Source organism: Halomonas sp. EF61 (genome assembly GCF_040147045.1).
GTDB lineage: Bacteria > Pseudomonadota > Gammaproteobacteria > Pseudomonadales > Halomonadaceae > Halomonas > Halomonas litopenaei.
Map to the genome: position 1 here is coordinate 171345 of NZ_JAMSHM010000004.1, position 56125 is coordinate 227469.

55 protein-coding genes and 1 tRNA gene (1 of these 56 running past the window's edge) are annotated in these 56125 nt (G+C 64.0%); 28 read left to right on the forward strand and 28 right to left on the reverse strand.

Translation table 11 applies throughout. The features are described 5' to 3' along the window. The 5 genes from NFI08_RS20345 to gltS all read right to left on the reverse strand — a co-directional run. Positions 1-545: the 5' portion of a bifunctional adenosylcobinamide kinase/adenosylcobinamide-phosphate guanylyltransferase gene (locus NFI08_RS20345; protein WP_108448888.1), read on the reverse strand. The gene continues 76 nt to the left of window position 1, outside the view; the window shows 545 of its 621 coding nt (coding positions 1-545); the start codon lies at positions 543-545; the stop codon falls past the left edge of the window. After that, positions 542-1729, reverse strand: a complete 1188-nt coding sequence (cobD, locus tag NFI08_RS20350; RefSeq protein ID WP_108448887.1) for a threonine-phosphate decarboxylase CobD — start codon at positions 1727-1729, stop codon at positions 542-544. Before cobD ends, NFI08_RS20345 begins: the two co-directional genes overlap by 4 nt. Beyond that, positions 1726-2706, reverse strand: a complete 981-nt coding sequence (cbiB, locus tag NFI08_RS20355; RefSeq protein WP_108448886.1) for an adenosylcobinamide-phosphate synthase CbiB — start codon at positions 2704-2706, stop codon at positions 1726-1728. Before cbiB ends, cobD begins: the two co-directional genes overlap by 4 nt. A gap of 58 nt (positions 2707-2764) precedes the next feature. Continuing rightward, positions 2765-3799 carry a nicotinate-nucleotide--dimethylbenzimidazole phosphoribosyltransferase gene (cobT, locus tag NFI08_RS20360; RefSeq protein WP_108449019.1) on the reverse strand — a complete coding sequence of 345 codons (1035 nt, stop codon included), beginning with the start codon at positions 3797-3799 and terminating at the stop codon, positions 2765-2767. A gap of 443 nt (positions 3800-4242) precedes the next feature. Then, the gene (gene gltS, locus NFI08_RS20365) at positions 4243-5451 is read right to left on the reverse strand and encodes a sodium/glutamate symporter (protein ID WP_108448884.1); all 1209 of its coding nucleotides are present in this window, start codon (positions 5449-5451) and stop codon (positions 4243-4245) included. Positions 5452-6074: 623 nt separating this feature from the next. Here gltS and NFI08_RS20370 point away from each other — a divergent pair. From NFI08_RS20370 to NFI08_RS20385, 4 genes are all read left to right on the forward strand, one after another. Beyond that, positions 6075-7643 (forward strand): arylsulfatase, encoded by a 1569-nt coding sequence (locus tag NFI08_RS20370; RefSeq protein WP_108448883.1) that lies wholly within the window; start codon positions 6075-6077, stop codon positions 7641-7643. 180 nt (positions 7644-7823) lie between these two features. Then, entirely contained in the window at positions 7824-8618 is a 795-nt protein-coding gene (locus tag NFI08_RS20375) for a radical SAM protein (protein WP_349591376.1), read from the forward strand. 147 nt (positions 8619-8765) lie between these two features. Continuing rightward, positions 8766-10082 (forward strand): sulfite oxidase, encoded by a 1317-nt coding sequence (locus NFI08_RS20380; protein ID WP_349591377.1) that lies wholly within the window; start codon positions 8766-8768, stop codon positions 10080-10082. Positions 10083-10096: 14 nt separating this feature from the next. After that, complete coding sequence (locus NFI08_RS20385) at positions 10097-10555, forward strand: hypothetical protein (protein ID WP_349591378.1); 459 nt, start codon at positions 10097-10099, stop codon at positions 10553-10555. 120 nt (positions 10556-10675) lie between these two features. Here NFI08_RS20385 and NFI08_RS20390 read toward each other — a convergent pair whose 3' ends face one another. From NFI08_RS20390 to NFI08_RS20425, 8 genes are all read right to left on the reverse strand, one after another. Next, positions 10676-11356 carry a glutathione S-transferase family protein gene (locus NFI08_RS20390; RefSeq protein ID WP_349591379.1) on the reverse strand — a complete coding sequence of 227 codons (681 nt, stop codon included), beginning with the start codon at positions 11354-11356 and terminating at the stop codon, positions 10676-10678. A gap of 51 nt (positions 11357-11407) precedes the next feature. Continuing rightward, positions 11408-12244, reverse strand: a complete 837-nt coding sequence (locus NFI08_RS20395; RefSeq protein WP_502881144.1) for a DUF2797 domain-containing protein — start codon at positions 12242-12244, stop codon at positions 11408-11410. Next, complete coding sequence (locus tag NFI08_RS20400; protein WP_045994422.1) at positions 12228-12524, reverse strand: YeaC family protein; 297 nt, start codon at positions 12522-12524, stop codon at positions 12228-12230. The genes NFI08_RS20395 and NFI08_RS20400 overlap by 17 nt, the downstream gene beginning before the upstream one ends. 9 nt (positions 12525-12533) lie before the next feature. Next, positions 12534-13379: a rhomboid family intramembrane serine protease gene (locus NFI08_RS20405; RefSeq protein ID WP_349591380.1), complete on the reverse strand. Its 846-nt coding sequence runs from the start codon at positions 13377-13379 to the stop codon at positions 12534-12536. A 271-nt stretch (positions 13380-13650) separates the two neighbouring features. Next, on the reverse strand, positions 13651-14637 hold the full coding sequence (locus NFI08_RS20410) for a metallophosphoesterase (RefSeq protein WP_108133024.1): 987 nt from the start codon (positions 14635-14637) through the stop codon (positions 13651-13653). A 13-nt stretch (positions 14638-14650) separates the two neighbouring features. Continuing rightward, a complete protein-coding gene (locus NFI08_RS20415; protein ID WP_108132991.1) occupies positions 14651-15532 on the reverse strand; it encodes an NAD(+) kinase in 882 nt (293 codons plus the stop codon). Between the two features lie 121 nt (positions 15533-15653). Next, on the reverse strand, positions 15654-16523 hold the full coding sequence (locus tag NFI08_RS20420; protein WP_045994414.1) for a DMT family transporter: 870 nt from the start codon (positions 16521-16523) through the stop codon (positions 15654-15656). A gap of 90 nt (positions 16524-16613) precedes the next feature. Then, complete coding sequence (locus NFI08_RS20425) at positions 16614-17240, reverse strand: YqaE/Pmp3 family membrane protein (RefSeq protein WP_349591381.1); 627 nt, start codon at positions 17238-17240, stop codon at positions 16614-16616. A gap of 194 nt (positions 17241-17434) precedes the next feature. On the opposite strand from NFI08_RS20425, the gene NFI08_RS20430 reads away from it, so the two are divergent. After that, positions 17435-18901 (forward strand): dihydrolipoyl dehydrogenase, encoded by a 1467-nt coding sequence (locus tag NFI08_RS20430; RefSeq protein WP_045994412.1) that lies wholly within the window; start codon positions 17435-17437, stop codon positions 18899-18901. Positions 18902-18951: 50 nt separating this feature from the next. After that, positions 18952-19374, forward strand: a complete 423-nt coding sequence (locus tag NFI08_RS20435) for a CBS domain-containing protein (RefSeq protein WP_045994411.1) — start codon at positions 18952-18954, stop codon at positions 19372-19374. Between the two features lie 546 nt (positions 19375-19920). Here NFI08_RS20435 and NFI08_RS20440 read toward each other — a convergent pair. Further along, positions 19921-20595: a metallophosphoesterase gene (locus NFI08_RS20440; protein WP_108448875.1), complete on the reverse strand. Its 675-nt coding sequence runs from the start codon at positions 20593-20595 to the stop codon at positions 19921-19923. A 116-nt stretch (positions 20596-20711) separates the two neighbouring features. Between NFI08_RS20440 and NFI08_RS20445 the strand changes: the two genes are divergently transcribed. The 6 genes from NFI08_RS20445 (at position 20712) to NFI08_RS20470 (ending at position 24985) form a co-directional block, all read left to right on the forward strand. Further along, positions 20712-21278 (forward strand): helix-turn-helix domain-containing protein, encoded by a 567-nt coding sequence (locus tag NFI08_RS20445; protein ID WP_108448874.1) that lies wholly within the window; start codon positions 20712-20714, stop codon positions 21276-21278. Then, a complete protein-coding gene (locus tag NFI08_RS20450) occupies positions 21275-22000 on the forward strand; it encodes an AzlC family ABC transporter permease (protein WP_108448873.1) in 726 nt (241 codons plus the stop codon). Before NFI08_RS20445 ends, NFI08_RS20450 begins: the two co-directional genes overlap by 4 nt. Continuing rightward, the gene (locus NFI08_RS20455) at positions 21997-22341 is read left to right on the forward strand and encodes an AzlD domain-containing protein (protein ID WP_108448872.1); all 345 of its coding nucleotides are present in this window, start codon (positions 21997-21999) and stop codon (positions 22339-22341) included. The genes NFI08_RS20450 and NFI08_RS20455 overlap by 4 nt, the downstream gene beginning before the upstream one ends. Positions 22342-22714: 373 nt before the next feature. Continuing rightward, positions 22715-23968: a methyl-accepting chemotaxis protein gene (locus tag NFI08_RS20460; protein ID WP_108132999.1), complete on the forward strand. Its 1254-nt coding sequence runs from the start codon at positions 22715-22717 to the stop codon at positions 23966-23968. Positions 23969-24133: 165 nt separating this feature from the next. Beyond that, positions 24134-24207, forward strand: a tRNA-Gly gene (locus NFI08_RS20465). 370 nt (positions 24208-24577) lie between these two features. Next, positions 24578-24985, forward strand: a complete 408-nt coding sequence (locus NFI08_RS20470; RefSeq protein WP_108450173.1) for a DUF1090 domain-containing protein — start codon at positions 24578-24580, stop codon at positions 24983-24985. A gap of 115 nt (positions 24986-25100) precedes the next feature. On the opposite strand, the gene NFI08_RS20475 is transcribed toward NFI08_RS20470, so the two are convergent. Continuing rightward, on the reverse strand, positions 25101-26024 hold the full coding sequence (locus NFI08_RS20475; RefSeq protein ID WP_349591382.1) for a YeeE/YedE thiosulfate transporter family protein: 924 nt from the start codon (positions 26022-26024) through the stop codon (positions 25101-25103). A gap of 385 nt (positions 26025-26409) precedes the next feature. On the opposite strand from NFI08_RS20475, the gene NFI08_RS20480 reads away from it, so the two are divergent. The 4 genes from NFI08_RS20480 (at position 26410) to putP (ending at position 32736) form a co-directional block, all read left to right on the forward strand. Then, on the forward strand, positions 26410-26781 hold the full coding sequence (locus tag NFI08_RS20480; protein WP_045994420.1) for a hypothetical protein: 372 nt from the start codon (positions 26410-26412) through the stop codon (positions 26779-26781). Between the two features lie 68 nt (positions 26782-26849). Next, on the forward strand, positions 26850-27674 hold the full coding sequence (locus tag NFI08_RS20485) for an AraC family transcriptional regulator (RefSeq protein ID WP_108450175.1): 825 nt from the start codon (positions 26850-26852) through the stop codon (positions 27672-27674). A 180-nt stretch (positions 27675-27854) separates the two neighbouring features. After that, positions 27855-31046, forward strand: a complete 3192-nt coding sequence (gene putA / locus NFI08_RS20490; RefSeq protein WP_349591383.1) for a bifunctional proline dehydrogenase/L-glutamate gamma-semialdehyde dehydrogenase PutA — start codon at positions 27855-27857, stop codon at positions 31044-31046. Between the two features lie 211 nt (positions 31047-31257). Next, the gene (putP, locus tag NFI08_RS20495; RefSeq protein ID WP_045994400.1) at positions 31258-32736 is read left to right on the forward strand and encodes a sodium/proline symporter PutP; all 1479 of its coding nucleotides are present in this window, start codon (positions 31258-31260) and stop codon (positions 32734-32736) included. A gap of 143 nt (positions 32737-32879) precedes the next feature. Here the strand turns inward: putP and NFI08_RS20500 are convergent, their stop codons facing one another. Next, positions 32880-33200, reverse strand: a complete 321-nt coding sequence (locus tag NFI08_RS20500) for a hypothetical protein (protein ID WP_108450176.1) — start codon at positions 33198-33200, stop codon at positions 32880-32882. Positions 33201-33499: 299 nt separating this feature from the next. Here NFI08_RS20500 and NFI08_RS20505 point away from each other — a divergent pair, with 299 nt between their 5' ends. Together NFI08_RS20505 and NFI08_RS20510 are read left to right on the forward strand one after the other, a co-directional pair. Next, the gene (locus NFI08_RS20505; protein WP_108450177.1) at positions 33500-34108 is read left to right on the forward strand and encodes an OmpW/AlkL family protein; all 609 of its coding nucleotides are present in this window, start codon (positions 33500-33502) and stop codon (positions 34106-34108) included. 278 nt (positions 34109-34386) lie between these two features. Continuing rightward, the gene (locus NFI08_RS20510; protein WP_108450178.1) at positions 34387-35025 is read left to right on the forward strand and encodes an OmpW/AlkL family protein; all 639 of its coding nucleotides are present in this window, start codon (positions 34387-34389) and stop codon (positions 35023-35025) included. A gap of 348 nt (positions 35026-35373) precedes the next feature. Here the strand turns inward: NFI08_RS20510 and NFI08_RS20515 are convergent, their stop codons facing one another. The 5 genes from NFI08_RS20515 to NFI08_RS20535 form a co-directional block, all read right to left on the reverse strand. Further along, on the reverse strand, positions 35374-35874 hold the full coding sequence (locus NFI08_RS20515; RefSeq protein WP_349591384.1) for a gamma-glutamylcyclotransferase family protein: 501 nt from the start codon (positions 35872-35874) through the stop codon (positions 35374-35376). A gap of 40 nt (positions 35875-35914) precedes the next feature. After that, a complete protein-coding gene (locus tag NFI08_RS20520) occupies positions 35915-36259 on the reverse strand; it encodes a YqcC family protein (RefSeq protein WP_045995129.1) in 345 nt (114 codons plus the stop codon). Between the two features lie 183 nt (positions 36260-36442). After that, positions 36443-37192 carry an amino acid ABC transporter ATP-binding protein gene (locus tag NFI08_RS20525; RefSeq protein ID WP_108450180.1) on the reverse strand — a complete coding sequence of 250 codons (750 nt, stop codon included), beginning with the start codon at positions 37190-37192 and terminating at the stop codon, positions 36443-36445. Next, positions 37189-37863, reverse strand: coding sequence for an amino acid ABC transporter permease (locus tag NFI08_RS20530; RefSeq protein ID WP_108450181.1), 675 nt, complete (start codon positions 37861-37863; stop codon positions 37189-37191). Before NFI08_RS20530 ends, NFI08_RS20525 begins: the two co-directional genes overlap by 4 nt. A 17-nt stretch (positions 37864-37880) precedes the next feature. Beyond that, a complete protein-coding gene (locus NFI08_RS20535; RefSeq protein WP_045995126.1) occupies positions 37881-38627 on the reverse strand; it encodes an amino acid ABC transporter substrate-binding protein in 747 nt (248 codons plus the stop codon). Between the two features lie 478 nt (positions 38628-39105). Here NFI08_RS20535 and NFI08_RS20540 point away from each other — a divergent pair, with 478 nt between their 5' ends. The 4 genes from NFI08_RS20540 to NFI08_RS20555 all read left to right on the forward strand — a co-directional run bounded on the left by NFI08_RS20540 (position 39106) and on the right by NFI08_RS20555 (position 42400). Further along, complete coding sequence (locus tag NFI08_RS20540) at positions 39106-40143, forward strand: DUF3549 family protein (RefSeq protein ID WP_108450182.1); 1038 nt, start codon at positions 39106-39108, stop codon at positions 40141-40143. 91 nt (positions 40144-40234) lie between these two features. After that, the gene (locus NFI08_RS20545) at positions 40235-40672 is read left to right on the forward strand and encodes an ATP-dependent zinc protease family protein (protein ID WP_045995124.1); all 438 of its coding nucleotides are present in this window, start codon (positions 40235-40237) and stop codon (positions 40670-40672) included. A 33-nt stretch (positions 40673-40705) separates the two neighbouring features. After that, positions 40706-41620 (forward strand): 30S ribosomal protein S6--L-glutamate ligase, encoded by a 915-nt coding sequence (rimK, locus tag NFI08_RS20550; RefSeq protein ID WP_045995123.1) that lies wholly within the window; start codon positions 40706-40708, stop codon positions 41618-41620. Between the two features lie 303 nt (positions 41621-41923). Beyond that, the gene (locus NFI08_RS20555) at positions 41924-42400 is read left to right on the forward strand and encodes a hypothetical protein (protein ID WP_045995122.1); all 477 of its coding nucleotides are present in this window, start codon (positions 41924-41926) and stop codon (positions 42398-42400) included. Between the two features lie 100 nt (positions 42401-42500). Here NFI08_RS20555 and NFI08_RS20560 read toward each other — a convergent pair whose 3' ends face one another. The 7 genes from NFI08_RS20560 to NFI08_RS20590 form a co-directional block, all read right to left on the reverse strand. Next, entirely contained in the window at positions 42501-43277 is a 777-nt protein-coding gene (locus NFI08_RS20560; RefSeq protein ID WP_108450183.1) for a SanA/YdcF family protein, read from the reverse strand. A gap of 58 nt (positions 43278-43335) precedes the next feature. After that, positions 43336-43908, reverse strand: a complete 573-nt coding sequence (gene sufT, locus NFI08_RS20565; protein WP_045995121.1) for a putative Fe-S cluster assembly protein SufT — start codon at positions 43906-43908, stop codon at positions 43336-43338. Between the two features lie 86 nt (positions 43909-43994). Beyond that, positions 43995-45236, reverse strand: a complete 1242-nt coding sequence (locus tag NFI08_RS20570) for a cysteine desulfurase (protein WP_108133008.1) — start codon at positions 45234-45236, stop codon at positions 43995-43997. Positions 45237-45238: 2 nt separating this feature from the next. After that, entirely contained in the window at positions 45239-46585 is a 1347-nt protein-coding gene (sufD, locus tag NFI08_RS20575; RefSeq protein ID WP_108133009.1) for a Fe-S cluster assembly protein SufD, read from the reverse strand. Beyond that, complete coding sequence (gene sufC / locus NFI08_RS20580; RefSeq protein ID WP_045995118.1) at positions 46582-47334, reverse strand: Fe-S cluster assembly ATPase SufC; 753 nt, start codon at positions 47332-47334, stop codon at positions 46582-46584. The genes sufD and sufC overlap by 4 nt, the downstream gene beginning before the upstream one ends. A 75-nt stretch (positions 47335-47409) precedes the next feature. Further along, positions 47410-48852: a Fe-S cluster assembly protein SufB gene (gene sufB / locus NFI08_RS20585; protein ID WP_108450186.1), complete on the reverse strand. Its 1443-nt coding sequence runs from the start codon at positions 48850-48852 to the stop codon at positions 47410-47412. 79 nt (positions 48853-48931) lie between these two features. After that, complete coding sequence (locus NFI08_RS20590; protein ID WP_045995116.1) at positions 48932-49393, reverse strand: SUF system Fe-S cluster assembly regulator; 462 nt, start codon at positions 49391-49393, stop codon at positions 48932-48934. 430 nt (positions 49394-49823) lie between these two features. Between NFI08_RS20590 and NFI08_RS20595 the strand changes: the two genes are divergently transcribed. From NFI08_RS20595 to NFI08_RS20620, 6 genes are all read left to right on the forward strand, one after another. After that, positions 49824-50489 carry an ABC transporter permease gene (locus NFI08_RS20595; RefSeq protein WP_045995115.1) on the forward strand — a complete coding sequence of 222 codons (666 nt, stop codon included), beginning with the start codon at positions 49824-49826 and terminating at the stop codon, positions 50487-50489. 187 nt (positions 50490-50676) lie between these two features. Next, on the forward strand, positions 50677-51837 hold the full coding sequence (locus NFI08_RS20600; protein ID WP_108133011.1) for an ABC transporter ATP-binding protein: 1161 nt from the start codon (positions 50677-50679) through the stop codon (positions 51835-51837). 4 nt (positions 51838-51841) lie between these two features. Then, a complete protein-coding gene (locus NFI08_RS20605; protein ID WP_222516702.1) occupies positions 51842-52573 on the forward strand; it encodes an ABC transporter permease in 732 nt (243 codons plus the stop codon). A 45-nt stretch (positions 52574-52618) separates the two neighbouring features. After that, a complete protein-coding gene (locus NFI08_RS20610) occupies positions 52619-53512 on the forward strand; it encodes a glycine betaine ABC transporter substrate-binding protein (protein ID WP_108133013.1) in 894 nt (297 codons plus the stop codon). A 274-nt stretch (positions 53513-53786) separates the two neighbouring features. Then, positions 53787-55094: an MmgE/PrpD family protein gene (locus tag NFI08_RS20615; protein WP_349591385.1), complete on the forward strand. Its 1308-nt coding sequence runs from the start codon at positions 53787-53789 to the stop codon at positions 55092-55094. Between the two features lie 154 nt (positions 55095-55248). Beyond that, positions 55249-55998 (forward strand): SDR family oxidoreductase, encoded by a 750-nt coding sequence (locus NFI08_RS20620; protein WP_108450189.1) that lies wholly within the window; start codon positions 55249-55251, stop codon positions 55996-55998. Positions 55999-56125 lie beyond the last annotated feature (127 nt).

The window sequence follows — 56125 nt, forward strand, 5'->3', positions numbered from 1 at the left end:
TTCCACTCGATGGCCTGCCCCGCGACCACCTCCACCACCCGATCGGCACACCGCGCCAACAGCAGGTGCAGACGCTGGAGCTCGCTCAGGTACCAGCGCACCAAGGCGTCCTTCGGCGGCAATTCCTCGTTGAGGTCGTTGGATACGACCACCAGCGCGATATCACGTCGGCGAGCGTCCGCGAGCAGCGCTGCTAGTTGGTTAAAGGCGTCTCTCGCCGCAGCGCGCCGGTCGTCACGCTCGAGGCCGTCGGCAAACAGGCGCTGACTCGACCACAGCGTCAGGCAATCCAGCAGCACGGTGTCGCCTGTGCTCACCTGACGCCAGGCGACCAACAGGTCCTGCGGTGCCTCCAGCGTATGCCAGCGGCTGTCACGCCGGGCCTGGTGGCGCGCCACCCGCGTGGCCATCTCGCCCTCCTCGGCCCTGGCGGTTGCCAGGTACCAGAGCTGCCCCCGGGGCTTGTCGGCGTGGAGCGCCAGTGCCGCCTGTTCGGCAACGTGACTCTTGCCCGAACGCACGCCACCGCTGACAAAGGCGATCATCGGTTCTCTCCACGAGACTGGGCGTCGCCGAGCCAGTCGCCGAGCCAGTCGCCAAGCCATCTGAGCAGGCGATCATTGTCGGCTCGGCGCTGCAGCGCCACGCGAATCCAGGCGCCGTCCAACCCGTTGAAGGTGTGGGTGTGGCGAGCCAGACAACCATGACGTGCCAGATACGACAACAAGGCTTCGCCATTGGCCTGCGACGGCTGGCCCGGCGGCCTGAACAGCACGAAATTGGCCTGGGAGTCCACCACCGTCAGGCCCAGATCGCGCAGGCCTGCCGTCAGATAGGCACGCTCGGAGTGAAGCCAGTCGCGCGTGCGACGCGCAAAGTCGCCATCGGCCAGCAGCTCGGGAACTACTGCGGCAGCCAGGCCGTTGACGCTCCAGGCCACCTGATGGTGTTGCAGCGCACGACAGCGCTGCGGGGACGCCACCAGATAGCCAAGCCGCAGCCCCGCCAGGGCGTAAAACTTGGTCAACGAGCGCAACAGCACCAGCGGCTCGCCCTGTTCCACCAGATCGGTGAGCGGGGCTTCATCGTCGGCAAAGTCGACGAAGGCTTCGTCGATGACCACCAGGGTGTCGCTGCGCCTGGCCGCCGCCACCAGCGCTTCCACGTCACTTCTGGGAAGGCGCGTGCCGGTGGGATTGTTGGGGCGACACACAAACACCAGATCGACAGGGGCAAGGCGCGCCGAGAGCGCCTCGACGTCCAGCCGGAAGTCATCTCCGCTGAGCTGCAAACGCTCGATCTCGATATCGTTGAGCCGGCATGCCCGGGCGTACTCACCAAAGGTCGGCTCGATGATCAAGGCGCGGGTGCGACGATAGGCCCGGGCCACCAGGTGGATCGCCTCGGCGCCGCCGTTGGTCAACACCACCGACGGTGGCGCTATCCCCAGAGACGCCGCCAGGGCCGCCACGGCGTCCCGGTGCTCGGGGTCAGGATAGTGGCGCACCTCGTTCATGGCGCGGGCGAGCCAATCAGCAAGCCAGGCCGGCGGGCCCAGCGGGTTGAGGCTCGCGCTCACATCCATGGTCGGTGTCACCGACGACAGGCCAAGTCTGTCGAGCAGCGCCGCGCCCTGGCCGCCGTGATCAGGCCAGCAAGAGCCCTGGCCCTGCGTTGGCGTCTGGCTCGCGCTTGTGTCGCTCAGGTGCCGAGTGTGGGTCGATGTCATCGCACGGCCTCCAGCACCAGGATGATCAAGGCCAGCAGTGTCAGCACGCCCGCCGTACCGGCGTAGAGACAGCGAATCGCGGCGTCGATGTGACGCGCCTTTAACGTCTCGGTGGGCGTACCCAGCCGCGCCCGGTCGCTGATCTGATCGCCGTAGCGGTTTACCCCGCCCAGCTCGACGCTGAGCAGATTGGCCACCATGGCCTCCGGCCAGCCGGCGTTGGGACTGGGGTGGGCCGGTGCCTGCCGGCACGTCGCCGACCAGGCGCCGCGCCTGCGCAGCCCCGGAACCACCGCAGCAAGACACCACATGGCCAGCGCCGTCAGCCGAGCCGGCAGCAGGTTGACCAGATCGTCGAAGCGAGCCGAGGCCCAGCCGAACTCGCGGTAGCGATCGCTGCGATGGCCGACCATGGAATCCAGAGTATTGGCTGCCTTGTAGGCCAAGGCCAGGGGCGCACCGCCAAGCAGAGCCCAGAACAGCGGTGCGGTGATGCCATCGACGGTATTTTCGGCCACGCTCTCGACGCACGCTCGGCTCACCCCGGCCTCGTCGAGCTCCCGGGTATCGCGCCCGACGATGGCCGAGACCGCGCGCCGCGCCTGATACAGATCGCCCCTTGCCAGCGGTGTGGCCACCGCGCGGGCCGCCTGCACCAGGCCCCGGCAGGCAAGGCAGGTCCACAAAAGCAAGCCCTCCACCACCAGCGCCAGCCAGGGCGAGACGACACCGGCAAGGCCAATCGCCAGAGTGGCCAGCGTCCATGCAAGCCCCACCACCACCAGCGTGAGCACCACGCCCTTGGCTCGACGCGCCTGCGGCCTGCCACGGTTAAGCCGCGCTTCCAGGGCGCCGATCAGTCGGCCCATGCCGACCACCGGATGCGGCAACCAGCGTGGATCTCCCAGCCAAAGGTCCAGCACCAGGGCGGCGAGCACCAACGCCAGCAACTCGGGGCTCAGTGGCGGCAGCGTCATGGGAACCACCACCCCCTGGCCGCGCTGTCGTCATCTACTCTCACGACGTCTGCTCGCCTCATGCCGACGGGCCACCCTCGACTCCGGCGTCGGCGAATGTCGCCATCTCGCTGAGCATGGCGCAGGCACTGGCGAGCAGCGGATACGCCAGGGCCGCGCCGCTGCCTTCGCCCAGGCGCAGGCCAAGTGACAACAGCGGCTCACCGCCGAGTGCGGCCAGCGCCTCACCGTGACCGGCCTCATCGCTGCGATGGCCAAACACCAGGTAGTCGCGCACGCCAGGCGCCAGCCGAGTCGCCGCAAGGGCCGCTACCGTGGCGATAAAACCGTCCACCAGCACCGGCGTGCGACCCGTCGCTGCGCCCAGGCAGGCCCCTGCCATGGCGGCGATCTCGAGCCCGCCCAGACGCGCCAGTGTATCGAGGGCGGTATCGCCAGTGCCCCGTGCCAGCGCCCTGGCGATGACCTTGCGCTTGTGGTCCAGACGCGCATCGTCGATACCGGTGCCACGCCCCACCACCTCCTCGGCGGAAAGGCCGGTAAAGGCGGCCAGCAGAGCACTGCTTGCGGTGGTGTTGGCGATGCCCATCTCTCCCAGGATGACACAGCGGGCACCCGCAGCGCGGGCGCGCTCGACGGCACGAATGCCGACCTCAAGCGCCGCCTTTACCTCGTCGGGACTCATGGCGTCCTCGCAGGCGATATTGCCGCTGCCCGCCCGCACCCGATCGAGCACCACACCCGGCACCTGGTCGCTGGGCGTGGCCACCCCAACGTCGACGACCTCGAGCCGGGCATTGATCTGGCGGGCGAAAACGTTGATGGCGGCGCCCCCGCGGGCGAAGTTGGCGACCATCTGGGCGGTGACCGAGGCCGGAAAGGCCGACACGCCTTCCGCCGCCACCCCGTGGTCTGCGGCGAACACGATGATGGCCGCAGGGTCGACCCGGGGTAACGGCTCTCCGGTCATCGCCGCCAGATCCGCAGCGAGCTTCTCGAGTCGACCCAGGCTGCCGGGGGGCTTGGTCAGGCTATCGAGACGTGCACTGGCCAGGCGGCGGGCCTCAAGGTCCAGCGAAGGAATGCGGCCAATATTGGAGGAAAGAGTTGAAGCAAGGGGTGACTCAAGGGTCGAGTCAAGCGTCGAGGCGGGAGTAGAGGACGAGGACTGGTCACGCACGGCGATATCCTGATGGCACAAACGCCGCCCGGGCGGCGAATAAGAAAAAGACCGCCCGAGCCTTCAGACACGCAAACAGGCGGGCAACAAGCCGCCGAGCTTAGCAGATCACCGAAAGGCGATCTTCCCTCGGAAACGGATCCGCGATCGAGCGTCTATGCTGCAGGTCGTGCTGCAGGTCGTGCTGCGGGTCGTGCTGCGGGTCGCCTTGCCTCATTCAAACCCCGTTCGAGCCCCGTTCGAGGCCCCCGCATTCATCATGATTCGACAGGACGACCGACGCCGCGCCCGGGTGGGCACGGCGTCGGTATCTATTCATGAAACGGTTCTACTGGTGATACCGCTCGAGCGTGACCTCAGGCAAAGACGTTGAGACACCAGGTGATGGCGGGCACGGAGACCATGTCGATCAAGACGGCGCCACACAGCGGAACGATGATGTAGGCCTTGCTCGATACCACCTTATAGTGGTCGCAGACGGCGCCCATGTTGGCGAAGGCGTTGGGCGTAGCGCCCAGGCCAAAACCGATAAAGCCGGCGGAGAGTACGGCGGCGTCGTAGTTGCTGCCGAGCGAACGAAAGACCACCAGCGCCGCGATGGCCATGATCACCAGCGTCTGAATCATCAGGATCAGCGCCAGGCCAAGCCCCATGCCCTGCAGTTGCCAGATCTTCAGGTTCATCATGGCCATGGTCAGGAAGATCGCCAGGCTGACTTCTCCGATCAGATTGATGGCGCGCTCGGACACCTCGACCAGGCGAAGGTGATCGTTCAGGTTGCGCAGCACGATGGCCACGAACATGGCCCCGACGTAACTTGGCAGCACGATGCCGAGTTTCTCTTTCATGAATTCGCGGCAGGCCAGGCCGATGACCATCACCGGCACCACCACCGCCATGGCCTTCAGTACCCGATGCGGGGTCAGCGTCTGATCGTCTTCGCTCAGGTGTTCCTCGTGCAGATCGGCAAGCCCACCGACCTCCTCAGCCTCGATGCGAAGCTTGAACCGCTCGATCAACCAGCGGGCGAGAGGCGCGCCCAGCAGACTACCGGTGATGACACCGTAGGTGGCCGCCGTCATGGCGGCGGTCAGGGCGCCGTCGGCACCGAGCGCTTCCGCCTCTGGCCCGAAGGCCGCCGCACCGCCAAAGCCGCCTTCCAGCGAAGGCCCGCCCGCCATCAGGCCGATCAGGGGGTCGAGCCCGATCATCGAGGCGACGCCGATACCGATACCATTTTGCACCAGTACCAGGGCCCAGCAGGTCAACAGGAAGATCACCAGCGAACGCCCGCCCCTGGCCAGCACCGAGAGACTGCCACCGAGCCCTACCGTGGCGAAGAAGGCGATCATCATCGGATCCTGAACGCTGGTGTCCAGATCCAGCGTCAGCACGTCCATCGATCGCAGCAGCCATACCAGCACGGCGAAGCCGATGCCCCCGACCACCGGCGTCGGTACGCACATGCGCTCGAGCCACTCCACCCGGCGCCGAAGCTGAATGCCCACCATCAGCAGGACCAGCGCCAGTGCCATTGTTTCCACAGCGTTCAAGCCTATATTCATCTGCCTTCGCTCTCCTTCGCCCTCGAAGGACACCCTCCTGGTGACTTTCGGTGCGGCTACGCCAGGTGCCCGCCCTTAGACTACTGGACAAACATTCAGGCATGAGAGGGGCCTATTTGTCGTGGAGCAAGCTTTTGCTCCCTCTTGTGTCCTCAGCGGTCCGCCCCACCCGAGGGAGGGTCCAGGCAGAAACAGCGGTTCACACTCAGCCAAGGGAGAAGGTGCCAAGGGCCACGACCAATGACACAGAGGGCGATGACCAACGACACAGAGGGCGAGGGCACCCTGACGGTCGAGTCGACGATGGCAAAGCAAAGGAGACCGCCCTTTGGGCAGGCTCGGGGAAGTTGGTCATGCACAAGCAATGATCGTTTACTATGCTGTCTTGCATGCCCATCAAGGCACACTTTTAGCTGAGCCAGCAGACTCAGCCTTCCCTCCCCCTGGTTCCAGCCCAGCGGGCGGGGATCGGAGGAAATACAACGATGCCGCCGGCCTTTACGCGCCGGCTGTCAGGACCTGACCAGCAAGTAGTAAGTCGACCAGCAAGGAGAGCAGGCCAACACATCACTCCGCTGTATCAATGCCATGTCATTGACATCATTTAATTTAAGGGAACGATCATGAAAGTGTATTCGTCGGCAATACCTTCGCCCTGGAAGGGCATCGTGGCGGCATCGATTGCTGCGGTCGGCCTGGCAGCCAGCATTCAGCCAGCGTCCGCGACCGAAGAAGAAACCTCTTCCGAGGCGTCATCAGACAAGCCCAACATTCTGGTCATCATGGGCGATGACATCGGCTGGTTTAACACCAGCGCCTACAACAGCGGCATGATGGGTTACACCACGCCCAACATCGACAGCATCGCCGAAGAAGGTATCCGCTTCACCGACGCCTATGGCCAGCAGAGTTGTACCGCCGGCCGCTCTGCCTTCATCACCGGTCAGTCACCCAAGCGTACCGGTCTTCTCAAGATCGGCATGCCCGGCGACCCGCTCGGCCTGCAGCCGGAAGATCCGACCATCGCCGAGATCCTCAAGCCGATGGGCTACGCCACCGGTCAGTTCGGCAAGAACCACCTCGGCGATCGCGACGAGTACCTGCCGACCAATCACGGTTTCGACGAATTCTTCGGCAACCTCTACCACCTGAACGCCGAAGAAGAGCCGGAAAATCCCGACTATCCCACCGATCCAGGCTTCCGTGAACAGTTCGGCCCCCGCGGTGTCATTCGCTCGTCCGCCGATGGCCAGATCGAGGACACCGGCCCGCTGACTCAACAGCGCATGGAGACCATCGACGAGGAATTCCTGGCCGCCACCGAGGACTTCATCGAGCGCCAGGAAGCCTCCGATACACCCTGGTTCGTGTGGTACAACACCACCCGCATGCACATCTTCACCCACCTCAAGGAAGAGAGTGAAGGCCGCACCGGACTTGGCGTCTACGCCGATGGCATGACCGAGCACGACGCCCTGGTCGGCCAACTGCTCGACAAGCTGGAAGAGCTGGGTGCCGATGAGAACACCATCGTCATCTACACCACCGACAACGGCGCCGAGAAGTTTACCTGGCCGGATGGCGGTACCTCGCCCTTCCGTGGCGAGAAGGCCACCACCTGGGAAGGCGGCATTCGGGTGCCGTTCATGATGAAGTGGCCAGGGCATATCGAGCCGGGCCAGGTGTCCAACGACATCCTTTCGCTCGAAGACGTGTTCCCGACCCTGGTCGCCGCCGCTGGCGTACCGGACATCAAGGAGCAGCTGCTTGACGGTTACACCGCCGGTGACAAGGACTTCAACGTACACCTGGATGGCTACAACATGCTGCCCCACCTGACCGGTGAGGAAGATGCCGGCGAGTGGCCGCGCGACACCTTCTTCGCCTTCGTCGATGATGGTTCCCTGGGTGCGGTGCGCTTCGGCCAGTACAAGGCACACTTCAGCATCCAGGAGCACGAGGGCATGGATGCGTGGCGCCGCCAGCAGACGCCGCTCAAGGCACCGCTTCTGATCGACCTGCGTGCCGATCCGTTCGAGATGGCGCCGGAAGACTCTTCCTACTACGACGACTGGCAACTGCGTCGCATGTACGCCTTCGGTCCGGTGGGCAAGATCGTGGCAGACTTCATGGCCACCTTCGAAGAGTACCCACAGCGTCAGGAAGCCGGCTCCTTCACGCCGAAACAGTAACAGCGACATCAGCAAGCAGACAGGAGGCCGCCCATTGGGCGGCCTCCTGCCGTTGTGCTCCCCGTTCAGCTCTTGTTCAGCCCCCGTTTATCTCCTTATTCAGCCCATAGCTCTGCTCCGCGTTCGTTCGAGACATCACACTACTGGATATATAGACAGTATTCGACTAGCCTTGCAGGCATGGATCACTATCATGACGACGGCCAGCAAAGAAGCGCTACAGGCCCCTTGAAGGGCCGCGGCGCGACCTATGATCCCGCCAATCGTTTTTCTCCCACCCGAAGCGAACAGGTGGACGACGGCTGGTGGCAAGAGGCAACGCCTGATCGCATCGCCACCGTCACTGCCACCGAGAGCGCCAAGAGCGCGCTGATCCTGCGCGACAAGGACCTGTTGAGTGAACTGGCAAGCCGCCGCCTGGTGCGGGTGATGGTCAGCCTCACCAGCCTTGACACCGAACTCAAGCGTCAGCTGGAGCCGCGCACCGCCTCACCCCGGGCCCGACTCAGGGTCATCGGCGAGCTTGCCGATGCCGGTGTACCGGTGGGCACCCTGGTCTCGCCGGTGATTCCCGGGCTTACCGACCATGAACTCGAGCGCCTGCTTCAGGCCGCCAGGGACGCCGGCGCCAGCACCGCCGGCTGGATGCTGTTGCGACTGCCACGCGAGGTCGCGCCGCTGTTCGAGGCCTGGCTCGAGGCCCACTATCCTGAGCGCGCCGCCAAGGTCATGAGCCTGATTCGCCAGTGTCGCAACGGCCAGGACTACGACAGTCGCTTCGGCCACCGCATGCGCGGCCAGGGCGTCTTCGCCGAACTGCTCGACCAACGCTTCCGCAAGGCCTGCCGTCGCCTGGGCCTCTCTCGACGTAGTGATAGTCGCCTTGATAGTGGCCTTGATAGCGGTCTTGATACTGATAGTGAGCTGGATACCGAGAGCTTCAGGGCGCCCCATCGTCAGGGATCGTTATTTTAGCGAGTCGCCACCGCCTCAAGGCCGCTATGCCCCAGCGCTGGACCCATTGCCGCCTTCCAACTGTCCCTGGCTGCCGCCGGTGCCACCACCTACGCTACAAGGATCCTCTGGAATAACGACCTACAATTAAAATATAAGGAGTTCTGCATGCGCCGCCAGACCAAGGGCCTGCACGCCCTCTACGCCAAGGATCCCGTGGACGCCGATCGCAAGCTGTGGGGGCGGCAGGTGGATCCCGTCAGCCGTCGTGGATTTCTCACCGGCTCCAGCCTGCTGGCCATGAGCGCGGTACTCGGCGCCAGCATTCCCTTCGCACGCTTCATGCCGGGAGGCCTGATTCCCGCAGCCCTGGCCCAGAGCGACGAAGCCTTCGAGATCGAGGGCAAGGAGGGGCTGAGGGTCCTCAACGACCGTCCGATCAACGCCGAGACACCGGCCCATCTGCTCGACGATGACATTACCCCGGCGCGCTACATGTTCGTGCGCAACAACGGCCTGCCCCCGGAGCGAGCCGAGATCGATCCCGCCACCTGGACGCTGGAAATCACCGGCGAGTCGTGCCAGAACCCCGCCACCTTCACCATCGCCGAGCTGAAGGAGCGCTTCTCCGAGCACACCTACCAGCTTCAGGTAGAGTGCGGCGGCAATGGTCGCAGCGAGTACGTCCCCGCCGCCAGCGGCAACCAGTGGACCACCGGTGCGGTGGCCTGCCCGACCTTTACCGGGGTACGACTTCGCGATGTGCTGGAGGCCTGTGGCATCGCCGACGACGCCGTCTATATCGGTTACTACGGCGCCGATCGCCATGCCAGCGGCGCCGCCGACAAAAATGCGATATCTCGCGGTGTGCCGATGGAAAAGGCCCTGGAGGACGAGTCGCTGATCGCCTGGGCGATGAACGGCGAGGACATTCCCTACCAGAACGGCTACCCGCTGCGCCTGGTGTGCGGCGGCTGGCCGGGCTCGGTATCGGGCAAGTGGCTCAAGCAGATCGTCGTGCGCAACCAGAAGCACGATGGAGCCAAGATGGCGCCTCCCTCCTACAGCGTGCCGGCGAACCCGGTGGCACCGGGCACTAAGGTGGCCAAGGAAGACTTCGTCACCATCCAGTCGATGCCGGTGAAGTCCCTGATCACCTACCCGCGATCAGGGATCGAGCACGCCCAGGGCCAGCCGATGGAGGTGCGCGGCCACGCCTGGGCGGGGGATCTGTCGGTATCCGAGGTGCACACCTCCATCGACTTCGGTGCCACCTGGCAGAAGGCCAGCCTCAACGACGCACCCAATCGCCTCGCCTGGCAGCGCTTTACCACCCAGGTCGAGTTCCCCGAGCCAGGCTATTACGAGGTGTGGGCCCGGGCGGTGGACGAAAACGGCCAGTCCCAGCCCATGGTGGTGCCCGGCTGGAACCCCAAGGGCTACCTCAACAACGCCTGTCACCGCATCGCGGTTCAGGTCGGCTGAGGGAGGAGACTGGCATGGGAATTCGTACTACCAGAAGGCATAGGGCATGGTCGTCGACCCGCCCGCTCTTGATGACTGGCCTGCTGCTCGGCGCGGTGCTGTTCAGCCCCTTTGGCCTGGCTCAATCGACAGGCGAGGCCTCTGGGCAAGCCACAGATGCCCCCCTCGAGACCGACCCGGACAGCGGGTTCGTGATGGCCGAGGGCTGGCAGACGGTCAAGGGCAACTGCACCGTCTGCCACTCCGCCGCCCTGGTCACCCAGAACAGGGGGTCACGCGAGCACTGGGCCTACCTGATCGACTGGATGCAGGAAACCCAGGGCCTGTGGCAGTTCAATCCCGAAATGGAAGCCACCATCCTCGACTACCTGTCGACCCACTACGGCCCGAGGACCGATGCCAGGCGGCAGAACCTGCCCAAGCATCTGATGCCGCCGGCACCACAGGCCAGCGAGACCAGCACAGAAGGTTGAAACAACGGACGCGGTCGAAAGGCGGCTGATCGGCCCGATTCTGCGACAGCGGAATCGGGCATCGTATGCTCTGACAGGTAGGGTCAGATGCCCTACCACAGATCCTTCAGCGCAGATCCTTCAGCGCAAGTCCTTGAGCACAGTGCCGCTGGCGAGGATCTGCGCCTCGAGAGTTAACTCACGGAACCGCTCGCAAACCGCCTCGCTTTGCCATTGGCGCATGGCGGGCAACGCGAGGAGTCGCTCGAGGTAGTCGCGAGACGGGCCACCCATGGGCAGGTCGTAGGTTCGCATCCTGAAGGCGATGGGGGCGAAAAAGGCGTCTGCGGCGGTAAACCGCTCGCCGCACAGGTAAGGTCCACCAAAGCGCGTCAAGCCGTCTTCAAACAGTTCGTTCAGCCGATGCAGGTCATCCAGCAGCTCGGGCGTCTTTTCGTTCAAGCGTACGCGCAGCGCGCAGTGCATCGGACACTGCTGCCTGAGAGCACTGAAACCTGAATGCATCTCGGCACAGGCACTTCTGGCCCAGCATCTGGCGTCCACATGCTCAGGCCAGATCTCGGAATGACGCTCGGCCAGGTATTCGATGATGGCCAGCGAGTCCCACACCACCCGTTCGTCATGATGCAGACAGGGAACTCGCCCCGAGGGCGAAAACCGACGAAAGTCGGCGTGACTGTTGCCCTGCTCATCGAAGGGGTGAAAGGCCAGCTCGAAGGGAATCTCGAGCTGGCGAAAGGTCAGCCAGGCCCTCAGCGACCAAGACGACGTCTGTCGATTGGCGATATGCAGCACGTACATGACAGTGCTCCCTGGGTCGCTGACAGCGCCTGTCGCTGCCGGTGACGTTGATCAAGCCGCCAGCGACATCTCGTAGCCGGTGTACTTGCGAAGATTGATCACTCCGGTATCGAAGATCAGATACTGGCCCTTGATTCCCATCAGCGTGCCCTCGACTCGCGGATTCTTGTCGAGGTTGTGAGACGTGACCTTGGTGGGGTACTCCAGTACCGGGTAGTCGAAGCGACGTGGGCTGCCGTCCAGGGGACGGATAGCATCGGCGCCGAAGCGCTCGCGTAGATCGCCCAGCCCCGCCGACAGCCTCTCCAGCAGACGGTCGCGCTCTGCGGCCAGATCCAGTTCCTCGACCTGGCCCTTGAGCATCGCCCGCCAGTTGGTGCGATCCGACACCTCGTTCTTGAACAGCACCTCGACGAAGCCAGACTGCTGGCGGCTGTCCACCTCGAGGATCGGCAACGCCTGAATCGCGCCCTGGTCGAGCCAGCGCGTCGGCATCTGGGTATTGCGGGTGATCCCGACCTTGAGCCCGGAAGCGTTGGACAGGTAGACGACGTGGGGCTGGAAGCAGAACCGCTCGCCCCACTCGGGCTCGCGACAGGTCCCCTCGAAAAAGTGGCACAGCTCGGGCTTCATGATGCAGCTGTCACACTGGGCCAGGCGCTTGAAGCAGGGATAGCAGTGGCCTTGCCCGAAGCTCTTCCTGGTCGCACGCCCACAGTGGGTACAGGCGATCGCCCCGCTCCACTCGAGACGCAGGGTGCGGCCCAGGTAGTCGTTGAGCGGCAGACGGTTCTCGCCGGCCTTGAGGGTGTAGCGCGCGGGGGAGTCGGGTTCGACCCCCATCTTGGACAGACATCCGTGGGCAAGTACTTCAGTCACGACTAGCATCCCGGGCGAGCCCCGCCATGTCTTCGGAAACCCCGGCACTGCTCGATGGCCCACCGGGCCCAGCGCCGCAGGTGCGTTGCTCCAGGTAGCCGATGCGGCTCTCCTCGGGCACATTGTTGTCGTGCTCGTAGCGCATCACGGCTTCCATGCACAGCTCGATCTGCTCGGCCGTCAGCATTCGCCCGTCCGGCCACTTGCGCAGCGACACCGCCTGCTTGAGGCTCTGGTAGATCGACGGCGTCATCTGGGAAATCATTCGCTCGAAGGTCATGTCGCTCATGGCATCGCTCTAGTGAAGACGTGATTTGCGGGAATGATACCAGCCCAGCACCAGCCCCACGAGCAGACCGCCCAGGTGCGCCTCGTTGGCCACATTGCCAAAGCCCACCAGCCCGGCGACGTCGGTCATGGTGAAGACCATCCAGCCGAGCATGAACAGCACCAGCATCTGCGGCACGAAGAAGCCGCTGGCCGGCGCGCGACGGGACATCAACCAGACGTAGCCAAGCAACGCAAAGTCGACGCCCGACATGCCACCGAACAGCACCGTGCCGGTGGCGTACTGGGCCAGGTTGCCGGCAAGCCCCGCCACCACCACCAGCGTCAGCATGCGCAATGGGCCATGCAGGGTCTCCACCTGACGGCCGAAATACCACAACCACATCATGTTGAAGATCAGGTGCATCCAGCCGAAATGCAGGAAGATCGGCGACAGCGGGCGCCATACCTGCCCCGCCGCCAGCGCATCGGGGATACTGCCGACGGCCAGCGCCCCGCCACGGATGCCCACAGGCACGATCGCCAGCCACGCCAGCACCATGTCTCCCCACACAGCGATGGCACCAAACACCACCAGACACAGCCCGAGCACCGACAAGGTGACCGGATGCTGGCGCAGCAGCGGCCACCAGTGACGTGCCGGTCTCGGCTTCGAGGCACTCGGCGCGGGTATCGCCTCTCCACGCTGCCAGCGAGTGATCACCTCGGCCAGAGCGTCCTGTTGTTTCGGGTCCATCAGCCACAGTACCTGGCCGTCGTCCTCGTCGGTGATACGGTGTCCGATGCGGTGCGACCAGAGCGCCTGTCGCAGCTCGCGAGTATCGATATCGTGGGGGATCAGCATGACCCGGAACATGGCGTCTCCAGCGCGAAAAAGGGTGGCGGCCCAGAGATGATGGCCTGAAATGACGTTGGCCGGTAGGGGCAGCGGTCACACGCGGCACAGATGGGCGAAAGGCCCGACGGCAAGCCGGGCATGGCAGGATGTCTTTTTCATCCACACAGAAAAAGTCCGGCGGAGGGGGCCGCCGGACAAGAGCAAGGGATCATTCAAGGGAACACCTACTCAGACGCCGCTTTTGACAAAGGGTTCAGTCGGCTGCCCGACTTTAATGTAACGTTTTGTATCAGTCGAAGACGATCTCTCGGGGCAAGGGCCTCGCACGCACATCCCTGGGCACCGGCACCCATACAAAGTGGTTGGCGTCGAGGCGGGATTCAAAGCTGTAGCGATAGGCCACCAGTCGACCGAACTTCACCGCGCTGTAGTCGAGACAGGCAATATTCGGTGCCGGCAAGGCCGGGACGCCTTCGCACCAGTAGTGGCCGATGAACAGCGGGGGCTGGTCGGGGCCATAGTAGCTGAGGCTGGCCCGTTCGCTGTCGCTCAACGGCCGGTCCTCGAGGTCTCCCGGTAGATTGTCCGGCTGGAACACCACGTCACCCCAGGTGCGAGGGTCTCGTGCCCAGAAGTGGGTCCGAAAGCTTCGTCGAGTGAAACCGTCTCCGGAATGGATAACCGTGTCCCCGGGCAGGTCGATGGAACCGCCGCGGGTCAGGCGCTCGAGGATCCTCGACTCTTCGGTACCCGGGCTCGAGGCCTGGAGCAGGAAGTCGTGGTCCAGACAGCCGTCGGGCCGGAGCTGCCTGAAGGATTCGATCAGGCGGTCGTCCCAGCAGGCGTGGACCACCCGGATGCCGTCGATCTCGAGACACAGGGGGATCTGGCGAAACCACGCCAGGGCATCATCCCACTCCTGGGGGTGGTCATGGTACTGCTCGAGGGTTTCACGAATGATGCGGTTGTGACGCGGTGTATGCGGGCGTAGCCATTCCCTGCCGTGCTCAGGCGGGGCCTTCTGGGTGTACGTCAGGGCATTGATCTCGTGATTGCCCAGCACGATATAGGCCTCGCCCTCTTCCACCATGCGTCTGGCGATGGAGACCGCCAGGCGGATACGCGGGCCACGGTCGATCAGGTCCCCGAGGAAGATCGCCTTGCGCTGGGGATGACGATAGACACCGCCACGCAGGTGATACCCCAGCCGTTCCAGCAGCGCCGCCAGGGTGGCGCCGCAGCCATGAACGTCACCGATCAGGTCGTAGCCGTCCAGTCGCCTGCTCACGTCAATCTCCCAGCCTGTTGCTCCAGCCCAGCTTGCTGCGCAGGACGTCATAGAAGTTGTGACCCAGAGGGTGCACCAGTTGAACGTTCTGGGGCTTGCGCCGGATCACCAGAACATCATCGGGCTTGGCCACGGCACGGGTCTGGCCGTCACAGCTGATGTGGGGATAGGTCTGGTTGGTCTCACCGATATGACAGCGTATCTCGCAGCCGGCGTCGATCACGATGGGCCGGCTCGAAAGGGTGTGCGGGAACATCGGCACCAGCGTCACCACGTCGAGCTTCGGATGCATGATCGGGCCACCGCCGGACATGGCGTAGGCGGTGGAACCGGTCGGCGTGGCGATGATCAGGCCATCGCTGCGCTGGCTGTAGACGAACTGGCCATCGATGAACAGTTCGAACTCGATCATCCGCACCGCCTTGCCCGGGTGCAGTACCACTTCATTGAGGGCATCGCCGCTGCCCACCAGGGAATCCCCGCGGTAGAGCTCGGCGTCGAGCAGAAAGCGCTGTTCGACCTCGTACTGTCCCGCCAGCACCTCACCGACACGGGCCTCGAGTTCATCTGGCGAGATATCGGTCAAGAAGCCCAGCCGTCCACGATTGACCCCCAGCACCAGGGTTCCGCTGCGACACAGGGTGCGGGCCGCGCCCAGCAGGCTGCCGTCGCCCCCGACCACGATCACCAGATCACACAGTTCGCCGAGCATGCGGCGACTGGCCTCGGCATGGCCACGTTCCAGCAACGCCGAGGCGGTACGGTCTTCCACGATCACGTGGTAGCCGGCGTCATCCAGAAAACGAATCAGCCGCTTGAGGGTCTCGACCACCTTGGCGCTGCCCAGGCGCCCGATCAGTCCGATGTTCTTGAACGATTGCATCCACGCATCCTTCCCTTGGCGACCGCTCATTATGGCGAGGGGGGCCTGGCGGAGCAAACCGCGCCCGGCGCCTCAGGCCAACGCATGGCCCAGATCGATGATCACCCAGACTAACGATCAATTAGACCGGCGCCGTCCTGTGACGCCGCTGCCACCAGGCGTTGAGCCACAGCGAACCGGCGATGATGGCGCCTCCCATGGCCAGACGCACCAGATCAGCCTCGCGGTTCCAGATCACCAGGTTCACCGCAAGGCCAGCAGGAATCAGCATGTTGTTCATGATCGCCAGGGCGCCTGCATCCACCCGCACGGCGCCCAGGTTCCACAGGAAGTAGCCGAGCCCCGAGGCGACCAGTCCCAGCCACAGCAGCACCCCCCACTGCAGGGGTGTCGTCGGCAGCCCCGAGGTGCTTCCCAACAGCGCGAAGGCCGGCAGCGCTATGCAGGCCGCACCCAGGTAGAACCAGGCGAATACATGGTGGCGAGGCAAAGAGGGGGGCAGTGCCGCCGACAGGCGCCGATAGCCGACCTGCCCCATGGCAAAGCAGAGATTGGCCCCCTGCACCACCAGGAATCCCAGCCAGAAGTCGTCGTTGACGCCCTTGTAGCGAATGACCGCCGCGCCGATCACCGCAAGCCCTGCAGTGACCAGATGGAAGGGAGTGAAACGACCAAACGCCAGGTCATCCAGAATGGCGATGTACAGCGGCGTGAAGATGGTGAACAGCAGCACCTCCGGCACCGACAGGAGCACGAAGGACTGGTAGAAGAAGATGTACATGATGCCAAGCTGGACGGCACCAAGTGCCATCAGCGCGAGCTTGTGGCGCAGATCGAGCAGGCCGGGCTTCAACAACGGCAGGAACACCAGCGCCGCCAGCCCCACCCGCATCATCACCGCGAAATAGCTGTCCACCTGACCGGCCAGATAGACGCCAATCAGCGAAAACGAGAACGCCCACAGGGCGGTGACCACCACCAGATAGCCCACCGTAAACTCCCACTAGTCAAAAAGGTTTACGGCAGTATACGCGAACACCCTCTCCGGCCCAACGCTTGCCCCCCCTGAGCCCTGCTCGCCTCAATGATTGACCTGCTTCAACCACCAGGCCCCGTACGCCACCCCAGGCAGCCAGCCCAGCAGGGTCAGCAGGAACGCAATCGCGATCCGGCGCGAACCACCTTCGGCTACCGCCACCGCCAGCGGGGGCATTAGCAGCACCAGCACCATCAAGGCGAGCCGGGCCGCTGGCGACGCCATCAACGCCGACGCCACCTGGGGCGAGGATGTCATGGGCTCGTCACTGGTTCTGGACGCATGCGCATCGGTGCCTTCCTTCTGTTCGGGCACAGGCGGTGGGGTGAAGTGCTCCACCGCCGGGCTATCTGCCGGGCTATTTGAAGGGCTATTTGAAGGGCTATCCATCGCCCCAGCCTGCGCACGCTGCGGCTGCGCGTCACGCGCTGCCTGCTCCTGGGCCTGGCGATGGGCCTCGGCGTCAATCTTCTGCTCCAGGCTTTCCGCGCCTTCGGCCAGGACATCGTGGTAACGCTCCCAGTCTTCCCAGTCATGGGGTGTCCCGGCCCTGGGACGATGGTCGTGGGACTCCCGCGCTCGGTCCCAGGCCTTTTCCTCGAGGGTGTTGGGCCTTTCCTTGTCTCGCTCACCGTCGAGCCCCTTGCGGGCCAGATACTCTCGCGCGTCCATCAGAGAACTTACCTCCAGGGTCGAATGACGCCACCGGTATCTCCGATGGCCCATTTCAGTGTGCCAATACAGGCTTTGATGTAACAGCAACGCCTGATTGATAGAGAAACCCGCCTCAACTGTCCTACTGTTTTGATAGAGGTCACCCCCACGGGTTCCCCACAGCGCCATCTTCAGCTCCCAGGAGAGACATCATGCAGGAAAGACAGGTCGAGATCGCCATTATCGGAGCAGGAAGCGCCGGCCTTGGTGCCTGGCACGCGGCGCGACAACATACCGACAAGCTGGTGCTGATCGAATCCGGCGCCTACGGCACAACCTGCGCACGGGTCGGCTGCATGCCGTCCAAGCTGCTGATTTCCGCCGCCGACGTGGCCCAGCAGGCACGTGACTCCGAGGGCTTCGGGGTCAAGGTCAGCGGCGTCAGCGTCGACGGCCCCGCAGTCATGCAACGCCTCCAGCGGGAGCGGGATCGTTTCGTCGGCAGCGTACTGAGTTCGATGTCCCGCATCGAGGAAGACGACCGCATCGTCGGTGCCGCTCGCTTCGAAGACGCCAACACCCTGGTGGTGGGCGACCATACGCGTATCAAGGCCAAGCGCATCGTCATCGCCACCGGCTCCCGCCCCTCCTGGCCCGACTTTCTCAATGCCGCCGGGGATCGCCTGATCATCAACGACGACCTGTTCGAATGGGATGACCTGCCCGAGTCGGTGGTGGTATTCGGGCCCGGCGTCATCGGCCTTGAACTCGGTCAGGCGCTGCACCATCTGGGCGTGCGAGTGCGCATGTTCGGCGTCGGCGGCGCCATCGGTCCTCTCGGCGATCCCGATCTCAAGGCGCTCGCCGACAAGGAGTTCAACACAGGGTTTCCGCTGGACCCCGACGCCACCGTCAAGAAGGTCGACCGGGACGGCGATCAGGTGGTGGTGACCTTCCACTGTCGCGACAGCAACACCGAGAAGACCGAGCGTTTCGACTACCTGCTGGCGGCCACCGGACGCCGGCCCAACGTGGACAAGCTGGACCTGCCGAAGACCGGGCTGGAACTCAACGACCGCGGTGTGCCGGTGTTCGACCGGCTGACCATGCAGTGTCGCTTCGATGACGGTTCGCCCGCACCAATCTTTATCGCCGGTGATGCCAACCAGGATCTTCCCCTGCTGCACGAGGCGTCCGACGAGGGACGCATCGCAGGCGAAAACGCCGGACGCTACCCGGATATTCGCGCCGGTCGCAGGCGTACTCCGTTGGCGGTGGTGTTTACCGATCCGCAGATGGCAAGCGCTGGAGTAGGCTACGCTGAACTCAAGCGTCGGGATGAACAACTGACCAACGTGGCCATCGGCGAGGTCTCGTTCGAGGATCAGGGACGGTCCACGGTGATGCGGCAGAACCGAGGCATGCTGAGGCTTTACGCAGAGCACGGCTCGGGAATTCTTCTCGGCGCGGAAATGTTCGGCCCAAGGGCGGAACACCTGGGCCACCTGTTGGCCTGGTCCATCGACCAACGATTGACCGTGGATCGCCTGCTGGAAATGCCCTTCTACCACCCGGTGGTCGAAGAAGGCCTGAGAACAGCACTGAGGGACCTCAACGTGCATCTGCGCAGGGGTCCGGCGATCACCGAACGCTGCCTGGAGTGCGGTCCAGGCGCTTGACGGTCAAGGGCCCGACGCATGGCGCCGGGCCGCTTCAAAGGAGAGCGGTTATGCCACACAAGGCACCTCCATCGATCGTCCGGGACATCATGTCCAAGGACTGCTACCGCGTCAGCGGCAAGACCTCCATTTCCACCCTGGCGGAAGGTCTCGCTCTGCACCGATTGCCAGGGGCCCCGGTGGTGGACAACGGCGATCACCTGATCGGCTTCATCTCCGAGCAGGACGTGCTGGGCAAGGTGATCGAGAGCCTCTATCTGGATCACGAGGCACCGCTGGTCCATGAAATGATGCGTAACGAAGTCCTGTCGGTATCTCCCACCAAGAGCATCGTCGACCTGGCCCAGGAAATGCTGGGAGCAAAACCCAAGGTGTATCCCGTCACCGAACAGGGCCGACTGGTGGGTATCGTCACCCGCCGCGACGTGCTTACCGCCGTGCTCACCATGCGACGCCATCAACGAAGCGCCTGACCCCTCCTGTTGCGTAACACCTTCTATAGACGCCCACCGCCGGCATCACGATGCCGGCGGTGGGCGTGCTGTCGGTAGCGCCAACGCTGACACCATTGCCTGGCACCATCGCCTGGCACCACCGCCTTGCATCGGCCTCCTCGATCCTCCAGATGCCCCTGGCACTTGTGCAAACCGTAAGGGCGTTCATGGAGCATGCCTGATATGCCCCGGGCTCACAGGTAAGGGAGAGAGGGAGAGCACCTTCGCCAAAGCAAAAAAAACGCCCCATGGAAGCCATGAGGCGCAACGATCGATTTAGCAAACCAGATCAACACTGCTAACGACTGCCATCGCGCATGCTGTCTGTACCACATATGACAGTCGTCACCAGAAAAGTTCTCCTTTCATCGAAAATTTTTTTTCCTCCCCTAGGCCGGACGGTGCACAGCGGTGAGAGAAGCGCCCTACTGACCACAGCGTTCTGCGTCGGTTCCAAGGTCTGTGGCAAGAGATCGACGCTGCCACTACGCGACGACCAACAATGGGCACCGCCGGCCAGGTCAATCAGGGAATGGCATCAAGGATGTCGTCAACAGCGGCCAGCGTGAGGCGCCCGCCGGCACAGGCACCGGTATCCAGATGCAGAACATTGCCAAGCCACAGCGGTGCCTCGACGATGGTGTGCCCCACCACCACCGCATCGACGCCCTCGACGCGGGTCGAGTCCAGGCTGCCGCCGCTGTCACGTCGGAATCTACGCCGCGACCATAGCAGGTGCTCGGCCGGGGTCTGCTCGATCTGGCCCCAGTCGTCGGGTGGATCGGCGTGCACTACGCCCAGGCGACGTTGTCCCGCGACGACTTCCCGAGCCAGCGGAAGATGCGGGCGGGCGGCATTCATGGTGCTACGGGCCTCCTCGACGCCATCGAGAAAGACCCAGTTACCGCCATTGCGCTGCCACAGATCCCAGGCCATTCCTCCGCCTTCGGCCAGGGCGGTGATCGCCATCTGTTCGTGATTGCCCATCACCGCAAAGCACCAAGGCTCGAGCGCCAGCGTCAGACAGGCGAGCGATGCCTCTCCCCTGTCGACCAGATCACCGACGCAGAACAGCCGGTCCCGGGCGACATCGAAGTCGACTCTCTCCAGCGCTTCCATCAACTGGGCGTACTGGCCGTGCACGTCACCGACGACGTAATCACGCCCCTTGCGGTTTGGTCCATGACGGATACAGCGCATGAGTCTTCTCCCGCCCCAGTGCGAGCTCAGGCTTGACGCCATCGCAACATTCGTCCTATGTTTCTTTTACAGAACGTTCGATAAATGGAACAACAGCTCAACCGAACAGTGACCTCATGATCGAGCCCTTCTCCCAAGCTAGCTTCTCAAGCGACGACACGCTGCATGCCGAAGCACTCGGCCGGCATCTTCAGCATCTGCGCCAATTGCGTGGCTGGTCGCTATCCCGCCTGGCCAGCGACGCCGGCGTCGCCAAGTCGAACCTGTCTCGGCTGGAGCAGGGCAACGGCAACCCTACCCTGGACACCCTGTGGCGCCTGGCGAGCTGTCTCGAGGTGCCTTTCGGCACCCTGATAAAGCCCGTGACCACGGCGCTGGATGATCAGGGCGTGCAGGTCCAGTTGATCGATCAGGGCGATAGCCAACCGGCCGTCGACGTCTACTGGATGCGCCTGGACCCTGACGTCTATCGGCTCAGCGAAGCCCACCCCGCTGGCGTGCACGAGACCGTCACGGTGATCTCCGGCCGGTTGACCACCGGCCCCGAGCACGAGAGCCAAACTCTGGGCCCGGGCCAGAGCGTCACCTTCGCGGCGGATCGTCCACACCTCTACGCGTCCGACAACCAAGCCACTTCCGCCACCCTGACCATCGTCTACCATCCACCGGAAACCTCTCGATGACCACCACGACGACTCCTTTGCGTGCCAGCCCCTGGGTGACCGGCGTCCGCGAGGCGATCCCGCTGCTCGGCGGCTATATCCCCATCGCCATCTCCTTTGGCCTGGTAGCCGTCCAGGCGGGCTTCAGTGCCTGGGAAGCCGTCGCCATCTCTACCCTGATCTATGCCGGCGCCTCCCAGTTCGTGTTCGTCGGCATGGTGGCAGGTGGCGCTCCTCTATGGCTGGTGGTCGCCATGACCCTGTTGATCAATGTTCGCCACGTGGTCTACGCCCCGAACCTTGCCGCCTCGATGACCACGAGCCGCTGGTGGCCTGCACTGATGCACGGTCTGACCGACCAGGTCTTCGCCCTGGCGCTGACGCGTCTGCCGCAACTGCCGGAGGCGGCTCGGCTTGGCTGGTACACCGGCGCCGCCCTGCTGGCCTGGCTGGCCTGGATCGCAGGTACCGCCGTGGGTGCACTGGGGGGCGAATGGGTGGTGGAACGCTGGCCGCTGCTGGGCGAGGTGATGCCCTTTGCCCTGCCTGCCCTGTTTCTCGTGCTGGTGGTGCCTCGCCTGTCCAGCTTCCGCTGGGGCCTGGCGACCCTGGTGACCATCGCCGCAGGCGCCCTGCTGGCGGTGCTGGGGGTGGCCAATGCCGGCATCCCCCTGGCGGCTCTGTGCGGCGCACTTTGCTTCTTTATCGTCAAACGTTCACCGGTCACAAGGAGTCGATCATGACCACTATGCTGTGGATGGCGGTGGTAGCGACCACCCTGGGCACCCTGCTAATGCGAATGGCGCCCCTGATATGGATGCGCCGTCGTCTCGCCGAGCGCCAGACGGAAGACAGCGTCGAACCGATGCCGCAGTGGCTGTCGGTGCTGGGGCCTTTGATGATCGCCGCCGTGCTGGGCGTCTCGTTGGTACCAACACAGCCGAACATCGCCAGCTGGAGCGCCACTGGCGTGGGAGTACTGGCGACGCTTGCGGTATGGTATCGAACGCGATCGCTGGGCTGGCCGGTCGCTGCCGGCGTGGCCGCCTACGGACTGACGCTGGTATTGGCCGGTTCGCTCTGACACTCAAGTCGACGCTGACACTCAAATCGACGCTGACACTAAAAGGCCTACCGGGTATTGCTGTCCGCAACCCAAGCGGTCTTGCCTTTTCCTTTCCCTGTGCCTATTTCCGTCTGGCCCGCACCGAATGGTGGCGGGCCGCTGCCTTCCTGCCCCCAACTCGCCGTGTTCCATCGTTTGACCCGCAGGCTTTTCCTGCGCGGCCAGGCGCTCTCCCTTATTTATGCGCGCAAGATACTAAAGCTTGGCCGATATCGGCCGATACTCGTTTGGCTCCAGTGCCGGCTCCAGGATGGAAAAGGCATTTTAAAAAGAAAAAACAAGAACCTGCTTCGACCTTGCTCCCAGCACCTTCCACTCCCGAGGTAACTTGATGGTATCGGCCAGAAGAATAAGCGCCCTGTATCGCGCACTGAATAGCCACACCGCCTGTATTGTCTTTCGTCCCGACGGCACCATCCGCGAAGCCAGTGATGCCTTTCTTGCCACCGTCGGCTATCGGCTCGATCAGATACGCGGCCAGCACCACCGCATGTTCTGCCCGCCAGAGGTGCATCAGGACCCCGCCTACGAGGCATTCTGGCGGGGGCTGGCGGACGGCCAGTCGAAAACCGGCACCTTTCGCCGCATCGACGCCAATGGCAATCCGTTATGGCTGGAGGCGACCTACCTTCCTGTGCGCTCCGCTCGAGGCAAGATTCACTACATTCTCAAGATTGCCAATGACGTCACCGACGATCGCCTTGCGGCGTCCGGTCAGGATGCTGTGCTCAGCGCCCTCGACGCGTCCATGGCGGTGATCGAATTCACACCGGAAGGCGAAATACTGCGTGCCAACGGCAACTTCCTGACCACGATGGGCTATCGTCTCGACGACATCCTTGGACGGCATCACAGGATGTTCTGCGACGACACCTTCTACCGAGATCACCCCGACTTCTGGCAGGAACTGGCCGCCAACACCTTCAAGCAGGGACGCTTCAGACGCATAACCGCCAGTGGGCGCACCGTCTGGCTCGAGGCCACCTACAACCCGGTGATCGACGAAACCGGCCGGGTGACACGCGTCGTCAAGTTTGCCACCGACATCACCCGCTCTGTCGAGGCCGAAGATGCCGCTCGCAGTGCCGTGGAGTCCGCCCGAGTCACCGCGGAGCAGACCGAGACCATCGCCGACAATGGTCTGGTCCAGCTCGAAGAGGCTGTCGAGTCGTCGCGCCAGGCCGCCGACGAGATCAAGGCGACCCAAGCCATCGTGGCCGCCCTGGAGGAGCAGACGCGAGCGATCAACAACATCACCGACTCCATCTCACGGATCGCCCAGCAGACCAACCTGCTGGCGCTGAATGCCGCGGTCGAAGCGGCGCGCGCTGGCGAGCATGGCCGCGGATTTGCGGTGGTGGCCCAGGAGGTTCGCGAACTGTCCCAGGGCTCCACCCGCGCCGCCGAGCAGATCACCCAGGTGCTCAACGACAACAACCAACGCATTCGACTGGCCAACCAGAAGATCACCGAGGTGGCCACCCGCAGTGACCTCAGCCAGCAACGGGTCGGCGAGGCGCAACTGGTGATACGCGAGATCCTGGACGGCGCCCACAACGTCTCGGCGGCGATTCGCAAGCTCTGATCGTGGCGTGTGATGGGCACCACTACCGCACCGCAGTCATTGCCGCCACTAGCAAGCCACATGACTGCGGCGTGGCTCCGGGCTCGTCCGGTTGACGAAAATCACGCCGCGCGAGCCTTTTGCTTGCAAGGCGTAACCAACGGAGATTACTATCAAAAACGCCTTGCGGGTGTAGCTCAATGGTAGAGCAGAAGCTTCCCAAGCTTAAGACGAGGGTTCGATTCCCTTCACCCGCTCCAGGGCCTCCCCTTTCTCGGTCACAGTGCTCTTGCATCCTTGCTTAGCAAGCTGACCCGCTACGCCCCTTATTTCGCTGCGCCCTTTAGTTCGCTTCGCTCTGCCTTTCACAGCGCTCCCTTCCCGCTGCGCGCTCCCCTGACCTATCCCTCATCCTGCGATCAGGCGTCGTTTTCGAGCACTGTCTCGTGCTTTGGCCTTGCCTATTCAGCGCCCCGGGTACTGCGGGCCCCGGCATGTCGCCATTCATGCCGCTACCGCTGAATCGGCCTCATACTTAAAGACTACGCCCCCCCTTCGATGGGCCCCTGTTCAAGCTCGGTTTTCGCACGCTAGGCTGGCGCCACAATCATAAAGTCGTGGGGACGCCGTATGCCTTTTTACCGCCACACCCTGCTGCTGACGCCTGTCTGGCTGCTGGTGAGCACACTTGCCATGGCCGATGGCGCGAGGGATAGCTGCGATCAGCGCGCGCAGGCACTCGAGCATGACCTCGCCTTCGCTCGTCATGCCGAGGACACCGCACGGGTGAATGAGCTGGAACTCGCCCTGGATGGTGTCCGAAGCGGCTGCACCAGCGAAGACGTGCTCAGCCAGGCCGAGTCACGCGTACGTGAGGGTCAGCAGATGGTGGAACAGCGCCAGCAGGAGTTGAACGAGGCCTTCGACGAAGGTGATATCGGCCAGATAACGCGTAAACGCGAGGCTCTCGAGGTCGCCATCGAGGTGCTCAACGCTCGCATCGCCGCGCTCAAGGTGCTGCTGCCGTCGGCCAGTTGAACCTTGTACGGCTGACATTCGAGGGACAGTGCCAGCCGCAGAGCGTCAAGCGCTGGTCGCACCGCCAGTCTGACAATCGGCTGTCGGGATGCTTGCCGACCGCCATTGGCCGCGCCTAGTCCCGGTCCTGGCGTCGCTCCCAACGTTCCTCGATGGCGAGCCCGATCCAGATGCCGGCGATCATGCAGATCAGGGCGACGACCGCTCCCGGCGAGCCGGCCGGCAACGCGATCAATAGCTGTAGATCGTTGCCACCCAGCGCAAGCGAGGCGCCGATGCCCATCAAGATTCCGGCCAGCAGATGCTTCATCCAGCGCCCCAGGGACCCCTGATACTCGCCCGGTCGGAAGTGGGCTCGCGCCGCTACCAGCATTCCCGCCAGGATCGCGACGCTGATCAGGACGCGTCCGAGGCTAGGCCAGGCGACGGCCATGTCCATCGCCAGAGGACGCTCGGTGACGTCTCGAATCAGTTGGCTCGGTGACCACAGTGGTTCCAGCACGCCCAACAGACCGCCTACCGCGCCGAACACCATGACACCCGCGTAGATACGGCGGTGAGCCGGCGACAGCCGCCAGATCGCCAGCAGCGAGACTGCGACGATACTCAGTACCAGCCACCAGGCCGGCGTGAAGATCGTCGCCAGACGGGTGTAGGAGATATCAGGGGCGCCCAGATACAGCATCCACCAACCCAGCACCCAGCCCAGAATGGTGGCGAGCATGTGCCACTGCCCCCGCGCCAGGGCGGAAAGGGTCGAGATCGAACAGCCATGATTGACCGCCGCGGCCAGGCCAAACAGCAGCCCACCGACAGCGAAGGGCCACCCGATCGCGTGACGCCTGAGCACCTCGCCAAGAGGGAAATGGATGAACAGGGGGCTGGCAAGCCAGAACCAGACGCCGCAGCCGACGATGGTCAGCAACAGACCCGGCCGCCACATGCGTATCCCCTGAACCGCACGCACCATGCAAAGACCGGTACGCTGGGCGAGCCACCCCAACGCGACAGCCAGCAGCAGGGAGACCAACAGAGCCATCACATCTCCTCGTTTACACGGTTCCGGAAATACAAGGACGGAACACTATCTGACGATCATGGCCGGCGATGGTGCGATATTGGCCGGCACGCCATGCTATTGCCCGGTGTCCCTCTACTCTCGGCATTCCTCTCTGCATTCCTTTCTGTTCAGAACGGGGTTCTGAGCTGGTGTCGCGGCAGATGGCCGAACAGACCGTCACCCCGACGACGATCTCGACGTCGTGCGGCCTCACATCCATCCATAATGTAACAATATGCAATGAACGCCCTTGCCACCACACCAGCGTCAACGCAGATCGGGACCCGCGACATGTGCGGCTGGATGTGAGAGCCTTGCGATCAGCCGTCCTTTCCCGTTTCAAGCGATCTACCGTGCCATGACCTTGTCCTTGTTTCTGCTCGTGTTCGTCGTCTGTCTGGTCGTCTTCGTCGCGGTGCTCGCGGTGTTGATGCTGTCCGGCACGCCACGATACCGCACCGAGCCACAGCACCTGCTTGACCTGTTCGACCGTGCTCTCGACAGCACAGTTGGCGAAGATGAATGGAATGCCGTCATCCTTTATCCGATTCGCCACGACGAGTACCTGGACGGCGTCCGACGCCGCGCTCGCAGCCTGGTCGATGAACACGGGCGCTTTGGCCGGGTGACCCGGGGCAAGGCCCTGCTGGACAGCGCCGGACAGGAGGACCTGCGTGCACTACGCGACCACCTGGCCGCTCGTATCCGCCTCAGGGAGCAGCCCAGGGGGGACTGACAGTCAGTGAGAATCCTGTACCCATCGGGTATGATGACGTCCTCGTTACCGCCTGCGGGAGCCCCCCGATGAGCAGCGCCATCAGGCAGATCCCTCTGGACACCGCGACCCGGCATCACTCCCACGACTACCATCAGATCGTGATCGCCCTGGCCGGGCGCGCCGACTTCGACATCGAAGGCCTTGGCGGCACCATCGAGGCATTCTGCGGCTGCATCGTGCCCGCCAACCACCTCCACTACTACGCCGGCACCGGCAACAACCGCCAACTGATCCTCGACCTTCCCGATGACGCCCTGGCGCTCACCGGCCATCATCATGAACTGGCCAGGCTGTTCGACGCGCCACGTTTCTTCACCCTGGACGCACCTTTGAAACAGTTCCTGGGTTTCGTGGTGGCCGAAATGAATCAGTTGGCGCTAGAGGGCCCCGTCCCTGCCCTGCATCAGGAGCGCCTGGCGACCACTCTGCTGGGCTCGTTGCATGCGCGTCTGGCCGGCGATGAAACCGGCGCGATGCACCACCGGCGCATCGACCTGCGCGCGCTCGATCGCTACATCGACGATCACCTGGCGCGTCGCTTCAAGGTCGCCGATCTGGCGGCCTTCGCCTGCCTCAGCGAAACCCACTTTACCGAACGCTTCCGCGCCCAGACGGGCATGTCACCCTGGCAGTACGTGATGCGTCGACGCCTGGAGGCGTCACGTCAGCTGCTGATGCGCAGTCGCCTGCCGTTGTCGGAAATCGCCGCCCTCACCGGCTTCGCCCACCAGAGCGCCCTGTCCCGCGCCTACCGCAAGCATTACGGCCATCCTCCCAGCCAGACGCGACGTCATGTCAGCGAGATTTCGTCACCGAATCTCCACCATCTGACTGCCAAATCGGCACATTAAAGCTAGGGTTAGTCGATAACGCCCGTGGATTTGCCAAATCCTTCGGTGCATTTGGCAAGCATGGAAGAGGCATGCAACCTAGTCTTGCCAACATGCCCGGATTGCGCGACTGCACGTCCGCGATCGACTTTGCGGCAAGCCCTTTCTCCGCCCGCGGCGGTTCACCATTTGGGGACTGACATGCTCAACGCCAACAATATGCTCGACAACTCCACCTGGCAGCAGGATCTGGATACACTCTTTGCGCGCATCAGCGATCACTACGTGGTCGAAGAAAACGCCTTCGTAAGTGAATTGATCAAGCTGATCGATGGCAAGGACGAGCACATCGAGCGCGTCGCCGACAAGACGGCTTCTCTCGTGCGCGAAGTGCGCGAGATGGACACCGCCGTCGATACCATCGACGAGCTGCTGCAGCAGTACAGCCTGGATACCCACGAAGGCTTGATGCTGATGTGTCTGGCCGAGGCGATGCTGCGCATCCCCGACAAGGCCACCGCCGATGCGCTGATCGAAGATCGACTGGGCCCGGCCGACTGGAAGGCCCACCTCGGTAAGAGCGAGTCCTGGATGGTCAACGCCTCCACCTGGGGCCTTTTGATGACCGGCCGGGTGGTGAGCCTGGACAAGCCCAAGGATGGCAAGCCCAGCGGTTTCATCAACAAGATGGTCAACCGCATGGGCGAGCCGGTCATTCGCCGGGCCATGGTCGAAGCCATGAAGGTGATGGGCAAGCAGTTCGTGCTGGGGCGTGATATCGACGAAGCGCTCAAGCGCTCCAAGCCGCTGTTCGACAAGGGCTACACCTACTCCTACGACATGCTGGGCGAGGCCGCTCGTACCCGGCGAGATGCCGGCCGCTACTTCGACGACTACGCCACCGCCATCCGCCAGGTCGGCAAGACCAGCCGCAACCTGGGCGACAGGACGCCGGCACCGTCGATCTCGATCAAGCTGTCCGCGCTGCACCCGCGCTACGAGTTTGGCCGCCGCGAACAGGTCCTCGAGGAGCTGGTGGGCAGCGTCAAGGAGCTGGCCAAGCTGGCCCGGGACAATGACGTGGCGGTGACCATCGACGCCGAGGAGGTCGACCGCCTGGAGCTGTCGCTGGAGGTCTTCCGCGCCGTCTACGAGAGCGACATCTGCCGTGGCTGGGGGCACTTCGGTCTGGTGGTGCAGGCCTACTCCAAGCGCGCCCTGCCGGTGCTGCACTACCTCAACCGTCTGGCCGACTTCCAGGGTGACGAGATCCCGTTGCGCCTGGTCAAGGGCGCCTACTGGGACACCGAGATCAAGGAGTCCCAGCAGCTCGGCGTCGACGGCTACCCGGTGTTCACCCGCAAGGCATCCACCGATGTGGCCTACCTGGCCTGTGCGCGCTTTCTGCTGTCCGATGCCACCAAGGGTCGCATCTTCCCGCAGTTCGCCACCCATAACGCCCATACCATCACCACCATCCTCGAGCAGGCCAACCACACCAGCCGAGCCTTCGAGTTCCAGCGCCTGCACGGCATGGGCGAGGCTCTCTACGATGCCGCGCTAAAGCGTGCACCTGAAGGCACCTACTGCCGTATCTACGCCCCAGTGGGCGCCCACAAGGACCTGCTGCCCTACCTGGTTCGCCGACTGCTCGAGAACGGTGCCAACTCCTCCTTCGTGCATCAGCTGGTGGACCCCAAGGTGCCGGTGGAGTCGCTGTGCGTCCATCCCATCGAGACACTGCGACAGTTCGACAGCCTGTCCAATCCCCAGATTCCGCTGCCTCGCGACATCTATGGCGAGCACCGCCCCAACTCCCGCGGTGTCAACCTGACCATCAACAGCCAGTACCGGCCGCTGATGGAGGCCATGGGCAAGCACATGGATACCCGCTACCAGGCGCGTCCGCTGCTGGCCTTCGAGGTCGCCGAGGACCCCGCCCAGACCCACGAAGTCACCAGTCCTTACGACCGTCGCCAGGTGGTCGGTAGCGTGCAGTGGACCACCCGCGAACAGACCGAGCGGGCGGTGGACGCGGCCTGGGCTGCCTTCCCGGCATGGGAGGTCACCCCGGTCAAGGAGCGCGCCGACATCCTGAGGCGCTTCGCCGACCTGATGGAAGAGCACCTGGCGGAGCTGATGGCGCTGTGCTCGCGTGAAGGTGGCAAGCTGTTGACCGACGGCGTCGACGAGATCCGCGAAGCGGTGGACTTCTGTCGCTACTATGCGGTGCGCGCCGAGGAGATCTTCGGTGAGCCCACCGAGCTGCCCGGCCCCACCGGCGAGTCCAATCGTCTGCACATGGGCGGCAAGGGGGTGTTCGCCGCGATCAGCCCGTGGAACTTCCCGGTGGCAATCTTCTGCGGCCAGATGGTCGCCACCGCGGTGGCCGGCAATACCGTGCTGGCCAAGCCCGCCGAGCAGACGTCGATCGTTGCCCACCGGGTGGTCGAGCTGCTGTACCAGGCCGGCATGCCGCGTGAAGTGGTTCAGTTGCTGCCCGGCGACGGCCCCACCGTGGGCAGCGTGCTGACCGGCGATTCGCGGATCACCGGGGTGGTCTTCACCGGCGGTACCGATACCGCCCAGATCATCAACCGCGCCCTGGCCGAGCGTGAGAATGCGCCGCTGCCGACACTGGTGGCCGAGACCGGCGGCATGAACGCGATGATCGTCGACTCCACCGCCCTGCCCGAGCAGGTCGTCGCCGACGTCATCCACTCGGCCTTCCAGAGCGCCGGACAGCGCTGCTCGGCCTTGCGGGTGCTCTACCTGCAGGACGACGTCGCCGACCGTGTGCTACAGATCCTCGACGGCGCCATGGCCGAACTCCACGTGGGTGACCCACGCGACCTCGGCACCGACGTAGGCCCGGTGATCGACGAGGACGCGCGCAAGAACCTGCAGGCGCATATCGATCGGCTGAAGGGTGAAGGACGTCTGATCAGCGAAACGCCGCTGAAGCCCGAGCACACCAGTGAAGGCACCTTTGTCGCCCCGGCGGCCTTCACCATCGATGGTATCGATGCGCTCGAGCGTGAACAGTTCGGCCCGGTGCTACACGTGGTGCGCTGGAAGTCCAACGAGCTCGACAAGGTGATCGCCTCGATCAACGCGCGTGGTTATGGCCTGACCTTCGGCGTGCACAGCCGCAACGAATCCTTTGCCGATGAAATAGCGCGGAAAGTGCGCGTTGGCAACGTCTACATCAACCGCAATATCATTGGTGCTGTCGTAGGCGTTCAACCCTTCGGCGGTCAGGGGCTCTCCGGCACCGGTCCCAAGGCCGGCGGCCCCAACTACCTGTTGCGTTTCGCCACCGAGAAGACGGTGACCAACAACACGGCGGCACTCGGCGGCAACGCCTCGCTGCTGGCGCTAGGGGACGAGTAAGTCAGGCCCTGGCCTGCTCTTGTCCAACGCACTCACCCGACGGTCGGCGCACCGTCGGCAACCGGCGCTCACCCACTACCCCGAGGGGAGCGCCGGATCGCAGGGACGCGCGTGACGACCGCGCCCACACGGGGAGATCATCGCGCTCGACACAGGGCCGGTGACTTGAGAACGCCAACCACCCACGACAAAAACCACAAGGAACGCTCCCATGGTCGAAAACAACGCCACCATTGGCATCACGTTCGCGCTGTATCTGATATTGATGCTGGTCATCGGTATCATTGCTTACAAGCGCACCACCAATCTGTCCGACTATATCCTTGGTGGCCGCTCGCTTGGCCCCTGGACGTCGGCGATATCTGCTGGCGCCTCGGACATGTCGGGCTGGCTGCTGCTGGGTCTGCCCGGTGCGGCCTACGTCAGCGGTCTGTCGGCCTCCTGGATCGCCGTGGGCCTGTTGATCGGCACCTGGCTCAACTGGCTGATTGTCGCCCGGCGCATGCGCGTCTACACCTTCAAGGCCAATGACGCCCTGACCCTGCCGGACTTCTTCGCCAAGCGCTTTCGCGAGAAGGCACCGCTGTTGCGGGTGATCTCGGCGGTCTTCATCCTGCTGTTCTTCCTGTTCTACACCAGCTCCGGCCTGGTTGCCGGCGGCAAGCTGTTCGAGACGGTATTCGGCTTCGACTACACCATCGCGGTGACCGTCGGTACGCTGGCCATCATCTCCTATACCTTCTTTGGCGGCTTCCTGGCGGTCTCCTGGACTGACCTGATCCAGGGTCTGATGATGGCAGCGGCGCTGCTGGTCGTGCCGGTCATCGCCCTGACCGAACTGGGTGGCTTCAGCGGCAGTGGCCAGCAGATCCTGGCCGAGAACCCCGACATGCTGAGCTGGTTCGTCGATGCGTCCACCGGTGAAACCCTGACCGCCATCGGCATCATCAGTTCGCTGGCCTGGGGCCTTGGCTACTTCGGCCAGCCGCACATCCTGGCGCGTTTCGCGGCCATCCGCTCCGAAGCCGACATCCCCGCCGCCCGTCGCATCGCCGTGACCTGGTCGGGCCTGTGCCTGGTCTGCGCCATGGCGGTCGGTCTGCTGGGCCTGGTCTACATGACTCGCGACCTGGGTGACGGCGAGACCATCTTCATGGTCATGGTCAACGCCATCTTCCATCCGCTGGTCGCCGGTGTACTGCTCGCCGCCATCCTGGCTGCGGTCATGTCCACCGCCGACTCCCAGCTGCTGGTGTCGTCCTCTGCCCTGACCGATGACTTCTACAAGGCGCTGTTCCGCCCCGACGCCAGCCAGTCCGAGCTGGTCTGGGTCGGCCGCTTTGCGGTCATCGGCATCGCCGTCATCGCCTACCTGCTGGCGATGAACCCGGACTCCACGGTACTGGGACTGGTGTCCTACGCCTGGGCCGGTTTCGGCGCCGCCTTCGGTCCTGCACTGATCATGTCGCTGTACTGGCGTCGCATGAACCAGTGGGGCGCGCTGGCCGGTATCGTGGTCGGTGGCATCACCGTGGTGGCCTGGGCCGAGATGTCCGGCGGGCTGTTCGATCTTTACGAGATCGTGCCCGGCGTGATCTTCGCCTACATCGCCATCGTGGTGGTGAGCTTGATGACCGCCGAGCCGAGCAAGGAGATCACCGAGCAGTTCGACACCCTGGAAGACGCCTGATCGTCAGTGATCGTCTGCCACGCAAGAAGGCCGCCCTCGGGCGGCCTTCTTCGTTACGGGACACATCGAGCACGCACCTGGCGCTCAACGCTCACTGACGGTCGAACCGCCCTGCCCACCTTGGCCGTGCACATCAGCCCCGTTCAAAACAGGCCGGCGTAGCGACACAGCAGCAGCACGATAAAGCTGACCAGCGCCAGCGGATACCAGGGCATGGCCCCCGCCAGGCGCCACCAGCCGGGTACCGCTGAGAAGTGCAGCGGCATGGACAACCCCCCGCCCAGCGCCCACACGCCCAGAACTACCATGGCCAGCCTCGCCGGCGTCGGGAGATCACGAATCAGCCAGGGTTCCAGCAGCAGCCACACCGCCAACAGAGCGGTCAGTGCGAGCACCAGTGCCGCCCCGCCCCAGGGCAGCGTCGACATGCCGAGCAACCTCTCACGCCTTCGTCTGGCCACCATCCCGCACTCTCCTCCGGAGTCTTCTCCCACAGTGAAGACGATTTATCGCCGGACGGCGAGCGTTTATGCAGTGCACAAGCGCGCATCGACGTCTACGCCACAATGTGCAAAAAAATTGTACAGCATTTACATTACCTACCCGCCCAAGTCGATTTAGTTCCATAAATTCTGGCTAGTTACTGCTATCTGGCCAATTAAATATTTCTACAAGACATTTAGAAACACTGTTCGTAAACTGCGAAGCGTACAAGGTTACTTCCCTCGGGAAGGATGCCATCGGATCATCAAGGAGGTCCCGCATGAACATGACTCGACTGATGGGCACCGCAGCCCTGCTCGCTACCACCACCTTCGCCGCCCAGTCTGCCCTGGCCTATCAGGCAGGTGACATCTACGTGCGCGGTGGCTTCGAGAAAGCCGATCCCACCTCGGACAACGGCGATATCGCCAACCAGGATCTCGATGTCTCCGAAGAGAACGGCTTCGCCTACGGCGCCGGCTACCTGTTCCACGACAAGTTCGGTGTCGAGCTCAACGGCTCCGAGGCCATGGAGCACGATATCGCGGTCAACGGCGGTAATGTGGGCAGCGTCGACCGTACCCCGGTCAACCTGATGCTCAACTACTACCCGCTGGGCGGCGTGGAAAACGCTCGCGTCCACCCCTACGTTGGCGTGGGCATGAACTACACCCACTTCTCCGACGAGAGCTTCAACGCCGACCTCGATAGCTCCTACGGCGCCGCAGCCCAGGTGGGTCTCGACCTCAGCGTCACCGACAACCTGCTGGTCGGCACCTACGCCCGCTACGCCGATGTCGATTCCGATATCGAGGTCGACGGCCACGATGTCGGCGAGGCCGAGATCGATCCGATGACCATCGGTGCCGGCGTCACCTATCGTTTCTAAGCGCTTGCGCTGTATTGAGAAAACGCCTGCGCGATCTTGAAATAAGCGGCTGACCGGTTAGCTCGATCGCGCCGCATTCCAACCGCAGTATCGAAGGCGTCTGGCTTTGCCAGGCGCCTTTTCTGGTGCGTTGCCGGTTCATTTTTGTCGACCAAAGGAGGTATTGAGGTAGATCAATAACCACGTTCTCGATGCGGCATACACTGCTTGGCAATCGGGCTCGCCGAATGGCTCGCCGACCGGCTCGCCCACTTTTGCCAGTACGCAAGGAGAACACCATGCGCCATCCCCTGATCACCACCGCCCTGGTCGCCGCCATCGCCGGCAGCGCCCTCGCCAGCAGCCAGGCCTTTGCCGCCTACGGCAAGGGCGACATCTACACCCGCATCGGGGTGGCCAAGGTCAAGCCCGACTCCGACAACGGCTCTCTGAGGGAAGGCACCATGGACACCGACGTCCATGACGACAACGGCTTCGCCTTCACCCTGGGCTACCGTTTCCACGACAAGTTCGGCGTCGAACTGCTGGCCGCCGAGCCCTTCGAGCACGACGTCGACCTGAACGTCGGTGGCAACGATATCGGCGCCAGCGTCGAGCACCTGCCGCCGACCCTGACCGTGCAGTACTACCCCTTCGGTGGCACCGAGGCGCGGGTACAGCCCTACGTTGGCCTGGGGGTCAACTACACCCACTTCTCCGACGAGGACATCGATACCGGGGACGATCTCGATCTGGAAGAGTCCTGGGGCTGGGCCGGCCAGGCGGGCCTCGACCTGGTCATCGACGACCACTGGGCGGCCAACATGGCGGTGTGGTATCTGGATATCGACAGCGACGTCGACCTCAACGGTGAGGACATCGGCGAGATCGAGGTGGACCCCTACGTGATCATGGCCGGTATCAGCTACCGCTTCTGATCCGGGTCAGTTCAGCAAAGCCTGCGATACGGCACAATACCTTCCGCAAACGCGATCTAACATTGGGAGACTGAAATGAGGGTACTCATTGTTGCGATGGTATTGGTGCTGATCAGCGGCACCGCACTGGCTCATGGTGGAGGTTGCCGAAAGAGCTCACCCGCAGGGCAGTGCTGCCATATGGACCGGAGCGCTGGCACCGTACACTGCCACTGACCCGCCATGCGGTATTGCTCTTCATTGCAAACGCCCGCCCCCACTTGGGAGGTGGGCGTTTTGCTGTTGACGTCAAAAAGTGGATTTGGCGACGCATCTGTAGCAGGCCGCAGTGCCAATAGGGGCAAGAAGCTAGCGGGGATGATGGCGTGACAGCCCCAACCTCCCGAGCGTGACCTCATCGAGGTGCTCGACGGCCTCCACCGCCGCCAGCGCCTGGTGATAGCCCTCGCTCAGGAAGTCACGACCGGCCAGCAGGTGCTCGAGGTACTCGCGGGCGGGCCGCAGGCCATCCCCCTGGCGTTCGGCGCCGGCGATATAGACCCAGGCCTCGATCGGCCCTTGTTCGGTGATCACCGGCAGACGATGACGGTCGTACTCGTGCGGGTAACCTTCGAAGGGATCCATCTGCCGGATCTGCTCGGGCTCGAGGAGTTCGAACAGCGCGCCCTCGACCCGATCGCCCGGCGCCGGCACCACATTGGCGTGGGCGATGCCCGGCACCCGGGAGGCCTTGTTGAAGCGCAGTGCGTAGCCTTCCAGGCTGCCGGCCAGCACACGCCGGGTCTCGCCGATGCGCGCGGCGACACGCTCAATGTTCATGTTGCTGCCATAGGCAAAGTACCAGGGCATCGCCTTCTCCTCGCTGGGGACTTCTTCCGTTACCGGCGATTCAGTTCTCGGTGATCAGCCGGTCGATATCCTCGATCACCTTCTGCAACAGCATCCGGTCCTGAGCGCGCGCGCCTTCCTGGATCAGGTAGGCGTCCACCGCCGGGGCCACATCGCAACTGGCGGGCAGGGGCGCACGCTGCTCGACCAGGGTATCGAGCCTGGCGATAAACACGAAGCGCAGCCACTGAGGCAGCGACATGGTATCGATGCAGAACGGCTGCCGACTGTTGAAGGCGGCGGCCTCCGGCTTGTCCATACGCCACATGTTGGCGGCCTTCATGGTCGCCTCGAGCTCGCGCAGGGCCGCGCCCAGGGCGTCGTGGACGGAAGGTTCGGTGGGCATGATGCCTCCGCTTTGAAAATGGGCTTGGTGCACGTCATTGTCGCGTGCCGGACCAGCAAGGGCCAGCCCGGTAGCAACACGCGCCGCCTGAGGATCCGCTGCAGACGCGACACCTCGAAGGGCACGCCTCGACGTGCAGACTTTCTCGAACGAGGATCTCGCCGGATGGATGAGCGACTCGGCCTACAGGGGCTCGGCGGCGGGCAGCACCTTGCGCAGGAAGTCCCGGGTACGCGGGTCCTGCGGTGCATGGAACAGCTCCGAGGGAGGCCCCTGCTCGACGATGCGCCCGCCCTCCATGAACACCACCCGGTCGGCCACGTCACGGGCAAAGGCCATTTCGTGGGTGACCACCAGCATGGTCTGGCGTTCACGCGCCAACTGCTTCATCAACGCCAGCACCTCGTCGACCCACTCGGGATCCAGCGATGAGGTGGGTTCGTCGAACAGGATCACCTCGGCCTGGGCGGCCATGGCGCGGCCGATCCCCACCCGCTGCTGCTGGCCCCCGGACAGCGACGCCGGATAGGCGTCCGCCTTGTCCGACATGCCGATGCGCTCGAGGATCTCACGCGCTCGCTGGTGGGCCTTGGCCCTGGGCCAGCGGTTGACCACGATCAGGCCCTCGGCGATGTTCTCAAGCGCCGTCTTGTTGGCAAACAGCGCGTAGTTCTGGAACACGAAGGCCGTGTGTCGACGGGCAGCCAGGATCTCGGACTTGCTGGCCTGGGTCAGGTCCAGATTCAGCGGACCCAAGGTCAATCGGCCACCATCGGGCTGCTCGAGAAAGTTGAGACAGCGCAGCAACGTCGACTTGCCGGTCCCGGAGGGGCCGATTACCACGATGATCTCGCCCTGCTGGATCTCCAGGTCGATGCCGTCGAGCACGGTGGTATCACCGAAGCGCTTGGTCAGTCGCTCTAGCTTGATCATCGACGATAGGCCTCGTTGAGTCGGGATTCCAGGCGCCGCTGCAGCCAGGCCAGCGCCTCGACGATGGCCCAGTAGATCAGCGCCACGGTGATGAAGGCCTCGAAGTACAGGAAGCTGCCGGCGGCCTCTTTCTGGGTCGCCCCCATCAACTCGGTGACGCCCAGGGTGAACGCCAGCGAGGTGGCCTTGATCATGTCGATGAAGTAGTTCATCAACGTCGGCACCGCGATGCGAGTGGCCTGGGGCAGCACGATCCGGCGCATCAACTGGCCGTTGGTCATGCCGATGGACAGCGCCGCCTCGGTCTGACTGCGATCCACGCCGACGATGGCGGCGCGGATCGACTCCGCCATATAGGCCGAAAAGTGCAGCGTCAGCCCCATGATAGTGGCGGTGATGCCATCGATGGTGGTCAGAAACGACAGCACCTGAGGCAATCCGTAGTAGAACAGGAACAGCTGCACCAGCAGCGGCGTACCGCGAAAGAACGAGATGAACCACAGCGTCAGGCCGTTGAGAACCGGGATCTTGAGTACCCGGATCACCGCCAGGCCACAGGCCAGCACCAGAGCCAGCGCCATCCCGGCCAGCGCCATCCCCAGGGTCAGGGGCAGGTAGCTGAGCAGGATGGGCACCAGCCCGAGCATGTAGTCGAGGTCGAGAATGCTCATGGAGAGTCGATCACCGCTCAGGGCGTGGTGATATCGGCATCGAACCAGCGCTCGGAGATCTCGCTCAAGGTGCCGTCTTCACGCAGGGTGTCAAGCGCCTGGTCGACCTCGTCGCGCAGTTCCTGGTCGTCCTGGCGGAACGGCAGCGCATTGCGAATCTCGGAGAACGGCTTGCCGGCCAGCGCCAGCGGCAGCGGCTTTTCCTTGATCACCTGGGTGGCGCTGACGCGATCCATGACGAAGGCATCGACACGACCCAGCGCGGTGTCCTGCTCGATGTTGCTCTCATAGGTGCGGATATCGATCTCGTCGGCGTAGGGCAGCTCGCGCAGCAACTGCTCGTAGTTGGAGCCCAGGTTGACGGCCACGGTCTTGCCCGCCAGATCCTCGACCCCGGAGACCTCGTCATTACCTTCCTTGGTCACCACCTGAGCACCGTCATACACATAGGGCGAGGTGAACAGGTACTTCTGCTCACGCTCCTCGGTGATGGTGATCTGGTTGGCAATGGTGTCGATGCGCCCGGACTCGAGCATGCCGAACAACCCTGAGAAGTTGGCGGTGACGAACTCCACCTCGGTGCCCATCTCTTCGGCCACCGCTTCCATCACGTCGACCTCGAAGCCCTTGAGGGTGTCCTGCTCGACGAAGGTAAAGGGAAAGTAACCACCGGACATGCCGACTTTCAGGGTGTCGGCGTGGGCACCGGCAGCGAGACCGATGGCACCTGCGGCGGCAAGAGAAACAGCCAGATGACGAACCATGGACGGCTCCTTGAAAACGATTGGGGCGGCCAGTGCGGCATGGCCCGGGAGGGTGACAGGTGGAGGCATCCATCGCCACTTCAACCCTGGGCTGCTCGATGGCTCAGCATGATTTGGAATAAACGAACTGCATTATATTCCAAATCGATAGCAGACGCAGTGAAAAATCCCAGGGTGAACCATAGCCTCCTGCTATTGCGATCGCCCTTCCCGGGAGCAACCGCCGACCGCCGTCGGCTGACTGTCACAACATCGACTTATCCCCACCATCATTCATTCACAGAAGCGCTGAATGTCCCTGTGGATAACCCTTTGACAGATGACGCCGGGCCGCTTCTGACGCTCTTTCGCGGCGCTTGATCAAAAATTCACCAGCGGTGCAGCAAATTCAGTGCGAGGGATGCACAAATTTCCGCCGAGGACGGCTGACACTCCTCGAGCGGCGCGATAGAGTGCACGCTGATCTTTCGGAGGGGCCATGCAAGCGATCCATCGTCTTCACGACTTTTTCACCCTGACCGGTGCCGAGGTGCGTCTCTATCATATGGGACGGCGTGTGCACCCCTGCGCGCTCGAGACCCTGGCAGACTTCGAGAGCGGCCAGGTCCCCTGGCCGGAACCCTGGCAGGGTCGTGCCCGCCTGGCGCTGGTGTTTCGCCTGGGTGACATGAGCGACCCGCTGATCTGGTTCCTGGCGCTGCCGGTGGACGAACAGGGCCTTCTGGATGCCGCCCAGCGGGACGCCTTCCTCGAGCGCCTGCTGTCCACCCTGGGACGCAGCGCAGAAGCGCTGGAGCAGTCCGACGGCGGCGAGATCGACAATCTGATGAAGGACAACCCGCTGGCCTTCACCCCTTCCCTGACCTTTCAGGCGATGCTGCACGCTCGAGCCAGCGCCGATCTGGAGCGTCCCGCCAGCGAGCACCTTGAGCCGGTCGAAGCCTTCCTGTCGGGCCAGGGTGGCCACGACTGGCAGGCGCTGGGCCTGCAGGGGCTGGCCGACCATGTGGCGCGTCTCACTCCCGAGACTGAGGCCTCGCTGGTGGCCGCTATCCCGCAGCTGCACAGCGAAGTGCTGACATCGCTATGCTACTGTCTGGAACATGTAGCACTATCAGCAGAGCTTGCGGAGGCGCTGCGTCAGCGCGGCGAACAGGCCGCCAGCCAGGGCGACATCGAGACCTTCTGCGCCTGTGTACGCGCCGTGGGCAACGCGCCCGACAGCCTGGCCGGTGACTGGTTCGACGCCTTGCTGGCCGATAGCGATGCCTGCGGCCCGGACACCCTCGCGGCAATCGCCGCACGGGGCTGGCAACACCTGGAGCACGCCGAGCGCCTGCCGCTGTTTCTGGAGCGGGTCGCCGAATGCGAGGGGGCAGACTTCCTGGCCGTTGCGAGGGACCTGGCGCAGATCCCCCGGCTGCGTCTGCCGGTACTGATGACGCTGCGTCAGGCCCCGAAGGACTCCGCCACCGCTCGCCGACTGGCGGCGGTCAAGGGCACAGGCGGTCATTGATTCGCTTGCCCGTGTGACGTTCGTTGCCACTGACAGTTCGACAACGGACGTCGCCTGAATAACAAGCAGCATCCCGCGACAAGGAGAAGACATGAAGGACCTGCCCTTTCAGGCTCAGGCCGTCGTCGGTCGCCGCGAGATGGTGATCCTGCCGCAGATGCATCTGCATCTGTGTGCCAAGGTGGACACCGGCGCTCGCACCTCGGCGCTGCACGCCGAGGAGATCGAGTCCTTCGAGGAGGACGAGATCCTGTGGGTCAGCTTCGTCACCCGTGCCGGCGGCCCCGACAGTCCGTCACACCAGTACCGCATGCACCTGCATGATCGGCGCAAGGTTACCAGCTCCAACGGCCAGGCCGAGTGGCGCTACTTCATTCGCACCCAGATGCAGATGGGGGATCTGGAATTTCCCGTCGAGCTATCCCTGACCGACCGGCGCAACATGCGCCACCCCATGCTTCTCGGTCGCCGCGCACTGCGCCGCCTGCTGGTGGCGCCCGGCGCCACCTTTCTGCACGGCGAACCCTGACGGATCCACCGCCCCTGACCTGGAGACTCGCACATGCATATCGCGCTGCTGTCCCGCAACCGCAATCTCTACTCCACTCGTCGCCTGGTGGAAGCCGCCGAACAACGCGGCCATACGGCCCGGGTGGTCGATACGCTGCGCTGCTACATGAGCATCGCTTCTCACCATCCGTCGATTCACTACAAGGGTGAGGAACTCGAGCCCTTCGACGCCGTCATCCCGCGCATCGGCTCCTCGGTCACCTTCTACGGCTGCGCCGTGCTGCGTCAGTTCGAGATGATGAACGTCACCGTGCTCAATGACAGCGTCGGCATCACCCGCTCCCGCGACAAGCTGCGCTCACTGCAACTTCTGTCTCGCAAGGGCATCGGCCTGCCGGTGACCGGCTTCGCCCACTCCCCCGATGACATCCCGGACCTGATCACCATGGTCAAGGGCGCCCCGCTGGTGATCAAGCTGCTGGAAGGCACCCAGGGTATCGGCGTGGTGCTGGCCGAGACCAACCAGGCGGCGGAATCGGTGATCCAGGCGTTCATGGGCATGAAAGCCAACATCATGGTTCAGGAGTACATCAAGGAAGCCAAGGGCGCCGACATCCGCTGCTTTGTCATCGGCGACAAGGTGGTGGCAGCGATGAAGCGCCAGGCGGCCGAAGGCGAGTTCCGCTCCAACCTGCACCGCGGCGGCAGCGCCAGCGTCATCCGCATCACCCCGGAAGAACGCTCCACCGCCATCCGCGCGGCCAAGTCCATGGGTCTGCGCGTGGCCGGTGTCGACCTGCTGCGCTCCAACCATGGCCCCGTGGTGATGGAGGTGAACTCCTCGCCCGGCCTTCAGGGCATCGAGAGCGCCACCGGCAAGGACATCGCCGGCCTGGTCATCGAACACCTGGAAAAGAGCGCCACGGCGCGTCCACGGACCCGTACGCCGGCCAAACCCAAGGGCTAAAGCGGCAAGCGCTGAAGCGGCAAGGGCTCAAGATAAAAGCCCCGTAAAGGATAACGCCGACGGGCGACCGATAGCACGGTCGCCCGTCTTGTCATTGGCGCTCACTTACCGCTCACAAGCGCGAGGCGGCCCTTCGCCTACGACGATATCTCGCCGCAACCTGGTCAACTTTGTCAGCGCTTTTCGACCAAGGTCGAAGCGATCGACTATCCCACCGCAAGAATCATAAATATTTGCCACATTAGGGGTGGCAAAACTCCTGCTGGAGCCCCACAATTTGCGTCACCGGAGGAGGTGACGCGCATGTTTCTCGATAATCGCCAGGTGGCGATGGACAGCCTGCTGGAGGCCCTGGCCGACAGCGTCGACTATTTCCAGGACAATCTCGAGCGCCTGCGACCCTCGCTGCGCGACGCTCTGGAGCCCCACTTCGAGACGCGCCAGAAGACCATGCGCGAGCTCCAGGAGCTGGCGCGCGAACACCTCGACCTGCTGCCGCGTGATGCCGACGTCGAACGCGACGACTACATGTGGCTGTGGAGTCGTCTCAAGAGCTTTGTCGGCAACGACTCACAGGTGTTGATCAACGAGCTGCTCGAGCAGGAGCGGGTGCTGATGCAGTCCCTCTCCACCCTGTTTACCCATCCCTTGCCGGGCCCCATCGAGCCGGTGATCGAAGAGGTATGGAAGGGTTGCCGCGCGCTGATTCGCGAGCTCTACGACCTGCAGAAGTCGACCGCCCAGAAGCGTGGCGCAGGCCGTCGAACCGTCAAACGCTGACGCCGTCGACCACAACGCCAATCCACGAAAACGCCTTGCCAGGCTCTGCCGGCAAGGCGTTTTTATTGGTGAAGCGGATGCCAGGGTAAAGCGGCTGCTCTCAGTTCTTGCCGGCGTCGGGCGTGCGCAGCAGCAATGGCGCCACACTGTCGTCGCCTCTGGTCAACACCTCATCGATGATCTCGTGAAGACTCCGAGCCTCGATGCGAGGTGCCGGCGCCGCGATCTTCAAAGGCTCCAGGGGGCCGAGAAAGCGCGGCTCACGCTGCCACAGGTAGAGATCGCCCAGGGTCGCCACCCGGGCCACCCACTCCCGCAGGATCAGCCAGCGAGAACGCTCCCTCTCCGGCGCCGGGCAGCCCTCGACCTCGAGCCCCAGGGCATCAGCGATGAACAACGCCCGCGGCAGGTGCCAGTCCTGAGTGATCAATAGCGCGCGCTCCACCTCGAACACGTCGCGGGCCCTGGCCAGGGTATCGAAGGTGCTGAAGCCGGCGTAGTCCAGCGTCATGTCGACCTCGCGCACGCCACGCTCCTTGAGGTCGCGCCACATGGTCACCGGCTCGTTGTAGTAGCGGGTGGCATTGTCACCGGACACCAGCAGGTGGCGCAGACGTCCCTCGTTCATCAATCGGGCGGCGGCGATCATGCGCCCTTCGAAGTGGGGATTGCGGGTACCGCTGCGGGTCCAGTGGGAGGTGCCGAAGACGATGCCGACCTGATGGGAGCGGCATTCGACGAGGCGAGGAGCGATGCGATCGCGGGTGGTGGCCACCACCCAGGCGTTGGCCGCGACGAAGGCCAGGGCGAGCAGCAGGACCAGGCTACCGAGACACAGCAGCAGGCGACGAAACATCGTGAACAACGGCTCGCGCATGACGATTCCAATTGACAGCGGAGGTCAGGACCCGCTGCGCGGGCCAGAGAGGGCCGGGTCAGAACATGCCAAGTTCCAGCTTGGCCTCGTCGCTCATCATCTCACGACTCCAGGGGGGATCGAAGACGATCTCGGTATGCACCTTGGAAATCTGCGGTGCTCCCAGAATCTTGTTGCGCGCATCCGCCGCGATCACATCGCCCATGCCACAGCCGGGGGCGGTCAGGGTCATGCGAATGGTGACGATGCGCTCACCACTGATCAGGCGTTCGATACGACAACCGTAGACCAGCCCCAGATCGACGATATTGACCGGGATCTCAGGGTCGAAACAGGTCCTGAGCTGGTCCCAGACAAACGCCTCGATCGCCGCGTCGTCGGCCTCGGGATCCAGTGTCGGGCGTGGCATCGGCTCGAGGCCCACCGCGTCCAGGTTTGACCCCTCGATCAGGTACAGACGCCCCTCGTAGGCAACACTCAGGGTGCTGCCCTTGGCCTGCATCACCGAGACGATGCTGTCCTCGTCAAGCGTCACCGTCTTGCCGAAGGGAATGGAGATGACCTCCACGTCCCGCTGCAACGGCAGTTGCTGGCCCTTGCTCAGTTGAGCAATCTGATCGTGTTCGCTCATGCAATTCCTTAGGCGGGTACGCCGAATGACTCCCTTGCCAACCAGGGCTCGAGGCGGCACGCGCCGCCCCGAGCCGCCCTGCTGCTTCAGCGCAGCATGCTGATCACCCGCTGGAGGCTCTCGACCAGCACGTCGACTTCCTCCGGGGTGTTGTAGGCCGCAAAGGAAGCGCGACAGGTGGCATCGACGCCGAACTGGGCCAGCAGCGGCTGGGCGCAGTGGTGGCCGGTACGAATCGCCACGCCGAGCTGGTCGATCAGCAGACCGATATCCTGGCTATGCACGCCGTCGACCACGAAGGACAAGACGCCTGCCTTGTCCGGCGCGGTGCCCAGCACGCGAAGGCCATCCACCGCCGCCACGCTTTCGGTGGCGTGCTCGAGCAGGCGATGCTCCCAGGCGCTGATGTGCTCAAGGCCGATCGAATTGACCCATTCGATGGCACGGCCCAGGGCGATCACTTCGGCGATGGCCGGCGTGCCCGCCTCGAACTTGTGGGGAATGGCGGCAAAGGTGGTCGGCGTCTCGAAGGACACCGTGGCGATCATCTCGCCGCCACCCTGCCAGGGCGGCATGGCCTCGAGCAGCGCCTCGCGGCCGTAGAGCACGCCGGCGCCGGTGGGACCATAGACCTTGTGCCCCGAAAATGCGTAGAAGTCGGCACCGATGGCCTGAACATCGATCGGCTCATGGGGTGCCGCCTGGGCGCCATCCACCAGAATCAGCGCATCGTGCTGATGGGCGACCCGGGCCATCTCGGCCACCGGGTTGATGGTACCGAGGGCGTTGGAGACGTGATTGACCGCCACCAGCCGGGTGCGCTCGCCGATCAGGTCACGGTAGGCGTCCTGATCCAGCGCGCCACGCTCGTCCACCGGGATCACCTTGATGGTGAAGCCGCGCTCGGCCGCCAGCAGCTGCCAGGGCACGATATTGGAGTGATGTTCGAGCTGGGAGATCAGCACCTCGTCACCGGGACCGAGGTTGGCGCGCCCCCAGCTCTGGGCCACCAGGTTGATCGCCTCGGTGGTGCCACGGGTGAACACGATCTCGCGGGTGCTCGCGGCGTTCACAAAGGCACGCACGGTCTCCCGGGTGCCCTCGAAGGCCGCCGTGGCCTCGTCGGCCAGGGTGTGAAGGCCACGATGGATATTGGCGTTCATCTGGCTGTAGTAGTGATCGAACACCTCGATCACCTGACGTGGCGTCTGGCTGGTGGCGGCGTTGTCCAGATAGACCAGGGGCTTGCCGTGGACCTCCCGATCGAGGATCGGGAAGTCCTTGCGCACCCTCGCCACATCGAGCAGCAGATCGCTGAAGTGGGTCATGCTCAGTCCTCGTTGAGGGCCACGGCGGCTTCCACCAGACCGGCCAGGTGGAAGCGCTCGGGCAGCTTGCCGGCCACGGTCAGCTCGACCCGCTCGGACACCGCGTCCAGATTCACCTGGTCCATCACCTCACCGGCGAAGGCCAGGGTCAGCAGTCCACGTGCAGTGGCCTCATCCAGCCCGCGGGTACGCAGGGCAAACACCGCTTCCTCGTCGAGCTGACCGGTGGTGGCGCCGTGGGAACACTTGACGTCGTCGGCGTAGATCTCGAGCTCGGGCTTGGTGTCGATCTGGGCACGATCGGAGAGCAGCAGGTTGGCGTTGCTCTGGTCGGCCTCGATCTTCTGGCTGTCGCGCTTGACGATCACCTTGCCGTTGAACACGCCGTGGGCGCGGTCATCGAGGATGCCCTTGTAGTTCTCGTGGGAGAAGGTGTGGGGCGCGTTGTGGTTGGCCAGGGTGTGGTTGTCCACGTGCTGGCGATTCTGGCCGTAGAACAGACCATTGAAGGTCACCTCGGCGCCCTGGCCATTGAGGTCGCTGACCAGGTCGTTGCGCACCAGTCCACCACCGAGGGTGATGTTGAAGGAGGTGAACTGAGCGTCGCGGCACTGCTCCACGTGGATACTGGCCACGTGCAGGTCCTGCTCGGGCGACTCCACCAGCTTGTAGTGGGTCAGGTTGGCGCCACGATCGAGCATCACCTCTTCCACCAGGTTGGTGAAGTTGGCGGCGCCCTCTTCACCCACATGGTGTTCGATCACGGTGGCCTGGCTGCGTCCGCCCGCCTCGATCAGGATACGCGGGTGGCTCATCACCGGCGCCTCGTTGGCCCGGGACAGGAACTGCAGCACGATGGGCTTGTCGACCACGGTGCCGGGCGCCAGGCGCACCAGCGCGCCCTCCTCGAAGAAGGCGGTGTTGAGCGCCGAGAAGGCCGAGAATTCGACCCCGGTCAGGCGCCCCAGCGGGCCGCCGACGGCCTCGTGGTTCTCTTCCAGGGCCTGAGACAGCGGCTGCACCTGCACGCCACCCGGCAGCTCGGACAGGTCCGACAGGGCGCTGGAAAAGACGCCGTCGACGAAGGTCAGACGGTGGGCGTCCAGCGGCAGCGTCAGGGCAGCGGCGCTGGCCTGGGAAAACTCGGCAGAGCCTGTGAGCTGGAAGTCGGTGCGACTGATGGCGCGCACGTCGGTGTACTTCCACTCTTCGACGCGGCGATCGGGAAAGCCCATCGCCTCGAAGCGGGCCGCACCGGCCTGGCGCCGTGCGGCGATCCAGGTGGGTTCGCCGCGGCGCGCCTCGCTGCGCTCGTTCAGACGATCGAGAAAGCGTTGCACATCACTCATGCAGCGGGCTCCTCTACGACCCAGTCGTAGCCACGGGATTCGAGTTCATGGGCAAGCTCTGCGCCGCCGCTCTTGACGATCCGGCCGTTCACCAGCACGTGGACGTGGTCGGGCACGATGTAGTCGAGCAGGCGCTGGTAGTGGGTCACCAGCAGGATGCCGCGATCTTCGCTGCGCAGCGAGTTGACCCCATCGGCCACCACCTTCATGGCGTCGATGTCGAGGCCGGAGTCGATCTCGTCGAGCATCGCGAGCTTGGGCTGCAGCACCAGCATCTGCAGGATCTCGTTACGCTTCTTCTCGCCGCCGGAGAAGCCTTCATTGACGGCACGCTGCAGGAAGCTGTTGTCCATCTTCATGAAGGACACCTTTTCCTTGATCAGCTTCATGAACTCGGGTGCCGGAATCTCGCCCTCGCCGCGCGCCTCGCGCTGGGCGTTGAGCGCCGCCTTGAGCAGGTAGATGTTCTTGACCCCCGGGATTTCCACCGGGTACTGAAAGCCCAGCAGCAGACCGGCCTGGGCGCGCTCTTCGATCTCCATCTCGAGGACATCCTTGCCCTCGAAGGTGATCGAGCCCGCGGTCACCTCGTAGCCGTCCTTGCCCGCGATGACGGCGGACAGGGTCGACTTGCCGGCGCCATTGGGACCCATGATGGCGTGCACTTCACCAGGCTGGATGGACAGGGTCAGACCCTTGAGGATTTCAGAGCCCTCGACGGTGACGTGGAGATCCTTGACTTCGAGCATGTAGACACCTTTGCGATGCCCGCCGCGCCGGGCGGCGGGAGAAAAACGAATAAGGGTGGTATATAGCGCCGGGGGTCAGCCCACCGCGCCTTCGAGCGTCACGTTGAGCAGCGCCTCTGCCTCGACCGCAAACTCCATCGGCAGCTCCTGGAAGACGTCCTTGCAGAAGCCGTTGACGATCATGTTGACCGCGTCTTCCTCGGAGATACCGCGGCTCTGGCAGTAGAACAGCTGGTCCTCGCCGATCTTGGAGGTGGTCGCCTCGTGCTCCACCGTGGCCGTCGAGTTGCCGATCTCCTGGTACGGGAAGGTGTGGGCACCGCAGGTATCGCCGATCAGCAGCGAATCACACTGGGTAAAGTTGCGCGCACCCTTGGCCCGCGGGCCGACCTTGACCAGACCACGATAGGACTGGTTGGAACGCCCGGCGGAGATACCCTTGGAGACGATGGTGGACTTGGAGCCCTCGCCCAGGTGGATCATCTTGGTGCCGGTATCGGCCTGCTGGCGACCGTTGGTCACCGCCACCGAGTAGAACTCGCCGATGGAGTCCTTGCCACGCAGGATGCAGGACGGGTACTTCCAGGTGATGGCAGAGCCGGTCTCGACCTGGGTCCAGCTGATGTGGGAACGGTCGCCACGGCAGTCGCCACGCTTGGTGACGAAGTTGTAGATGCCGCCCTTGCCGTCCTCGTCACCCGGATACCAGTTCTGCACCGTGGAGTACTTGATGCTGGCGTCTTCCAGCGCCACCAGTTCCACCACCGCGGCGTGCAGCTGGTTCTCGTCACGCATCGGTGCGGTGCAGCCTTCCAGGTAGGACACCTGGGCCTTCTTCTCGCACACGATCAGGGTGCGCTCGAACTGGCCGGTGTTGGCGGCGTTGATGCGGAAGTAGGTGGACAGCTCCATCGGGCAGGTCACGCCTTCCGGCACGAACACAAACGAGCCGTCGGTGAACACCGCCGAGTTGAGCGCGGCAAAGTAGTTGTCGCTGGTCGGCACCACGGTACCCAGGTACTGCTTGACCAGCTCCGGATAGTCGCGGATCGCCTCGGAGATGGAGCAGAAGATCACGCCGGCCTCGGCCAGCTTGTCCTTGAAGGTGGTGGTCACCGACACCGAGTCGAACACCGCGTCCACGGCGACGCCAGCCAGGGCCGCACGCTCATGCAGCGGGATGCCCAGCTTCTCGTAGGTTTCGAGCAGCTTGGGGTCCACCTCGTCGAGGCTCTGGGGCTTGTCTTCCTCACGCTTGGGCGCGCTGAAATACGAGATCGCCTGGTAGTCGATGGGCGGATAGTCCAGATGGGCCCAGGACGGCGCGGTCATCTTCAGCCACTGACGGTAGGCGTCAAGGCGCCAATCGAGCATCCACTGCGGCTCACCCTTCTTCTTGGAGATGAAAGCGATGGTGTCTTCATCCAGCCCCGGCGGGATCGTGTCGCTCTCGATGTCGGTCACGAATCCTTCTTTATATTCGCGACGGACGAGCTGTTCCATTTCCTGACTTGCCATGATGTGTCCCCTCCCGGACGGTTCGGTCGGCGGGCGTTACCCGCCCAGGGTAATGAAGTCGATGTCGATGAGGCGCTGGTCAGGCTTCCGCCGCCAGGCTGATGCTCTGGATCGGCAGGCGAATCGGCAGCTTCAGCGGCGCGCTGTCGGCCAGGTGCGCCAGGGTGATGCTGTCGAGCAGTTCGCGGATCGCCAGCGACACTCGCTGCCAGTTGTCGGCCACCCCGCAGGTGGAGGCCAGGTCGCATTCGCCATCGGCGTGGCTGCATTCGGTCACCGCCACCGGCCCTTCGATGGCCGCGATGATGTCGCTGGCGGTGATCTCCGAGGCAGGACGCGCCAGGTAGTAGCCACCCTGGGCGCCGCGCCGGGACACCAGCAGTCCCGCGCGCACCAGCATCTTCAGCGTCTTGCTCACCGTGGGGTGAGGCAACTGCACCGCTTCGGCGAGCTCTCCGGCGGCGTGCGGCTGCTGGGGGTGACGTGCGATCTGTGCCATCACCACCGCCGCATAGTCCGTCAACCGGGAAAGCTTCAGCATGCCCATCTCCTCGGGGAGTTCCCCTCGTCGGTGCAGGGCTCAGCCCCTGCTTCGATTGGGGACCATTTTAGTCCTGTATAACCTCCATGTGAAGAGCGGCACACATCTATCACGTCGATAGTCCTCACGTTCTCGGCACGATCGCCGCCGATAGACACAATAAAACCAATCATTCTCATTTACTTTAACTATGCGTCCGGGTTGACAGCCTCACCCCCAAGCATCAGATCCATCAATTCCCGTCATTGCAGATCGTCATTCATGATCAAACCAAATAGATACTTCATTCTGCTAAGCTTGTGCCGTATCAACGGCCAGTGAACGCAACGCCTCGCCTCTTGTCAGGCCGAGCCGATGACGTGTGTCCTGGCCCAGGGCCGTTCACAGGCCCGACTCACCCCGCCGCGAGGCCTCGACAGGAGCTATTGCCTTGGAACTGATTCAGTACGCCCTGGACAACGCCGACCTGCTGTTGTCCCGGACCCTCGAGCACATCTCGCTGGTGGGCGTTGCCGTCGGCATCGCCACCCTCACCGGGGTGCCCATCGGCATCGCCATCACCCGCAACGAGCGCGTCGCCCAGGCGGTGCTCTACGCCGCGTCGATCATCGTCACCGTGCCCTCCATCGCGCTGTTCGGGATCATGATTCCGGTGCTGTCGCTGATCGGTCAGGGCATCGGCTACCTGCCGGCGGTGATCGCGGTGCTGCTGTACTCCCAATTACCGATCATTCGTAACACCTACACCGCCATCAACAACGTCGACCCGGCCCTGCGCGAGGCTGCCCGTGGCATCGGCATGAGCCACCGCCAGCGCCTGCGGATGGTCGAGATCCCGCTGGCGGTGCCGGTGATCATGGCCGGGGTGCGCACCGCCGTGGTGCTCAATATCGGCGTCATGGCGATCGCCGCCTATATCGGCGCTGGCGGTCTCGGCACCTTTATCAGCCGTGGTATCTCCCAGTCCGACCCGCGCCAGCTGATCGTCGGCGCGGTGGCGGTCAGCCTGCTGGCGATCATCGTCGACTACGGCCTGCTGGCGGTGCAGAAGCGCTTCACGCCCAAGGGCATGGAAGGCGCCGCCAACGCCGCCTGATCATTTGTGTTCCGGCAACGTCGCGGAAATGCCGCTGCGGCGGCTGGCGTCCTGTACGCCACACCGTCCGAGCGCAGCCGGAACGTCGACACGACAACAGGTGAGCCGCCGCCTCGACAGCGGCACCGTCGACGCCCATCGACGACCCGGAGCTCGCCGACGCCGACTTGCATACAAGGATTTGCTCATGATTCGTCTGGAAAACCTGACCAAGGTCTTCGATACGCCCAAGGGCGCGGTCGTCGCCGCCGACCACATCAACATGGAGGTCCCCAGCGGCGAGATCTGCATCCTGCTCGGCCCCTCCGGCTGCGGCAAGACCACCACCCTCAAGATGATCAACCGGATCGTGAAGCCCTCCTCCGGCAAGGTGTTCATCAATGGCGATGACACCACCGGCATGGACACCCAGGACCTGCGCCGCAACATCGGCTACGTCATCCAGCAGATCGGCCTGTTCCCCAACATGACCATCGAGGAGAACATCGCGGTGGTGCCCAAGCTGCTGGGCTGGGACAAGGCGCGCTACAAGGAGCGTGCCCGCGAGCTGATGCACATGATCGCGCTGGAACCCGACGCCTTTCTCAAGCGCTATCCGTCCGAGCTATCCGGTGGTCAACAGCAACGCATCGGTGTGGCCCGGGCACTGGCCGCCGATCCCCCCGTGATGCTGATGGACGAGCCCTTCGGCGCCATCGACCCGATCAACCGGGCGGTGATCCAGGATGAATTCCTGAAGATGCAGCAGGACCTGAAGAAGACCATCATGTTCGTCAGCCACGATATCGACGAGGCGATCAAGATGGGGGATCGGGTCGCGGTGTTCCGCGAGGGCAAGCTGGTGCAGTACTCGTCCCCCGACGACCTGCTGGCGGCGCCGAAGAATGCCTTCGTCGAATCCTTCCTGGGCGAGGACCGCGCGCTCAAGCGGCTGAATCTGGTCAAGGTCGCCGAAGTGGTCAGCGATGAGATCGGTACCGTCAAGCCGGAGGACACCCTGACCACGGCGCTCGCACGCATCGACGACTTCGGCTACCAGAATTCGATCCTGATGATCAACGACAAGCGACAGCCGGTGGGCCTGATCAGCCGCTCCCTGGCCCGCACCACCAAGGGCTACTGCCGCGACCACTTCCAGAACGTGCCGGCCACGGTGAGTCTCGACGACGACCTGCGCAAGGTGGCCTCGCTGATGTTCGCCCAGGACATCACCTGGCTGCCCTGCGTCGACGAGGAGGGCCGCGTCTGCGGGCAGATCACCCAGCGCGCCATGACCCACCACCTGGGCGCCCGCTTCCGTACCAAGCAGCGCGAGACGTCCGCCGTGGCCGCCGAGCCCAAGGAGTGAGCCGATGCTGATTCGAAGCCTGAAAAGCGCCGGACTCGTCCTTGCCCTGATTGTCATCTTCCTGCTCGGGGTATGGGCCCAGGCCAGCGGCGCCATCGATGACTTCCTGTGGTACCTGCCCGACGTCCAGTATCTGGTGGTCCAGCACCTGTGGCTGACCTTGCTGTCGGGCAGCCTGGCGATCCTGGTCGCGATCCCGCTGGGGGTGTGGCTGTCGCGCCCGAGCATGGCCAAGGCCGCGGAATCGATGATGCAGGTGCTCAACGTCGGCACCACCATCCCCACCCTGGCGGTGCTGGCGCTGTCCATGAGCTTTCTCGGCATCGGTACCGTGCCGGCGGTGTTTGGCCTGTTCGTGGCCACCCTGCTGCCCATCGCGCGCAACACCTACGCCGGACTCAAGGGCGTCTCGCCGGCGCTCAAGGAGGCCGCTGCCGGGATCGGCATGTCACCGACCCAGCGCCTTTTCAAGGTGGAACTGCCCAATGCCCTCTACGTCATCTTCGCCGGTATCCGTACCGCCCTGACCATCAACGTCGGCACGGTGCCCCTGGCCTTTTTGATCGGCGCAGGCGGACTGGGTGAGCTGATTTTCACCGGCATCGATCTCTACGATCCGATCATGATGCTGTCCGGGGCCATCCCCACCGCCCTGCTGGCGATCCTGGTGGACGCCCTGGTGGCCGGCGTGGCCTTCATCGTGGTGCCGCGCGGCGTCAATCCGGCGCGAGCCTGAACACCTCGGCTTTCCAACAACGACACCCTGCAAGGAGATATTCGCATGAAGACCCTGATGACCACCCTGACCGGCCTGGCCCTGTTTACCGCTACGGCTACCGCCACGACGACCGCCAGTGCCGACGAGATAGTGATCGGTGGCAAGAACTTCACCGAGCAGCAGCTGCTGGCCAGCATGACCACCCAGTATCTGGACGGCCTCGGCTACGACGTCGACACCCGCGCCGGCATGGGCTCGGCGGTGCTGCGCCAGGCTCAGGAAAACGGCCAGATCGACCTCTACTGGGAGTACACCGGCACCTCGCTGATCAACTACAACGACGTCACCGAATCGCTGTCCGCCGACGAGACCTACCAGCGCGTCAAGGAACTGGACGGCGAGAAGGGCCTGGTGTGGCTCGAGCCTTCCGCCGCCAACAACACCTACGCGCTTGCCATGCGCGCCGAGAGCGTGGAGGAAACGGGCATCAGTACGCTGTCCGACCTGGCGTCCGCGGTGAATGACGGTGAAGAGCTTGCCTTTGCCATGAACGCCGAGTTCTACGCCCGCGAAGACGGCTGGCGTCCGCTGCAGCGCGCCTACGACTTCCGCGTCGAGCGTGGCGCCGTCAAGCGCATGGACTCCGGCCTGGTCTATCAGGCGCTGCGCGACGGCCAGGTCGATATCGGCCTGGTGTTTGCCACCGACGGTCGTGTGCCGGCCTTCGACTTCCAGATCCTCGAAGACGACCAGGGCTTCTTCCCGGCCTACGCCCTGACCCCGGTGGTCCGCCAGGACACCCTGGACGCCAACCCGGAGCTCGCAGAGCAGATGAACGCGCTGTCGGCGCTGCTCGATGACGACACCATGGCGAGCCTCAACGCCCGAGTGGACGTCGAGCGCGAGACCATCGAGGACGTCGCCGAGTCCTTCCTCGAGGACAACGACCTGCTGTGACCCTTCAAGGCCCCCGTTCGGGGGCCTTTTTCTTAGGCGCTGTCCGAAAAGTCGACGAGCGAAGGTTAGACAAGGCAAAAATCGGTGAGACAGCGCAGTTTACGGGGTGTAAATGAGCATGTTGATCCGATTTTTAACGCCGTATTACCGAGCGCAGGCACTTTTCAGACAAGCCCTAGCTCGCCAGCGTGCGGCAACCGGGCACTCAACCAGCAACAACCGGTCGCCCCGCCTCCTCCCTTGCTGCTCCCCTTGTTCGACAAAGGACCTCCCCATGAGCACTTCCCGGGACGTCATCCACTGGATCCTCACGTCTCCCCTCGACCGCCTCGATGACGCTCAGTACCGCCACGCCAAGCGCTGCCTGGTCGACCTGATCGGCGTCGCCGCCGGCGCCACCGACACTGCCCTGGCCGAGCACGCACGGAGCTACGTCAGGGTGCAGCACGCGGGGGATCGCCCCTTGCTGTTTACATCGTCAACGGCGTCGGCTACCGGCGTTGCCCTGCACGGTGCCTGGCTGATAGATGCACTCGACGCCCACGACGGTCAGGTGCTGACCAAGGGCCACGCCGGCGTTGCCATCCTGCCGGGACTGCTGGCGCTGCCCGAGATCGACAAGGTCAGCGGCAGGGATTTTCTCGGCCTGCTGGCGATGGGCTACGAGATCGCCACCCGGGCCGGCATCGCGCTGCACGCCTCGAGCCCCGACTACCACACCTCGGGGGCGTGGAATGCCCTCGGTGTGGCAGCGGTGACCGCGCGCCTCAAGGGCCTCGACCCGGCCCAGCTGGAACACGCCCTCGGCATCGCCGAATTCTATGGCCCGCGCAGCCAGATGATGCGCTGCATCGATCACCCCACCATGCTCAAGGATGGCTCCGGCTGGGGTGCCCAGGCCGGCGTCGCGGCCACGCTGCTGGCCGAGGACGGCTTCACCGGCGCCCCGGCGGTGACCCTGTGCGACGAGCAGCAAGCCGCGGTATGGGGAGATCTGGGACGGCGCGACTACCTGTCGGAACAGTACTTCAAGGCCTATCCGGTATGCCGCTGGGCCCAGCCGGCGGTGGAGGCGGTACTCGCCATACCCGCCGCCGAACGCCAGGTGGAGAACATCGAACGCATCGAGATCACCACCTTCCACGAGGCCAGGCGCCTGCACACCGTCGCCCCGACCACGACCGAACAGGCCCAGTACAGCCTGCCCTGGTCGGTCGCCTGCGCCCTCGATCGAGGCACCATCGACGTCGCCGCCATCAGCCGGGATCTCGGCGACGACGATCTCGTGGCGCTGTCACGGCGGGTGACGATCACCGAATGCGATGACTACAACGCACGCTTTCCGGCCGAGCGCTGGGCCAGCGCTACGCTGCACCTGCGCGATGGCCGCCGTATTCAAAGCCCTGCCATGGAAGCCCGCGGCAATCCTCACAATCCGCTGAGCGATGACGAGATCGCGGCCAAGTTTCAGGCCCTGGCGAGCCCGGTGCTGGGCGCACGCGCCAATGAGATCGAGGAGGTCGTCGGCACCCTGGAAACACGCCCCATCGGCGATCTGCTGAGGTTGCTGGGACAACCTTGAACGCGCGAGCTTGAACGCGCGAGCCCAGGGCGTCGAACAAGACGGGAGGTGGCTAGGGTGACAAAGGTGCCATGGGTGACAAAGGTGGCAAAGGTGACAAGCGCCGTGAAAGCGCCAAGGATAGGCAGATGAGACCGCTACCCGAGGATTCGACATGCCTTTCGCCCCCTCCGACGTCATCTTGATCACCGGCGGCTCCCGCGGCATCGGCCGCGCCACCGCCCTGGCCTGCGCCCGTGCCGGTGCGCGAGTCGCCTTCAGCTACCGCAGCGATGACGCTGCCGCCCGGGACACCCTGGCAGCCTGTCAGGCGCTGACCGGCGAAGACGGCGCCATTGCCCTTCAGGCCGACGTGGTCGAGGAGGCCCAGGTGATGGCGCTGTTTGCCAGCACGCGACAACGTCTGGGCCCGATCACCGGGGTGGTCAACAACGCCGGCATCGTGGCGCCCTCCATGGCACTGACGGATATGTCAGTGGAGCGCCTGCGTCAGGTGGTCGACACCAATGTGCTCGGCGCCCTGCTGGTCGCCCGGGAAGCCGCGCGCGCCCTGATCGACCATGGCGCCCTGGTCAACGTCAGCTCCATGGCCTCTCGCCTGGGCTCACCCAACGAGTACGTCGACTACGCCGCCAGCAAGGGCGCACTGGATACGCTGACCATCGGCTTGAGCAAGGAACTGGGCCCCCGTGGCATTCGCGTCAATGCCGTACGTCCAGGGCTGATCGAGACCGATATCCATGCCCGGGCAGGTCGACCGGAGCGGCTGGCTGAACTCGGGCCCGGCTGTCCGCTGGGGCGTGCCGGTCGTCCGGAAGAGGTCGCCGAGGCCATCGTCTGGCTGCTGTCCGACGCGGCCTCCTATGTCACGGGGTCCTTTATCGACCCCGCCGGAGGTCGTTAGGGCTCGTCTGACAAGCGCCTGGTTTCGTCGGCTCGTGACCCAGGTCGCCTCGCCGTCTGTCTTTTTGACGTATAGAAGATGTTGCTGTCAGGCATTTTTTCGGCCCCGGGCGGTCCGGGGCCTCAAA

Excerpts from the sequence above, each read along its gene's own strand:
- sufC (WP_045995118.1), bottom strand. The coding sequence starts at position 47,334 with ATGCTCGAAGTCAAGGATCTCCACGTCACCGTCGAGGGCTCTGAAATC.
- NFI08_RS20390 (WP_349591379.1), bottom strand. The coding sequence starts at position 11,356 with ATGTACGTGCTGCATATCGCCAATCGACAGACGTCGTCTTGGTCGCTG.
- NFI08_RS20415 (WP_108132991.1), bottom strand. The coding sequence starts at position 15,532 with ATGCAATCGTTCAAGAACATCGGACTGATCGGGCGCCTGGGCAGCGCC.
- NFI08_RS20560 (WP_108450183.1), bottom strand. The coding sequence starts at position 43,277 with ATGCGCGAGCCGTTGTTCACGATGTTTCGTCGCCTGCTGCTGTGTCTC.
- NFI08_RS20440 (WP_108448875.1), bottom strand. The coding sequence starts at position 20,595 with ATGCGCTGTATCCGTCATGGACCAAACCGCAAGGGGCGTGATTACGTC.
- sufB (WP_108450186.1), bottom strand. The coding sequence starts at position 48,852 with ATGGCAAGTCAGGAAATGGAACAGCTCGTCCGTCGCGAATATAAAGAA.
- NFI08_RS20520 (WP_045995129.1), bottom strand. The coding sequence starts at position 36,259 with ATGCCCACCGAACCTTCCGTCCACGACGCCCTGGGCGCGGCCCTGCGC.
- NFI08_RS20510 (WP_108450178.1), top strand. The coding sequence starts at position 34,387 with ATGCGCCATCCCCTGATCACCACCGCCCTGGTCGCCGCCATCGCCGGC.
- cbiB (WP_108448886.1), bottom strand. The coding sequence starts at position 2,706 with ATGACGCTGCCGCCACTGAGCCCCGAGTTGCTGGCGTTGGTGCTCGCC.
- NFI08_RS20455 (WP_108448872.1), top strand. The coding sequence starts at position 21,997 with ATGACCACTATGCTGTGGATGGCGGTGGTAGCGACCACCCTGGGCACC.
- NFI08_RS20380 (WP_349591377.1), top strand. The coding sequence starts at position 8,766 with ATGCGCCGCCAGACCAAGGGCCTGCACGCCCTCTACGCCAAGGATCCC.
- NFI08_RS20590 (WP_045995116.1), bottom strand. The coding sequence starts at position 49,393 with ATGCTGAAGCTTTCCCGGTTGACGGACTATGCGGCGGTGGTGATGGCA.
- NFI08_RS20545 (WP_045995124.1), top strand. The coding sequence starts at position 40,235 with ATGAAGGACCTGCCCTTTCAGGCTCAGGCCGTCGTCGGTCGCCGCGAG.
- NFI08_RS20475 (WP_349591382.1), bottom strand. The coding sequence starts at position 26,024 with ATGGCTCTGTTGGTCTCCCTGCTGCTGGCTGTCGCGTTGGGGTGGCTC.
- NFI08_RS20570 (WP_108133008.1), bottom strand. The coding sequence starts at position 45,236 with ATGACCCACTTCAGCGATCTGCTGCTCGATGTGGCGAGGGTGCGCAAG.
- NFI08_RS20525 (WP_108450180.1), bottom strand. The coding sequence starts at position 37,192 with ATGATCAAGCTAGAGCGACTGACCAAGCGCTTCGGTGATACCACCGTG.
- NFI08_RS20485 (WP_108450175.1), top strand. The coding sequence starts at position 26,850 with ATGAGCAGCGCCATCAGGCAGATCCCTCTGGACACCGCGACCCGGCAT.
- cobD (WP_108448887.1), bottom strand. The coding sequence starts at position 1,729 with ATGACATCGACCCACACTCGGCACCTGAGCGACACAAGCGCGAGCCAG.
- NFI08_RS20400 (WP_045994422.1), bottom strand. The coding sequence starts at position 12,524 with ATGAGCGACATGACCTTCGAGCGAATGATTTCCCAGATGACGCCGTCG.
- NFI08_RS20375 (WP_349591376.1), top strand. The coding sequence starts at position 7,824 with ATGGATCACTATCATGACGACGGCCAGCAAAGAAGCGCTACAGGCCCC.
- NFI08_RS20515 (WP_349591384.1), bottom strand. The coding sequence starts at position 35,874 with ATGCCCTGGTACTTTGCCTATGGCAGCAACATGAACATTGAGCGTGTC.
- NFI08_RS20500 (WP_108450176.1), bottom strand. The coding sequence starts at position 33,200 with ATGGTGGCCAGACGAAGGCGTGAGAGGTTGCTCGGCATGTCGACGCTG.
- putP (WP_045994400.1), top strand. The coding sequence starts at position 31,258 with ATGGTCGAAAACAACGCCACCATTGGCATCACGTTCGCGCTGTATCTG.
- NFI08_RS20555 (WP_045995122.1), top strand. The coding sequence starts at position 41,924 with ATGTTTCTCGATAATCGCCAGGTGGCGATGGACAGCCTGCTGGAGGCC.
- NFI08_RS20460 (WP_108132999.1), top strand. The coding sequence starts at position 22,715 with ATGGTATCGGCCAGAAGAATAAGCGCCCTGTATCGCGCACTGAATAGC.
- NFI08_RS20610 (WP_108133013.1), top strand. The coding sequence starts at position 52,619 with ATGAAGACCCTGATGACCACCCTGACCGGCCTGGCCCTGTTTACCGCT.
- NFI08_RS20445 (WP_108448874.1), top strand. The coding sequence starts at position 20,712 with ATGATCGAGCCCTTCTCCCAAGCTAGCTTCTCAAGCGACGACACGCTG.
- NFI08_RS20435 (WP_045994411.1), top strand. The coding sequence starts at position 18,952 with ATGCCACACAAGGCACCTCCATCGATCGTCCGGGACATCATGTCCAAG.
- NFI08_RS20605 (WP_222516702.1), top strand. The coding sequence starts at position 51,842 with ATGCTGATTCGAAGCCTGAAAAGCGCCGGACTCGTCCTTGCCCTGATT.
- NFI08_RS20615 (WP_349591385.1), top strand. The coding sequence starts at position 53,787 with ATGAGCACTTCCCGGGACGTCATCCACTGGATCCTCACGTCTCCCCTC.
- NFI08_RS20450 (WP_108448873.1), top strand. The coding sequence starts at position 21,275 with ATGACCACCACGACGACTCCTTTGCGTGCCAGCCCCTGGGTGACCGGC.
- putA (WP_349591383.1), top strand. The coding sequence starts at position 27,855 with ATGCTCAACGCCAACAATATGCTCGACAACTCCACCTGGCAGCAGGAT.
- NFI08_RS20470 (WP_108450173.1), top strand. The coding sequence starts at position 24,578 with ATGCCTTTTTACCGCCACACCCTGCTGCTGACGCCTGTCTGGCTGCTG.
- gltS (WP_108448884.1), bottom strand. The coding sequence starts at position 5,451 with ATGAATATAGGCTTGAACGCTGTGGAAACAATGGCACTGGCGCTGGTC.
- NFI08_RS20535 (WP_045995126.1), bottom strand. The coding sequence starts at position 38,627 with ATGGTTCGTCATCTGGCTGTTTCTCTTGCCGCCGCAGGTGCCATCGGT.
- NFI08_RS20395 (WP_502881144.1), bottom strand. The coding sequence starts at position 12,244 with ATGCTAGTCGTGACTGAAGTACTTGCCCACGGATGTCTGTCCAAGATG.
- NFI08_RS20425 (WP_349591381.1), bottom strand. The coding sequence starts at position 17,240 with ATGGACGCGCGAGAGTATCTGGCCCGCAAGGGGCTCGACGGTGAGCGA.
- NFI08_RS20430 (WP_045994412.1), top strand. The coding sequence starts at position 17,435 with ATGCAGGAAAGACAGGTCGAGATCGCCATTATCGGAGCAGGAAGCGCC.
- rimK (WP_045995123.1), top strand. The coding sequence starts at position 40,706 with ATGCATATCGCGCTGCTGTCCCGCAACCGCAATCTCTACTCCACTCGT.
- NFI08_RS20530 (WP_108450181.1), bottom strand. The coding sequence starts at position 37,863 with ATGAGCATTCTCGACCTCGACTACATGCTCGGGCTGGTGCCCATCCTG.
- sufT (WP_045995121.1), bottom strand. The coding sequence starts at position 43,908 with ATGAGCGAACACGATCAGATTGCTCAACTGAGCAAGGGCCAGCAACTG.
- sufD (WP_108133009.1), bottom strand. The coding sequence starts at position 46,585 with ATGAGTGATGTGCAACGCTTTCTCGATCGTCTGAACGAGCGCAGCGAG.
- NFI08_RS20370 (WP_108448883.1), top strand. The coding sequence starts at position 6,075 with ATGAAAGTGTATTCGTCGGCAATACCTTCGCCCTGGAAGGGCATCGTG.
- NFI08_RS20600 (WP_108133011.1), top strand. The coding sequence starts at position 50,677 with ATGATTCGTCTGGAAAACCTGACCAAGGTCTTCGATACGCCCAAGGGC.
- NFI08_RS20505 (WP_108450177.1), top strand. The coding sequence starts at position 33,500 with ATGAACATGACTCGACTGATGGGCACCGCAGCCCTGCTCGCTACCACC.
- NFI08_RS20620 (WP_108450189.1), top strand. The coding sequence starts at position 55,249 with ATGCCTTTCGCCCCCTCCGACGTCATCTTGATCACCGGCGGCTCCCGC.
- NFI08_RS20405 (WP_349591380.1), bottom strand. The coding sequence starts at position 13,379 with ATGTTCCGGGTCATGCTGATCCCCCACGATATCGATACTCGCGAGCTG.
- NFI08_RS20540 (WP_108450182.1), top strand. The coding sequence starts at position 39,106 with ATGCAAGCGATCCATCGTCTTCACGACTTTTTCACCCTGACCGGTGCC.
- NFI08_RS20385 (WP_349591378.1), top strand. The coding sequence starts at position 10,097 with ATGGGAATTCGTACTACCAGAAGGCATAGGGCATGGTCGTCGACCCGC.